The sequence below is a fragment of the Corynebacterium sp. HFH0082 genome (genome assembly GCF_000411235.1).
Classification (GTDB): Bacteria; Actinomycetota; Actinomycetes; order Mycobacteriales; family Mycobacteriaceae; genus Corynebacterium; species Corynebacterium jeikeium_D.
This window is the reverse complement of the sequence record NZ_KE150404.1, coordinates 334,500-392,170: the sequence shown is the minus strand read 5'-3', so window position 1 is coordinate 392,170 and position 57,671 is coordinate 334,500. Positions and strand designations below refer to the sequence as shown.

The following is a 57,671-nucleotide window of genomic DNA, read 5'->3' as shown; positions in this document are numbered from 1 at the left end:
ACGCCCCGTCCACACGGCGGTAGATGGGGCGACCATAGCGATCTTTGAGCGGTCTGCCGTATCGGTCGCGGGCAATGCGCGAGTCGTCGAAGTTGCCTTCCATACCAATTAAGAATAGGCAACGACAGTGCACTAAGAGAACCGAGACAGCAATACAAGTATTGGTAGCGCTGGCGTTACCCTGCATGCGACGTGCTGAAAGGGTTTGGGACCGAAGAAGAATATGCTGAAAATATGTCCGCAATGAACCAGAACTACGAACGTGCAGTCAACGAGTCGGATGTTTATGTCAAGAGCCGACATGGTGTCCCTCGAGGGTTCTTCGCCTGTGAGGCGGCGGGGCTGGACTGGCTGCGCGAGGGCGAATCTGACGGTGGTGCGCGCGTCGTGGATGTGCTGGGCGTGAGCGGGCATGCGCTGAAATTGCGTCGAATTGAGTCGATGGCGCCGAATCCACAGGCAGCGTACGAGTTTGGAAAATCGTTGGCTATTACCCACAATCTGGGCGCCGCTGGCTGGGGTGCCGGCCCCGATGAGTGGGAGGGGCACGGCTACTTCGGTCCGCTGGATCAGCCACTACAGATGGACCTGACTCCACGGGAGAGCTTCGGTGAATACTGGGCGAAAGGACGTCTTCTGCCTGCGCTGGGAAAGTTGGAAAACTCCTACAATAACCGTCAGCTAGATATCTTTGACCAGCTCATTGATCAGCTCTTGGCTGGAGATTTCGACAACGAGCCAGACGCCGCGCGTGTCCACGGTGACCTGTGGTGGGGAAACCTCATGTGGGATGCAGACGGCGCGATCTTGATTGACCCCGCGGCACACGGCGGAGCCCGCGAGGAAGATCTGGCACTGCTGGCGCTATTCGGGGCAACGCACTTCGATGAGATCTTGCGTGGCTACGAATCTGTACATCCCCTGCCGGATTTCGCCGAGAGCTGCGAACTCCACCAGCTCTACGCGGTGCTCATGCACGCGGTGCTATTTGGTGGCGGATACGCCGGACAGGCAGCGGCAATGGCAGCGAAGTACGTGCGTTAGCTGGCGTTAGCAGCCTCCAGCACGCTAGCGATCTCCAGTAGCTCTGCCTCACCGCAGTGCACCGCACCGATGTTGACGCTGGTGGCGGGGAGCTTCGCATTGGGTGTGCTGCCGCTTGTGCCCGGCACAGCAATTGGCACGGACACGCTTGCCCACCCAGTCAGATTCCACAGCGACAACCACGGTGTCCACCGGGTTTGCTCGTCAAAGTCCTCCCACGGCGCCAACGCAGAGAAATGCCCAATACGTGGCGGATCAAACGCCAGCGTTGGCGTAATCACCGCATCGACTTCCCAACGCGATCGAATCGCGCCGGGCAGAGCCATCCGCTGCTGATGTGTCGCCGCCGCCTCAGTTGCGGAAATCTCCTGGCCACAGGCGCGAATCCACTGCACGATCTCGGAGTAGTCCGCGCGCGGTAATTTCGTGGACATTCGCGTGATGGTCCGTCGAAAGATTTCGAACACGTCCGGACCTGCCGGGTCATAGGGGCTGGGCACTTCCACCACCTCATACCCGGCGTCGGCAAGACGGTCAGCCGCCGCCCACACACCGTTTGCCCAGCGCTTATCGACGTCCACCTCAGCATGAAACGGGCTGACAGTGACACCGATGCGAAGGGGGCGCTGGGACCGTCGGAAAACATGCGAGGTTGCGGAAAAGGGCACCCCGGCCAGTAGCGCTGCGTCATCGACTGTGCGAGTGAGAAAAGCGGGCGTGGAGAGATTTCCACCCGCAATATCGTGTGCCGGTTTCAACCCAACGAGGCCACAGCAGGCGGCAGGCACGCGGATGGAACCGCCACCGTCAGAGCCCAGAGCTGCGGGAACGACACCAGTTGCGACAGCCACCGCGCTGCCGCCCGAGGAACCACCGGGAGTGCGTGGCGCGGTATCCGGCTGATTGGACAGCTGATTGGGCGCGGCGAAATAGGGGTTTTCCGGAGCCGGGTAGCCAATCGGCTCGGTGTAGGCCGTCATCCCAACCTCGGAGGTGTGTGTAGTCGACGTGAGGATGGCGCCGCGAGCCAGAAGTTTCGCCACGGGTTCCGAGGTTTCGGTGGCGGTGAAAGCCAAGTTGGCGGAGCCCATCGTGCATTTGACACCGGCGATGGTGAATAGGTCCTTAATCGCCACTGGCAGTCCCAGGAGGTCACGCGGGAGGCCGTGGCTAGCGCGCCGGGCGGCCTCTGATTGAGCAGTGAGGCTGCGTGCACGGTCGACAGCGTGCTCGGCCAAGGACGTGGCAATACCGAAACGGGCGGGATTGGCTGCGGCGTCGTCGGCAAGCGTGACGAATTCCGAAACGATCTCCGATACCGAGATTGCGCTACTGCGCACGGCTTCAGTGAGGGCGCGGGCGGGCATCTCGGAAGAAAAGGTCATGCAATAAGTGTAGAAGCCCTCTAATCTGAGCTTATGACGACGGTTACTTATTTGGGTCCTGCGGGCACATTCACCGAGCAGGCGCTGTGGGACATGGCGCGTGCTGGCGAGATTGATCCGGCAGGGGAATCCGCGGTCAATGCGGTGCCGGTGGATAGTCCCGCGGCCGCGCTTGGAGCCGTGCGCCGAGGGGAAGCGGACTTTGCCTGCGTGGCTATCGAAAGCAGCGTGGACGGTCCCGTCACACCAACTTTTGATGCCCTCGCTGCTGGGCCGGAGCTGCAGGTTTTCCGTGAAACCGAGGTCGGGGTGGTCTTCTCTATCCTGGTCCGTCCCGGTACGACGGCGGAACAGGTGCGTACTTTTGCGACACATCCTGTGGCGTATCCGCAGGTCAAACAGTGGGTGGATGCCAACCTTCCGGGCGTGGAAGTTCATCAGGCCAGCTCCAATGCGGCGGCGGCTCACCAGGTCGCCGAGGGTACCCATGACGCTTGCGCTGCCCCGGCCCGCGCGGGTGAGCTGCTCGGACTTGAGGCGCTGGCCACTGAGGTCGCCGACGTGCGCGGTGCCCGAACCCGTTTCCTACTGGTGGGGCGCCCTGGTGTGCCGATGCCGCGCACCGGTGCCGACCGGACCTCGGTCTCCTTCACGCTGCCGAACCAGCCCGGCACACTGATGCGCGCCATGAATGAGTTCGCAGTGCGACAGGTCAACCTCACCCGCATCGAGTCGCGGCCGACACGCGAGCTCTTCGGCCTCTACCGCTTCTACATCGACTGCAACGGCCACGTTGATGATGCACAGGTTGCGGCGGCTCTCGCGGCACTGCACGAATACGCCGAAGACCTGCGGTATCTGGGATCTTGGCCGGTCGCTGAGGGCGGTCGCCGCAGCATTATGACCCCGCCGCCGGATATCTCCCAGTCAATTGAATGGGTCGACGCGCTCAAGGAAGGACGAAGGTAAAACATGACACCCGCCGCGCCCGAAAATCCAGTTGGACAGCTGCCTTTCCTCGATGACCGCCCAGACCGCCCTGAATCTGTCATGCCGGTTGATTCCCAACGCATCATTTTCATCCGCCACGGGCAGACCACCGGCAACATCAACCGCCGCCTGGATACCGCATTGCCGGGCGCACCGCTCACCGACCTCGGTGTGAGGCAGGCGCGCAGTCTGGGACGTCTTTTGCTTCCCGACGTCCACAGAATCGGTGACATCGTCACATCCCATGCCCTGCGTGCACGCCAAACTGGTGCAGGCGCGGTCGCGAGTCTGCACCACCTGGGAGAGACTTCCGTTCGCATCCGCCATGAGGGTGGTCTCCACGAGATTCAGGCCGGCGACCTTGAGGGGCGCAATGATCGCGATGCGCACATGGAGTACATGCGCGCCTTCTACCAGTGGCTCAATGGGGAGCTGGAGTACCGTCTTCCCGGCGGTGAATCCGGTGCTGACGTGCTGAATCGCTACCTGCCGACGCTACAGCAGCTGCTGGAGCAGGCAGGAGCGACAGGTGGTGAATCCAAGGAGTCCAGGGAGGGTAGCAGCAAGGATGTCGTCATTGTCAGCCACGGCGCGGCTATTCGTCTGATTGGGCAGTATCTGACCGGGGTGGATCCGGAATACGCACTGCGACACCGCATTGCCAATACCGAGCGAATTGAGCTGGTTCCGAACGCAGCGGCCGTCGGCAAGCGTGCTGGCATTGAACCGGGCGCGTGGGATGTGCGTCGCTGGGGCGACAGCGAGTTGCCCTAGAAGGGAGCGAAACGGCGACCGTTACTGCTGACCGTTACTGCTGGCCCTCCTGAATCTCGCGGCGCTTCTGAGCTGCCAGGCGTAGGCGTTCCGTGCGACGCTTGGATTCCTCTTCGTTGATTTCGTTGAGGAGCTCTTCTTCGTCATCATTGATGTTCAAGGCGGCGCGCCCGATAAGGGCAACGGCCGCAGCGACGATGAAGCCGAGCCACGCGTTATCGATATTGGTGAAAAACATCAGAACGATAGTGACACATACGATAACGCCTGCAGCAGAATCAACAATGTTGAGCTGGCGGCCCTTTTTCATCAGGTTTTGCAGCTCTTGATCGACACTTTGATGCTGCGGATTAGCCGGGGTGCCCTGTGAACTCTTGGGGGAGACCTCAGCGGGCAGGTCCGCGAAGAGTGTTTGTAGTTGGGAGCGGGTTTTAGCGACTGCGGCAGCTTCGGCGCGCTTGGAGAATTCATCGACATCCAAGTAGCCGTCAGCGAAATGATTGCCGAGACGCTCCATGGCAGCGTTGCGCTCCCTATCGCCGACCCTGATTTCTGGCTTCTCGCTCGAGTTGTCGCTCATGATTATTAAGGTTACAAGGAAGAAAGCTGCCGTGAAGAAGCCGAGAGGAACGAGACCTCGCAGGGCGGGACACACTTATCCGTAGCCGAGACGGTCCAGATCTTCCTCCTCGAGGCCGAAATAATGCCCGATTTCATGCAGGAGAGTGACCCGAATCTGCTCCACCAGCTCCTCTTCGGTGTGGCTGATGCGGCAGAGCATGTCGCGATACAAGCTGATTTGGTCAGGCGGACCCCAGTGGTTGTTAGAACGCTCGGTCAGAGGTATCCCCTCGTAGAGTCCCAGCAGTGTGGGCTCGTCGAGGTTATACGGGTGAACCTGGATGATGACCTGATCGAGCTGATCGAGAAACTGCGTGGGAATGCGGTCGATGGCCTCATCGACAAGCGCATCGAACCGCTCAGGGCTAACGTCAACCATTTATGGTGCTGCCTCGCAATGTCCTGTTGTTCTACTGTCCTGCGGGAGCGACTGCGTTATCCACAGCGCCTGCTTCAGCACCAGTACTGTCGGCGCCGACCTCACCGACGTCACCTGTGCCAGCGCCAGCGTCACCCTGCTCCTCCCGCAGCGGATTGCGCGGTGGTGGAGCCACGGGCGGCTGGCCGTCGATAGTGAAGGACTCGTTAGCGTGGCCGTTGAGAGTGGAGAATCCGCCCTGGCCATTGTCCTTAATCAACCAGCAATTCACACTGCGCGAGCCAGCATTGAGCGACTCCTGCGACAGGGACGTCCAAAATGGCAACAGCGTTGAGTTATACAGCGGGTCGTCACCGCCGAGGTAATTCTGCGCGAGAGTCACACACTGTTCCGCGAGCACATCATTCTGCTCCTGGTCAGTGGGGACGTTGTCACCGAAATGGTCGCGGAGATTGACAATTCCCGTCGACTCCATCAGGTGATCTTCCACGCAAGGCACCTGGCGGATGGCGCCGCTTTCGTCCAACGTCACGCAGCGGCCGCCCTCGAACACGCGGGACTGGTCCTGCCCGGCCGCAGGACCGGACATGTGCGCCGTGTTGCCGTCTTCATCGACGACCTGGATACCGCACAGGAAGGTTCGATCACCCTTTTCCCACTGGCTAGGCGAAGGAATGATTGGCGCCGTGATAAATCGACCGTCCGGATCGTACTGGCCGCCCAGGTATTCAGTCACGGTGTTGCGACACACGCCATTTTGCAGAGCCACCAAATTGTCCGCTGTCGGGTAGTTGGCAGTTTTTGCGTATTGCCCCGGATGTTCCTCGTAGTCGGCGAGGTTCAGTTTCTTGGCGACCTCATAAGCGTGTGGCTGCTCACAGGGCACGACGCGGAAGTCAGAAACATTCAAATCTTCTGCCAGATTCCAGTCCAGACAGTTGCCCGCGGTTGCGCTGGTGAACGCCGTCGTCTCCTTGTCAACGATGGTCGTCGTTGTCGACGATGACGCGCTTGCCGACGAGCCCTTGCCCCCAAGTGGCCCACTCGGTGGCTCGATGACTCCCGCTTGCAGCGCGAATGCCATTCCCGCGGCGCCGACCAGCATTGCCGTCGACAAAGCGCGCATTCCCCAGCTTCCACGCGAGTTACGGGAAGCGTTGGCATCGTTGCTGGCTGCGGAGGATGCACCAGCGCTGGCATCTGCGCCAGTACCTGCACCGGAGTCAGTGTCTGTGGCGGCAGCGTGCTCGCGATCCTGGTTCATATTGTCATCAGCCATAGTGACCCCATTGTGCACCGCCAATGAGCCTGTGGACAAGGTAACGCTCTGTCCGAGTTTGCGGTCCGAGTTTGCTCAATAACTTCAGGCACTACAATAGTCCGGTATTTGTTCGCTACCCGAGGACCCGAGTCTTGACCTGGACTGCACTACTCAGCCTGCTGGGCGTCCACATTATTGGTATGGCCTCACCAGGGCCTGACGTCTTCTTAATCCTGCGCCTTGCCACCAAATCCCGAAAGCATGCCATCGCAGCGGTTGCGGGTATCAGTACTGGTGCCACGATCTGGATGACCCTCACAGTGTTTGGGTTCGCAGCTGTCATCACCGCCAATCCTTTGCTGATGGGCGTAATCCAGCTCGTTGGTGGCTGTTATCTCATTTACATGGGTATCAGTATGGCCAAGGCAGGCATCAATACCCTCCGCGAACTGCGCGCCGGTGCCGCACCAGCCTTGGGAAGTGAGGCGCTCCGGTCACCGAAGGCGACGTTCCGCCAGGGTTTTTTCACCAACATGTCGAACCCGAAGATTGTTCTCTTCCTCGCGGCAGTGCTTTCACAGTTCATTCCCGCAGGCGCATCCGTGGGGACGCTTGTGCTTTGTACGTTGGTGCTAATCGTCTCCCAAATCGCTTTCTTCCTATTTATCGCAATCGTGGTGTCGACGGATGCCGTCGTCAAGCGAATGGTGCTGGCAGGGCCGTGGATTGACACTGTCGCCGGCGTGATCTTCCTCGTCCTCGGCGCGCTGCTGGTCGCCTCAGGAGCGGAAGCGGCACTCTAGCAAGCCTTGTGCCTGCTTGCCGACGTAAACCAGGTACTCTAGGGGACGTGATTGATCTCAAATTTCTCCGCGAAAACCCTGAAGTAGCCCGCGAGTCCCAGCGCACCCGTGGTGAGGACCCGGCATTGGTCGATCAGCTGCTGGAAGCTGACGCTAAGCGCCGTGAGGTTATTGCCTCCACCGACGCGCTGCGTTCAGAGCAGAAGGGCTTCGGCAAGAAGATTGGTCAGGCGTCGAAGGAAGAGCGCCCGGCCATGCTGGAGAAGGCCAAGGAGCTTTCCGACGCCGTGAAGGCAGCCGAAGCGGAGCAGAAGGAAGCCGAGGCTGAGGTCGAGCGCCTGCAGTACCTGATTGGCAACATCGTTACGGGTGCGCCCGCCGGCGGCGAAGATGACTTTGTCGTGCTGGAGGAAATCGGTGAGATTCCACAGTTCGACTTTGAGCCCAAAGATCACCTGGACCTCGGTGAGTCGCTGGGTCTTATTGATATGGAGCGTGGCGTCAAGGTCTCCGGTTCCCGCTTCTACTTCCTGACCGGTTACGGTGCCATGCTGCAGTTGGCCATGATGAACCTGGCTGCTCAGAAGGCAACTCAGAATGGCTTCCAGCTGATGGTGCCGCCGGTGCTGGTTCGTCCGGAGACCATGTCGGGTACTGGCTTCCTCGGTGCGCACTCCGATGAGATCTACTACCTGCAGGAAGATGACCTCTACCTGGTCGGTACCTCGGAAGTCGCGCTGGCCGGCTACCACTCCAACGAGATTATTGACCTGTCGGAGGGGCCGCGTCGCTACGCTGGTTGGTCTTCCTGTTTCCGTCGTGAAGCGGGCTCTTACGGCAAGGACACCCGCGGTATCCTGCGCGTACACCAGTTCGACAAGCTGGAGATGTTCTCCTACTGTCCGCCGGAGCAGGCGGAGGCAGAGCACCAGAAGCTGCTGAACATGGAGCGCGAGATGCTGGCCGCGGTCGATGTTCCGTACCGCATCATCGATGTTGCTGGTGGTGACCTGGGTGCATCGGCTGCCCGCAAGTTCGATACCGAGGCATGGGTGCCGACGCAGAACACCTACCGCGAGTTGACCTCGACTTCGAACTGCACGACTTTCCAGGCTCGTCGTTTGAAGACCCGCTACCGCGATGCCGATGGCAAGTCTCAGTACTGCGCCACCCTAAATGGCACGCTGGCCACGACGCGTTGGCTGGTCGCCATTCTGGAAAACCACCAGCAGGCCGATGGTTCTGTGGTGATTCCGGAGGCGCTGCGTCCGTTCATGATGGGCAAGGAAGTTCTCGAGCCGGTTAAGTAGGTTTTCGGGGCCTGGGCTGCGGGTTCCGCGGCTCGGGGCTGGTTGCTCGGTTGTTGGCCGGGGCTGGCATGGGGTCGGCGTGGGGTCGGGCTCGTTCTGCAGAGAAAGTGCCTAAGTTTATGACACTTTTCGGCCAATTTTTGGTTCGAATCTGTCATAAACTTAATCAGTTTCTGGTTGTGGTCGGGTCGGTGAGCTACGAGACGGTCGTTTTGTCCACGTCAAGACCAGTTTTCTATGTGCATGGAGAAAATTCGCGAGAGAGTCTAAGCGGATTTCCTTCAGCTAAAGCCGTTGACTTATAGCTCTTTGTGCTGCAGTACTGCAATTGCAATGCCGAAAAGTACAACGGCGATGGATAATCCAGTGATCACCGGCTGCGGAGCAACACTTTGTCCCGCGAGAACCGCATCGGCTTGTTTCAGGATTCCCGCTGGATTCCATGAATCTGCAGGAGCCCAAGTACTTAAGACTTGTAAGAGCATTCCCGTGCCGACGGCTGCGCCAGCTGCGCCCACCTGAGAAAACGACGCTACACCTACGAGAAATGCGGCAGCCACGACAAGTGCCATTACGACGAACCACGTAAGTAGCGCATAGAAGATTTGCAGAATTTGGACGTCCCCGTAGATTGCGAACGTGATGGCAACGTTGAGTATTGTGGCGATGACGATTGTGGTTGCCGGAATAAGCAGCGCGCAAAGAATTTTGGAGACCATGAATTTCCATCGCGGCACATGACGGGTCAGACTAAATAAGTACGAGCCATCGCTGAGCTCGCTTGCTGCACATGAGCCAGAAACTATAGCTACAACCAGGAGGAACACCTGGTTGAGATCTTTAATCCATTGAGCATGAGCAGTGCTGTACGTCGGTTTAGGTAAGGTGTCAGCGATGGCAGCGAGTTCAGCCCCGCCTAATGTCTGGACAATCTCCTTTAAATAGTGGGCAATGAAAGGCCCCGAAACGGCGAGGAGCAATGCCGCGGTAGCTAGTAATGGGAGTCGCCATGTGCGCAAAATCTCTTCTGCATCTTTGCGTAACAAAGCTGGGAAGACTGCCTCTGTATGAGTCCGCGATGCAGTGGTCCTACACGGTGCGGTGGTAGTTTGAGGTGTCATTATTCTCTTCCGGTAGTCGCAATGAATACTTCTTCGAGGCTGCGGTGCTCTGGCTGAGAGCTTTCGACGACCCAACCGGAATGGTTGATTGCTGACTGCAGCCTTGATGAGGTTGAAGGTTTGTCTTGTGGGCCTGGGGAAACCACTAGATGCAGTCTCTCGCTTGTGGGGGTGAGCAGGTGGTTCAGAGGCCCCTCTGCGACGATTTTTCCGTCGTGCAAAATGCCAACGCGGTCACAAATCTTCTCCGCATCATTAAGTAAATGTGTGGAAAAAAGCACTGTGGCCTGGCCGCGGAGGGCTTTAATCATAGAGAGAACGTCGTATCGCCCAATCGGATCGAGTGCCGATGTTGGTTCATCGAGGATGAGTAGCTCGGGAGCGTCGATAAGCGCTTGTGCAATTCCCAAGCGTTGACGCATTCCTCGAGAAAAATCCATAACTCTTTGGGACTGTCCTGTGAGTTTCGCGAGGCTGAGCAGTAACTCAACTCGGTTATCGAGCACAGCGCCGCGGAGTCCGCAGAGGCGTCCGCAGTACTTAAGGAATTCGTCAGCTCGCATCCACGGATAGTAACTGGGAACGTCAGGGAGGAAACCGACACGCTTGGCGGTAGTTTTTAGTTCGCCAGAGTCGATGCTGGTCAGTCCTAAAATTGCCCTGATTGCGGTAGTTTTTCCAGAGCCATTGCGTCCGAGAAAACCATAGATTTCGCCGGGCTCGAGTGCGAGTGAAACTCCATCGAGCACAGTCTTTGAACCAAAGGATTTATGTAGGTCAGTGACTTCGAGCACGGTCATTATTCCTGCCTTGAGCTGTGCGATGAGTCGTTGGCATAGATTTTGTTAACGATGTCAGTTGCAGATTCCTGTGATTCTTCGTGGTAGTCAACTGTTTCTGTGCGGCTGAACCCAGTGGTCAGAAAAATAATTGGTCCAATGAAGTTCACGACTATGACGATGACCACCCATGCAGTTTTGGGAAAGTAGCGGATACGTTTTGCGGGGGTGCGGGCCAATACAACCAAAGAAAGTGTCAGCAGTACTAGCTGGACAATTGCGGCGATAATGATTACATACGACGGCATGATCTAAGCCACCCCAGCTTTCTTCCACGTAGCCTTCAGCCCGGCGAAGAGAGGTAGGGCAAGGCATGCGGCCGAAGCCGCGACCGATGCCACGGCAACACCAGCTTGGACTAATGCCGGATTGGTCTTGGAGTTTTCTTCCGAGAGGACGCCGATCAGCTGAGATGGCGCAATTGTGCTTGCGAGCGCGCCTAGAGACGCAACGCGCAGAGTATCTTCGCGGTCATCTGTCTTGAGCAGCGAAACAGCTGAAAGTCCAGCCCCGGCCGTAGAAACCACGAAGGGAAGAAGCAGAGTTTCCTTCGGTGCTGTCTTCTGAACTGCCTCGCCGTTTAGCTTCCATTTTGTGTGGACTTCTGCAGGCAACTGCTTCCAGGACATAGCCAGTGCGACTCCGTGCGCAACCGTCACGGCTGCGGGGAGGAAAGCGGTCGCCTGCATTGCGCGATCTGGAATTTCAGAGATAACCTCACCGTCAATATCGTCCGGTCGGACAATCCCCAGCTTGGTCGCTACTGCAGCCCAATTGATAGACCAGCCAAAACCCAACAGGTGAGGCTGGAGGATCCGCGGGTCGTCCATGTTCCACAGGGAAGCGCGACCGCTTTTGGTAAATACCCGAAGCGGTTTGGAGAGGTACCTGCGCAAGGTGCTTGGTTCACCAACCTGTTCGGCTACGCAATTTGCGTAGTCGGTCGCCGTTCCCAGCTCTTCGGTCAGGTCCGCGTGGACGTCGTTAAGCTCTTGCAGAAGACTCTCCTGCTCGGCGATGATCGCCTTGCGTTGTGCGTGCGATATGCCGATTTCGCGCAGTTTGTGGTCAATGGCGGTGAGGTAGGTGTTCATTGGGGCTCCTCGGAAAATAGTGCGGTCATGTCGGCGGATAGGTTGATGAAGTCCTGATGTAGCTGCGTGAGTGTTTGCTTTCCTTTATCAGTCAGTGAGTAGTACTTGCGCGGCGGCCCCTTGGGGGATTCCTCCCAGCGATTGCTGATCAAGCCGTTGGTGGTCAGCCTCGAGAGCAGGGGGTAGACGGTTCCCGCAGGCGCGCTGAGGTGGGGGTAGACGTTGAGCTTTGCGACGAGTGCCGCGCCATAGAGCTCTTCGCGAGAAATCAGCTTGAGAATGGCGAGCTCAAGTACCCCTTTCTTCAGTTGTGTCTGTGGACGTTTGGGCATAGCGTTGTGCTTTCTTTCCGGCGGTATGGAGGAATCTGCCCGGGCAGAATGCTCTTCATACCTAGTACCTTGTAATACCAACTATACGCACAGTAGTTTGTATTGCCAAGTACTGGATGCTTTATACGGCGCGGAGAGGGCAGGGCAAAGAAAATGAGGGGCAATTGCCAGAAGGCAATCGCCCCTCATTCCACCGGGTTAGCTCTATGAAGAGCTCGTAACTGCTAGGGAGTGGCTCGGTTCTTTTTTAGCGTTCAATTAGATACGTGCATCAAGCCAGGCAATAGCCGTCGCAATGGCCTCGTGCTGTGCCGGCTCGTTGAAGGTCTCGTGGAACTGGCCTTCAAACTCGATCAGCTGCTTGTCGGTGGACGAGATGCCGTTGTACCAGTCGCGCGAGAAGAACGGCGGCACAATCTCATCCTGGCCACCCATCATGACCAGGGTCGGCTCAACAAAGTCGACGGAGTTGGTGCCGTTGTAGGTGGCGGCAAAAGCCATCTGCTGAGCCATGCCGAGCGAGAGCTTGGAGTTGTTGTACGGATCAGTTTCGTACTCATCACGCACTGCCTGCGAAGAAGAGGTCTTCGAACCCAGCGGGTTGCCAAGCTGAATCAAGTCGCTGCCGGGTAGTGATGGCACGCGCATCTCGGTGCGGTGCGGCACTTCCTTGAGCATGCGAGTGTTGAATGTGGTCATGTCCTGGAATGGCAGGCGCTGGTAAATCGTCGGCTGCGCCTCGCGCTGGACATCGGTCATGGCCTCTGGGGTGATGGTTTCGCCCTCGTCCGTGCCACCGTAGGGGTTGAAAAGAGCGCCACCACCGTTGGCGACAATGCCATCGACACTGCCCGGGTACTTGATGCCGTGGAAGTCCACGGCAAGGCCGCCCATGGAGTGGCCGAGCAGGAAGGTCTTCGTGCTCGGGTGATCCGCCTTGGCCTTTTCGACGAGCATGTGCAGGTCATCGACAAGCGAGTGGAAATCATCAATATGACCACGGGCAACTGGGGTTCCTTCGACCTGGCCCGAGTGGCCGTGCCCACGGTGGTCAATGCGGTAAACGTTGTAGCCGGCGTTCAGCAGCTTGCCGGTTACCCACTCGTAGCGACCCAGGTGTTCTGCAGCGCCATGCACGACGACGACAGTGGCTTTGGCATTCGGGATGGTGTTGGACTTCCAGTAAATCTGGGTGCCCTTGCCATCCTGTGAGGTCATGTAGCCGTCGGTGACCGTAACGTGGCGTCCGTCAACCGTAGTGGTTGGTGCCGGGGTGGTGGGCAGCTCGACCATTGCAGTGGACTGCGGGTCGGGAGTTGGTTCCAGCGGGTTCTTGATGAAGTCCGTTGGGGCTGCTGATGCTGCCGGGGTGGCCAGGGCCAAAGTCAGGGCGGTGGTCACACTCGCAGTGAAAATTGATGCGCGACGCATGATTGCTCTTTTCTGTTTTCAATCGAGGAGTGGATGATAGTTATAATAATTTTATTATAACAAACAAGCCCTGAATTTATAATAAAAATAGCCCGGAAAACCGAATAGGTTTTCCGGGCTATTTTTCGGCTCTTACGAGGACTTATTCAGGCTTCGGTGCCTCCTCAGCATCCGTATCCTCGATCCAACCGTAGGTGCGTTCAACGGCACGGTTCCACTGGTGGAACAGGCGATCGCGCTCTTCGGCCTCCATCTTCGGATGCCACTTCTTGTCAATCGTGATGTGAGCCTTGACCTCATCCAGGTTCGACCAGAAGCCAATGCCAAGGCCCGCAGCGTATGCCGCACCAAGAGCCGTGGTTTCAATGTTGTTCGGGCGTGTGACAGCGACATTCAGGATGTCGGACTGGAACTGCATGAGGAACTCGTTCATGGTCATGCCACCATCAACGCTCAGCGTTGTGATGTCCGTGTCGGATTCTGCGACCATGGCGTCGAGGACCTCGCGGGTCTGGTACGCAGCAGCCTCCAGCACAGCACGGGCAATGTGGTGTCGGTTGACGAAACGGGTCAAACCGACGATGACGCCACGAGCGTCCGGCTGCCAACGAGGTGCAAAAAGACCGGAGAAGGCCGGCACGATGTACACGCCGCCGTTATCCTTGACGCTCTTTGCCTTGTTCTCAATGGATGCCGCATTCGGAATCATCTGCAGCTCGTCACGCAGCCACTGAACAAGTGCACCGCCCATGGAGACGGAGCCCTCGAGAGCGTAGACCGGCTTCTCTCCCTCGACCTGGTAGCAGACGGTGGAGATGAGTCCGTGGTCAGACCACTTCGGCTTCTCGCCAGTATTCATTAGCATGAACAGCCCAGTGCCGTAGGTGTTCTTGGTGTCGCCCTCGCCGAAGCAGCCCTGGCCGAACATGGCGGCCTGCTGGTCGCCGAGGATGCCAGTAACCGGTCGCCCTGCAAGAGAGCCACGGGCACGGATATGGCCGAAGTCGCCTACCGACGGTCGGATGTCAGGCAGCATCGACATCGGAATGCCAATTTCACGGCAAATGTCCTCATCCCACTCGAGGGTCTTGAGGTCCATCAGGAGAGTACGGGAGGCGTTGGTGACGTCGGTTGCGTGAACTGCATCTTCGCCGTTGTCGCCCTCTGCGCCACCGGTGAGATTCCACAGCAGCCAAGTATCGATGGTGCCGAAGAGCAGGTCGCCAGCCTCAGCCTTTTCGCGAGCTCCCTCGACGTTGTCGAGAATCCAGCGCACCTTCGGGCCGGCTGGGTAGGAGTTGATACGTAGGCCCGTGGTCTCACGCCAGCGGTCAGCGCCTTCATCCCCCATGAGTTCCTTGCAGATCTCATTCGTGCGGGTGTCCTGCCAGACGATGGCGTTGTAAACCGGTTCACCAGTGTTCTTGTCCCAGACGACAGTGGTTTCACGCTGGTTGGTGATGCCAATTGCTTCAACATCCTCAGAAGGCAGGTCGACATCGGCGAGAGCTTCGCTGACTACTCGACGGGTGTTGGCCCAAATCTCCTGGGCGTCGTGCTCGACCCAGCCCTCTTCCGGGAAAATCTGCTTGTGTTCCATCTGCGCAACAGTGACGATCTCTGCGTCATGGTTGAAGATGATGCAGCGGGTGGAAGTAGTTCCCTGGTCAATAGCGAGGACGTATTTGCTGTGCATCATGGGGATACTCCTAGAGAAATTGTGTGTGAATGTGAGTGTTCAGGCTTGCGATATTTTATTGTGCGATAACTCTCATATTCCCGTTATCCGATGGCAAAGGCAAGAGCGCCTGCAGCCACGGCTGCCAGCATCGGTGCGACAATCGGAACCCATGCGTATGCCCAGTTCGCATCGCCCTTGCCCTTAATCGGGAGCACGAAAGCGTAGGCCAAACGGGGGCCGAGGTCACGGACAGGGTTGATGGCGTATCCGGTCGGGGAACCAAGGGAAAGTCCAATCGACACAATGATGAACGAGACACCGAAGTAGGTCAGCGGACCAAGCTCGCCGCCGGCTGGGCCGAACAGGATGAATGCGAGCAGAACGAACGTCGCGATGAACTCGGTGACGGCATTCCAAAAGTTATTTGGGTGAACCGGCGCGGTGAAGAAGTTGCCGCCAGTTTCGGCATTCGCATTGGTTGGGTTGCCGTTTTCGTCGACACCATTGGCGTCGAACAGCTGCTTCAAAGCGGCCCAAGCCAGGATTGCACCTACGAATGCGCCCAACAGCTGACCTGCAACATAGTACGGAACCAGGTCCCATCCCAGGCTGCCCTTGATGGCCAGGGCAACGGTTACCGCAGGGTTCAAGTGCCCACCGGATACGTCGGCAATAGATGCACCAGCGAAAACAGCCATACCCCAGCCGAAGGCAATGCCCAACCAGCCTGCATTTGCAGCGCGGGTTGTCCGGAGGTTGATAGAAGCACAGACTCCGTTACCGAGGAGGATTAGAATGGCGGTTCCGAAAAACTCCCAGAGGAATGCCTGGGATCCTGTGATTGTCTCCATGAGATGTAGAAACTCTCTGTGAGTCGTGACCGGGCGAGGTCACGATGAATCTTGCAACGTAAATTCTTTGGGTATAAGAAATGCCGGCGAGAACGGATTTTTCGCCGGCACTTTTATTTCGACCCCATCAGTCCCTTGAAGTGCGAAGCCGTTTTCCCAAGAGGGAAACCTATTTCGTTGTGGCTACAGCGTTGGTGGCCATTTGAGCACTAACTCGTACGGCCACCGGCGGAGGGGAGGGGCGAACTAGCGGTCGAGGCTGACGTCGACATCCGCGCGAGTTTCCACTGCATGAGCAGCAATCTCGTTAGCGGCCTTGTCAGTCAGCTCACGTTCAGCTGCCAGGGTTGCTTCGACACGCTCGATGAAGACCTTAATCTCCTTCTCCATCGTGTCCTTGTCCCAACCCAGAGCTGGGGCAACCAGTTCAGCGGTGGCCCGGGCGCTGTCGACACCGCGGTGTGCGTACTCCATGGAGACACGCAGGCGGCGCTCCAGGATGTCGTCGAGGTGCATTGCGCCTTCGTGAGTCACTGCGTAGAGAACCTCAGCGCGCATGTACTGCTCAGCAGCCTCCAGTGGCTCGAGAAGGGACTTGTCCTCGGCTGTCGGAGCCAGAACCTCGTAGATGAGGGAGCCGTAACGGTTGAGCAGGTGCTCGACCTGCTTCTCGGTGATACCGAACTGCTTGGCCAGTGCTGGCTTCTGGTTGTTCAGTGCGTGGTATCCGTCAGCGCCGAGCAGCGGGACATCTGCAGTGACGGACTCCGGTACCTTGCGTGGGACGTCCTGGACTGCAGCGTCGATGGTGTCAGCACCGATGACGCGGTAGGTGGTGTACTTACCGCCTGCGACGGAAACCATGCCCGGGGCAACGTGGGCAACAGCGTGGTTGCGGGAGAGGTTGGTGGTGGAGTCGGAGTCGCCTTCCACCAGTGGACGCAGACCCGAGTAGACACCGACGATGTCGTCGTAAGTAATTGGACGGCGAACCTTGGCGTTGACGTGATCGAGGATGTAGTCGATGTCAGCGCGGGTAGCTGCCGGGTTGGCCAGGTTCATGGTCCAGTCGGTGTCGGTGGTACCGATAATCCAGTACTCACCCCACGGAATCACGAACAGGACGGACTTCTCGGTCACGAAGGTCATTGCCACCGAGCCCTCAAGAGCGGACTTCGGAATAACAATGTGGACACCCTTGGAGGTGTGGACGCGGAACTTGCCCGTGACGCCAGCCAGCTTCTCAATCTCATCGGACCAAATACCGGTGGCATTGACGAAAACGCTGCCGCGGATGGTGGTGGTGGCGCCGGTGTCGGTGTCAAGGAGCTTCGCGCCGACGATGCGCTCGCCTTCCTTCACGAAGTCGACAACCTGAGTGGAGGTGCGGACGTCAGCGCCGAAGTGAGCAGCGGTGCGCAGGACAGTCATGGTGTGACGGGCATCGTCAACCAGAGTGTCGTAGTAGCGAACGCCGCCGACCACGGCATCTTCCTTCAGTCCCGGAGCCTGCTTCAGGGTCCCCTTGCGGGAGTAGTGCTTCTGCATCGGAACCTGCTTGGCGCCACCCATGACGTCGTAAAGGAAGAAGCCCGATGCCATGAACGGGCGCTCCCACACGCGGTGGGTCAGCGGGAAGACGAAGCGCAGTGGCTTAACCAGGTGCGGTGCCAGGTGCGACATGGACAGTTCGCGCTCGCGCAGGGATTCAGCTACCAGGCGGAAGTCCAACATCTGCAGGTAGCGCAGACCGCCGTGGAACATCTTGGAGGAGCGGCTGGAGGTACCGCCTGCGAAGTCACGAGTTTCAATGACCGCAGTCTTCAAACCACGGGTTGCGGCATCGAGCGCAGCGCCAGCGCCTACAGAACCGCCGCCGATAATGACGACGTCGTATTGCTCGGTACCGAATTTCTCCCAGGTCTTTTCATGCTGTTCCTTATTTAGAACTGCAGATGGGGCGAGAGATGAAGAGGACGACATTTTCCAATCCTTCCCGGTGGGGGCGTTGATTTTTCGTCGAAGAGAATTTCTCGGCTCACGGCTCAGGTTACCAAAACTCGGCTTACTTGTAAGCGGTAACTTACGGTTACGTAGATATAAACAATGGGTCAAAAAGCCAAGAAAACCCGCCCCAAAATGTTGTCTGGTTTTCCGCAGGTAGATAGGTATGTTAATAGAGGTTTACTGCTTTTAGAATGAATGCCCGCCAGCGGAGCCCACCCCATAACGGGGGTGGTAAAAGCGACTATGGGGTGTACCGGGACTGTATGACAGGTGCGCAGTACGCGCAAGGGGGATGTACCTGGTTTTTACACATAGATCTGGGCCTGTAACGACATTTATTCATGGGTCTCAGATACCAGCACATATTGCCCCGCTAAGGGGTGCGAAAGATTGTAGAGTAAAGGCCATGTTCAAGGATCCTGTGTACTTAACGATTATCGGATTGGCGCGCACCGTTTTCTTTGCCCAAGGTTTGAAGTTCACCGTTAAGGGCTGGGAAAACGTGCCGAAAGACTCTGGCGCCGTTCTCGTTACTAACCACACCGGATACATGGACTTCACCTATGTCGGTCTTCCATTCCGCAAGCACCGCCGTTTTGTCCGTTTTATGGCGAAGAAGGAAGTCTTCGACCATTCGATCGCAGGACCAATCATGCGTGCTTGTAAACACATTCCGGTCGACCGCACCGACGGCTCCAAGTCTTTCGAAGAGGCCTGCGCAAAGCTGGAAAACGACGAGTTGGTAGGCATCTTCCCGGAGTCGACTATCTCTCGCAGCTTTGAAGTCAAGAATCTGAAGTCCGGTGCGGTGCGTATGGCGCAGCGCACCGGCAAGCCCATCATCCCAGTGCTGATTGTGGGATCCCAGCGCGTGTGGACGAAGGGGCACCCCAAGCATCTCGGCCGCAGCAATACTCCGATTCATATTACGGTTTTGCCGCCGTGGACCCCGGAGGGCGATCCGGCAGAAGCCACCGAAAAGCTACACGAAATCATGGATCAGGGTGTCCGTCAGCTCTGGGACGAGTACGCAGCTGAAGAAGGTCCCCTGCCGAAGGGCGCCTACTGGGTACCGGCTCGCCTTGGCGGCGGCGCACCGACTTTCGAAGAGGCCCAGGCAGAGGACCTGAAAGTCGAAGAAGAGCGTCAGCGTATCCGTCATTTGCGTGGTGATCTGGCCGCATTCAAGGAAAAGCTAGCCGAGTCGGCACGTGAATTCGGCGATAGTGCGCGTGAGTTCGGCGATCAGACCAGGCAGCAGTTCCTCGATGCCTCGCAAACTATGAGCGCGGAGTCTGCTCGCCGAAGGGAACAGACGACCGCCTTGTTGGCGCAGTTCCGTCAGTCTGTGGAACAGATGGCTGATGATGTCGTCGCCGGTGCTAAGGAGAGCAAGGAGTCCGTGCGTACGGCCACGGATTCGATGCGCGTGACGTTCCGCGAAGCGTACGTGCAGCTAGAGAAAGCCTCCGCCTCCGGTGTCGAGCAGACGCAGCAGACCGTTTACCGTCTTATCGGCCAGTCGATGATGATTCGCGACAAGCTTCCACAGCGCTTGAACAGGCTCATCACCGCTCAGCCGGAGACGTTCATCTTCGATTACCCCGCATCGCTTGCCGACGACGCGGGCAATATCAGCGAAGAAACCATGAAGGCCTTGCAGCAGCTCGGCGATGCCGGAGCCACAATCGTTGTTCTGCACGAACCGGGAGATAAGCCGAATCTATCGGCTTTGGAGTCGGTTGACCTGCAGGTCGTGGAACTCCCGGAGGGCGCCAGCAAGCTGGACGTCACAAATGCGGTGGTTAGCACGCTGCGCAAGCAGGCTCGCAAGGAAGAAACCGCGATTCTTTTTGCCGGTCGCTCGAACTTTGAGGAAGCCACACAGCGTGTCGGCATGCCGGTAGTTACGGCCGATGCGGACTGGTCCCTGCTGAAGAACGCGGATTGGGTAATCGACACGGTCGAGCATGGGGGAGTAGCCGCAACGCTGCAGTTGTTGCACGACCGGTTCTGCGATGACGGTGAAGATGACAACAGTGAGGACGGCAAGTAGTTCGAAGTGACCGAGAGACTACATCCACTACTCGTAGCTTCGGATATTGACGGGACGTTCATCGACTCGCGGGAGCGGGTAACTCCCCGCCTGCGACAGGCCGTCACGCGAATGCTACGCCGCGGAACCCCGTTGGTGCTGGCCACGGGAAGGCCGGCTCGGTGGTTGCAACCAGTGCTCGAGCAGCTGCCGGTTCAGCCGTTGTGCGTGTGTGCCAATGGCGCCGTGATTTACGACTCCGGCCGTGATGAAGTGGTTGCCGCCAACACACTGAAGCCGGAGACGCTGCGATACGTCGTCAAGCATGCGCGCGAAGCGGCGCGATCCATCGGTGGAATCGGCATTGCGGCAGAGCGCGCTGGGACGTCGGCGAATGATGCCATCGATGAGCTTTTTGTGGTGGCGCCGTCCTATGACCATGCGTGGGAATCGGATGAGCACGGTGAGCTTGCTGAAGAGGCCGTGTTGTCAGAACCCGCGACGAAACTCTTGCTGCGAAACTCAGATGTGAACAGTGCCCAGCTATATGAGCTGGTCACTCCCGCAATTGACGCGAGCTTGGCGCACGTGACCTACTCCATGCCGGACGGGCTGTTGGAGGTGTCCGCGCCGGGCGTGACTAAGCGCGCCGGGCTGGAATACGTGTCTGAACTGGTCGGAGCGACCGCGAAAGATGTGGTCTGCTTCGGTGACATGCCGAACGATATCGAGATGCTGTCGTGGGCGGGCACGGGTGTGGCCATGGGCAATGCGGCTGACAACGTCAAGGAGATTGCAGACGAAATCACCGCCACCAATGATGATGACGGTGTTGCTCGTGTGCTGGAGCGCTGGTTCTAGCTAGCCTCGAGGGTTTCCTCGCGCCAGCTAGCTCACCCAGCGCTCGACAGCGTTTACTTCAGCTCGGTCTTGACTTCGCCGGTGGTGCGGTCGAAGGTGATTGAACCGTTCTGGAACTCAGCGCGCTCGATGTTTCCATCGACCACCTGGGTCTTCGTCGGAGCGCCCAGCTTGCCGACCTCGAAGCCCTGGCGGGCCCACTCATCAGCAATCTTGCCCCAGATAGCGTGAGCGCCGGTGGTGTCGGAGTCGGTGATTACGCCGTTGGAGAACTTCACGTAGCGCAGGGCATCGGCCTGGCCAGCATTGTTCGCCACGGTAGAACCGCTCTGGATACCGGACATTGCGTAACCGAGAACGGAGCCCATTTCCTCGGAAACTTGGCGCCATTCGGCAGCCAGGTCGTTCTGCTCATTGATAGTGATGATCTGGTCAATCAGGACCGGCAGGTCAGCGATCGACGGGCCGTTTTCAATCGAGCGTCCAACGGCACCCAGAATCGCATCGGCGGTCTGTCCGAGCCCCGGTGCGCCGAGCATGCCCAGCGCCGAGGCCAGCATCGAACGTGCACCCGAGACTGTCTCCAGAGCTTGTGCCTTCTGCTGCTCGTCGGATGCGCTCGGCGAGGAGGAGTTGCTCTGCTCGCTTGCCGACGGTGCGGAGGAGTCAGCCGTAGCAGTGTCACTGGTGTTCGTGGCGTCGGTTGGCTCCGAGGTATCCGAAGTGCCCGAGGTGGTCGAGTCGGAGCTCGACGTTGTCGACGAAGTGGTGCTCGATGCGCTCGATGCGCTCGAGGACTTCTCGGAGGACGAGGTCGTGGACGTACCCGTCGATGCCGAGGTGGTCGAAGTGGTCGAGGTAGTAGAGGTCGACGTGCTCGACTCGGTCGATTCGCTCGACTGCGAGTCTGTGTTCTCGGTGGTCTTATCGTCCTTTTCATCCTGCGGAACGAGGAGATCAATCAAGCCGTCAGGGCCCTCATTATCAATCTTTCCGCTGGTGAGAGAGTTGTACTTCTTCTCGGCAATCGAGCGGATCTTGCTCATCTGGGCGTAGCCAGCATCACCTGGGCAGGTGGTGTTACCAACGTCGCGGTGCGCGAAGATTGTCGGCAGAGTGACCTGCTGGCCGTATCCATACTTGGCGTAGCTGGTGCCACCCGAAGTCATCTGAATCTGGCCGGTCGGCTTAATGCCGGCGACCTTCAGGCGCCAACCAATCATATTGCCCACCGAGTTCAGTGCGGCCTCGCTGGGAGCAACCGAAGAGTAGTTACCCATCATGGAGATGCCGAAAGTACCGGTGTTGAAGCCACCTGCGTGTGCGCCCTGGACATTCTTATCCAGCCCACCGTAGCGGCCCTCGTAGATGTTGCCGTACTTGTCGACAAGAGCGTTGTATCCGATGTCGCACCAGCCCAGAGTCTGTGCGTGGTACTGGTAGATGCCGCGGACGATACCAGCGGACTGGCTCTCGGTGTAGTTGTTTGAACCAGCGGTGTGGTGCACGGTGGCACCGACAAGCTTGCTGTCGTAGTCCGCGCCCTTACAGCGGTTGTTTTCGTTGGCGCCCCAGCCGGCACGGGTAATGACCTTCGGCATGCCCGTGACATTCTTGGCATCCACAATTGGGTCGATGCCGGATGCAGCAGCCTGGCCGTCGATTAGCACTGCGTCGACCTGGTCGATTGGCAGTTCATCGGCGACCGGTTCGATGTCCGTCCACTTCACTGGGAGATTCGGCGAGTCCAGATTTGCAGCGTCGTTAGCGCTCGGAGCAGTCGGGTCATCGAGTGCGTCCCCAGGAGCTGCATCCGGAGTCAGCTGGTAGTCGGAAGCGGCCTCGGCGACATCCTTGGCAGCATCCGTAGCGGAATCCTTTGCATCCTCTACGGCCTTCTTCGCGCCCTCAGCATTAATTTCGTCGAGGTTGAGCTTGGATAGATCCAGCTTCTCAGCGCCCTTGATGTCCTTCAGATCCACGCCGGAACCCGGACCGAAGATGTTAAGTCCGTGGGTGGAAACCTGAACGCGCTTGGTTGGCTCGATGTAGATGAGCTCCGTTCCGTTCAGGCCGTTGCCATTGCCTTCAGCGGGGTAGTCCGGGTCAACGCTGAACCAGTCGGACCAGGAGCCGTCTGCTCGCTCGGCGCGGACGAAGCTGGCGATATCAGGGTCACCGGCCCACGTCAGCGCAAACTGGGAAAACTCAGTATCGGAGGTAATTTCCTTGACGACACCGCGGTTGGGATGAGCTTCGTCGGCAAGCGACTGCGTTGCGATTGCTGCATCTTCGACGAGAACGGAGACGCTGTCTGCAAGCGACTTGCTCTGGACAACCGGGTCGATGGGGCCGGCGCCGTTTTCCTCAATGAGGTCATAAGCGGCACCTGCGCCGACAACGGCAACGGGTGTCAGGGCAAGGGTCGCCACGGCAGCGAGTACCAAGGATTGCTTGGCACCTGCGCGGCGATTGATGCGGCGGCGACTAAACACGGTAATAACTCCTGGGTGATTACGAAAATCTGGTGTTACACCACAAATGTGATGTGGTTATGCCTGGATTAGATAAGCGGGGGCTTAGTTCTGAGGTGCGAACCAGGCCTGCGTAGCTTCGGCAGGGTTGGTTGGCAGGGATTCAGTTAGAAACTCACCAACAACCTCGCCTGGCGTGGGCGTTTCCACGTTTCCGAGGGAACCGCCGTTGTCGCCCGACTCGCCGGTGCCCGGAATCGGCGGAATGCTGGCGGCCTCTCCGTCCTGGTTGTTCGGATCCGTCGAGCGGCCGGCGATATCCGCTCCACCGGCACCATCAAACTTGGCTTTGGCTGCAGCGCGGATGGCATCCATCTGCTGGTAGCCGAAGGTGCCCGGGCAGGAGGTGTAGCCGGTGTCGCGGTGACCGAAGATGGCCGGGAGGTTCACGGTCTGGCCGGAGCTGTAGCGTGCCTTCGAGTAGCCGGCGCTGGTCAGCGCGGCGGTGGACATCGGATCGACGCCACCGACCTTCATGCGCCAGCCGACCATCTCGCCGAGTGCGGTGACGGCCGCATCCGGAATCTCCAGCTGGTCGTGATTGCCCATCACCGAGATACCGAAGGTGCCGTTGTTGAAGCCACCTGCGTGTGCGCCCTCGATGTTCTTGTCCAGGCCACCGTAGCGGCCCTCGTAGATGTTGCCGTACTTATCGACCAGCGCGTTGTAGCCAATATCGCCCCAGCCCAGCGTATTTGCGTGGTAGGCATAAATGCCACGGACAATGGCTGGTCCCTGGGACTCTGAGTAGTTATTGGAACCCGCGGTGTGGTGGATGCACGCGCCCTTGAAAGTGCTGTAGGAGCTCGAACCGCTGCGGATGGACTCATCTGCGCCCCACGCTGCACGGCTGATTACATTTGGCGCGCCGGCAATCGACGACTCGTACGCAACTGGCTGAATAACCTCGCCGACCTGCTCTACGCCGTCGATGAAAACTGCCTGGACAGCGTTGAGGGACAATGCGGCCGTAGCGCTGACGAGGTCCTGCAGGGAACCGCCGATAGTGGCGGGGTCAAGGTTGTCGATACCAATGATGTTGCGGGGATCCAGGCCTTCGAGGAGGTTCAGGCCGACAGTCGACACCTGCACGCGACGGGTGGGCTCAACGAACAGCAGCTCGGTGCCGGACTGCCCGGAGTTATTCATCGGACCGTGTGAATCAGCGTGGAACCACGGGCCAAAGCTGCCGTCTTCGCGCTCGGCGCGAACGTAGAGCTGCAGATTGTCATCGCCCGGCCAGGTGAGTGCGAACTGGGAGAACGGTTCGTCGCGGGTGATGTCCTTCACGAATCCGCGAAGCGGGTGCAGGGCATCGGTAATGGCATGGGTGCCGACGGCTGCGTCGTCAATCATCATCGTGACAGCGTCAACCAGCGGCGATGTTGAGATCTTGGCCGCGATGGGGCCTACGCCTGGGCTTTCAACCAGAGTAGGGGCCTGGCGAATACCCCATGTTGCTAGCGGAGCTGCGGCAGTAGTAGCTGCCAGTCCATAGAGGAAGGTGCGACGGCCCATCGACGGGGCATTGATGCGACGGCGAGTTGGCACGGTAAAAGCTCCAAAAAAATGGGGTACAGGGTTATCGACCCGAGGTCTACCCGGGGTCGAAAGGAAGGAAAGTTGCAAAGCAACAGAAAATTCTGAGGAGGATGTTACCAGTGTGACTAAAAAAATCTAGTGAGACATCTGTGTTTCTTCGTTAATTTTGGGAAAATTATCAAATAATGTGACCAAACGAACGTTGGGCTGGGCTCACGTGGACGTCGTAAAGCCCGCGTGTACACCCGCAAACCGGATGGAAATGCAATAGGTTTTAAGGCGTGAGTAGCGAAAAGAACACCACTGCCAATGAATTTGCTCCGAAGTCCCTACAGGACATCAAGGACAACACCTACGACCTCATCGTGGTCGGTTCGGGTTTCTTCGGTTTGACCGTTGCTGAGCGGACCGCCACTGAGCTGGGTAAGCGCGTGCTCGTTGTCGAACGCCGCAACCACATCGGCGGCAACGCCTACTCGGAGGCAGAGCCGGAGACTGGCATCGAGGTGCACAAGTACGGTGCGCACCTGTTCCATACCTCTAATAAGAGGGTGTGGGACTACGTCAACCAGTTCACGGACTTCACCGACTACCAGCACCGCGTGTTCGCTATGTACAAGGGCACCGCGTACCAGTTCCCGATGGGGCTGGGGCTGATCAACCAGTTCTTCGGCAAGTACTACAGCCCGGACGAGGCGCGCCAGCTGATTAAGGACCAGACTGACGGTCTGGATCCGCGGGACGCGAAGAACCTCGAGGAAAAGGCCATCTCCCTGATTGGCCGCCCGCTCTACGAGGCCTTTGTCAAGCACTACACCGCCAAGCAGTGGCAGACCGACCCGAAGAACCTGCCGGCCGGAAACATCACCCGTCTGCCCGTTCGCTACACCTTCAATAACCGCTACTTCAACGACACCTACGAAGGTCTGCCTGTCGACGGCTACACCGCCTGGCTGGAAAACATGGTGACCTCCGACAAGATTGACGTCGTTGTCGATGCCGACTGGTTCGAGGTGCGTGACGAGCTGCGCGCTGTCTCCCCGGATGCTCCGGTCGTCTACACCGGCCCGCTGGACCGCTACTTCGATTACGCAGAGGGCAAGCTCGGATGGCGCACGCTGGACTTCGAGATGGAGGTTGTCAACACCGGCGATTTCCAGGGCACCCCAGTGATGAACTACAACGACGCAGATGTGCCGTACACCCGTATCCACGAGTTCCGCCACTTCCACCCGGAGCGCGATTACGTCAAGGACAAGACGGTAATTGTTAAGGAATACTCCCGCTTCGCCGATGATGGCGACGAGGTCTACTACCCGATCAACACCCCGGAAGATCGCGAGATGCTGGAGGCTTACCGCAAGCTCGCCGCAGCAGAAGCGCAGGAGAACAAGGTCCTCTTCGGTGGTCGCCTGGGTACCTACCAGTACCTGGACATGCACATGGCAATCGGTTCCGCACTGTCGATGTTCGACAACAAGATTGCGCCGTTCTTCAACGACGGCGAAGCAATCGAGCAGGAGCGCGGGCACTAGTTTGCCGCTTGCGGCTCCCGCACTAGTATTGCGCGAGTGTCGCGCGAAGAAAACCAAACCGAAGTTCCCCAGCAGGGGCCATTGCTACAGCGTGTGAACAAGTTTCTCACCCTGCCAGTGGCTCCCGTAATTCTGGTTCTCATCGGTTCTCTCGGCACCCAGGCCGCGGCCGTGCTGGTCACTGGCATGCTTTCCACGGTCGGCGCGCCGGGCATATCGGGCTTGCGCATGACTGCCGCCGCCATCATCATGGTGGTCCTGTTCCGGCCAAAGCTGTCCGGGATGACCCGCGCTCGCGCCATCAACATCGTGGTCTACGGCATCGCTATGGGCATGATGAGCATGATGATTTACGCCGCTATCGCCCGCCTCCCGCAGGGCGTTGCCGTCACCATCGACTTCCTCGGCCCCTGCGTCGTGTCCTTCCTGGGACTGAAAATGTGGCGATCCCGCCTGTGGGCCATCGTCGCTTTCATCGGCGTTGCCCTAATCGCCCAGCCCTCCAATGACCTGGACCTTATCGGCATTGGTTACGCCGCGATCGGCGCGATTTTCTTCGGCGCCTACACACTCTTCTCCGCCCGAATGGGCAGTTCCGAGGGCGGCGGCATGCCGGATCTGGCGCTGTCAGTGGTCGTCGCAGCAATCGTGCTCGCGCCGTTTTCCGTTTCCGCCGCACCGCTTGTCGACGGTTCGATGTGGGCCACCATCGTTATTTCTGGGTTCATTGGTGCTGTTATTCCCTACGTGATGGACACCATCGCTGCGGGAATTGTCTCAGCGGCGGTCGTCGGCACGCTCTTTGCACTAGATCCGGTTATCGGTGCAATCCTGGGCTGGGCGTTTTCCGGTGACCGAGTGACTTGGTCCATGGCGCTGGGCATTGTGCTGATCGCGGTAGCCGGCGCGATTATTACCTGGCGTGGGGCGCGGGAGTCGCGCGAGCTTGCGCAGTAGAAACGCGAATACCGGAACCCGCCGAAAGGTGGGGTTTCGACGTGTTCTGCTGGAAAACAACAGTGAATGCGGGTAAGTTTGTCGAAGATTTATTGTTTCTTAAGGTAATTCCCTGAAGCGGAAACACGCCTGATAGCTCCCACCGGTCGTGGGGAGTCGCACATTGTGAGGAGAATGCACACGTGAAAATCACCTCTACTTTCCGTGGTTGGCGCCGAAAGGTTGCAGCCGTTGCGTCCGCAGCAGCTGTGGCTGCGTCTGCATTGACCATGGCGCCGGCCGCGAGCGCGGCGGGCGACCGAGGTTCGCTGCGCCCGGGTTGTGAATGGGATTCGTACCAGTACTTCACCCAGAAGTGCCAGGTTTATTCGCCGGCCATGGATCGTGATATTCCGGTCCAGATTGTGGCCTCTGCCAATGGTGGTAACAAGGCTCTCTACCTGCTAGATGGCCTGCGTAGCCCGGCTGATGCCTCTGACTGGGTGGAGCACGGTAACGCCCCACGTACTTTTGAGGGATCCAACGTCAACCTGGTTATTCCAGGTGGTGGCGGCGGTAGCTTCTACACCGACTGGAAGCGTCCGTCGGTTAGTGTGCACGGTCCGTTTGTAAACATGTGGGAGACTTTCCTGACTCAGGAACTGCCGGTTTACCTTGAGCGTGAGTTCGGCATTTCTCGCACTGGTAACTCCATTGCAGGTCTGTCCATGGGTGCATCTGCCGCACTGTCGCTGGCATACAACCACCGAGACCAGTTCGGTCAGGCTCTTGCCTTCTCCGGTTACCTGCACACCACTGCGCCGGGTATGACCACTGCAATTGAGGCCGCTCAGCTGTCGGCTGGCTACAGCTCCTTCGACATGTGGGGTGCGCCTATGTCAGCGGAGCGTGTCCGCAATGATCCGTACCTGAACGTCGAGAAGATGAAGGGGCTGGATCTGGTTATTACCTCGGCAAATGGTGTTCCTGATGAGGTTCGTGACCCGAAGAACCTCTACCGGGTCGTCCCGAAGGCCGGTGGCGTTGCGCTGGAGTCGCTGTCCCGCTTGTCCACCCGCGAGTTTGAGTTGCGTGCTCGTACCTCCGGTCTGGATGCGACGTTTGAATACGAGCAGACCGGTATCCACGATTGGCCGACCTGGGATCGCAACCTCCAGAACTCCAAGGCCCGCATCGAAGGTTTCCTCGGAGCTTAAAACTAGAACCTGAACGAAAAAGCCCCTATGCGCAGCAGATAGTCCGCAGCGCGTAGGGGCTTTCACATTCTGGGCTGTCGCTAGCGTGGCAACAAGAGGCAATCCGCCACGGGCACTAGGATGCTATGAGATAGAAACGTCGGTAACTTATCGGCGGCAACACCCCCGGTAGACCTTTCGGAAAGTGGTTGATACGTCTCATGGCATCACAGCCTGAACAAAAGCGGACACATACCCCGACAACGTCGTCAAGCCTTGCCGTTGAACGCCTGCAGCGGATTTTGCTGCCAAAGTTGGGTGAGCCCCGTGATGTCCGCTCGCTCTACTTGGTTGAGCCGGAGACTAATGCCGGTCGTGTGCAAGCGCATTCGCGCACGTCAGCCACCATTCCGGCGGGTGATGAAGTTAGTTTTGAAACCTACTTCAATGCTTTTCCGGCCAGCTACTGGCGCCGGTGGACGAATCTGGACAATGTTGTCCTGCGCCTGGAACTGTCCGGTACTGCGCGCGTGGACATTTATCGTTCGAAGATTGACGGTGCGCGCATCGCCGTGACCGGCGAAGTTGTCGGTGATCTGGGTGCGGCGGCTGAAGGCGCGGAAGCCAAGGTGGACGGCAAGGATGTCCACGTCTGCGAAATCCCAGTACCGCTGACGCAATTTGAAGACGGCGGCTGGATTTGGTTCGACCTCACCTGTGAGACGGACGTGGTAATCCACTCCGCAGGTTGGTACTCCGATATCGAGGCGCCGAGCCAGACGTACCCGGACGGCACGGAGCACCCGGCGCCGGAGGGGCGCGTCACTATCGGCATCCCGACGTTCAATCGCCCGACCGATGCAGTTGCTGCTCTTGAGGCGCTGTCCTCGGATCCTGAAGTCGATGCCATCATCGATGCTGTTTTGATGCCTGACCAGGGCACCAAGCACCCGGCAGACGAGCCGGGCTTCGATGCTGTCGCCGAGCACTTTGGTGACCGCCTGCGTATCTTCCCACAGGGAAATCTCGGTGGTTCCGGCGGGTACTCCCGCATTATGTATGAGGCCCTGGGAGGTCCGGATTCGGATTCGAAGCGTGCGACCGATAGCCCGTTCATTCTCTACATGGATGACGACATCGCCATCGAACCGGATTCCATTCTGCGTGCGGTCGCTGTCGGCCGGTTCGCGAAGTCCCCGATGCTGGTCGGCGGTCAGATGCTGAACCTGCAGGAGCGCAGCCACTTGCACTCGATGGGTGAAGTCATCGGCCGCCATGACTTCATGTGGACTTCCGCTCCGCACGTCCACTATGACCACGACTTTTATGCGCACCCGCTGCGCGATCGCGGGGAGCATGGCACCAACGCAACCGGTGAGGTTGTTGATTCGAAGGACCTTCACCGTCGCATCGATGTTGAGTTCAACGGCTGGTGGATGTGCTTGATTCCGCGCGTCGCTGCTGAGACGATCGGTCAGCCGCTGCCACTGTTTATTAAGTGGGACGATGCCGAATACGGTTTGCGCGCAGGCAGGGCAGGCTTTCCGACGGCCACGTGGCCGGGCGTAGCAATTTGGCATATGGCCTGGTCGGACAAGGACGACGCCATTGACTGGCAGGCGTACTTCCATCTGCGCAACCGCTTGATTGTCGCGGCTCTTCAGCACGAGGGCGATGCTGCCGGTATCGTGCGTTCCATGCGCAAGGCCACTTTCAAGCACCTTCTGTGCCTGGAGTACTCCACTGTTGCCATCCAGAACGAAGCCATGAAGGACTTCCTGGCAGGTCCGGAGCACCTGTTCGATATTCTCGAGTCCTCGCTGCCGCGTATCAATGCCCTGCGTAAGAGCTTCCCCGACGCGGTTGTGCTGCCGAGCGCAGGCGATCTGCCAAAGCCCTCCGGTATTCCGGGGATTCCGACAAAGGATGTCGGTGGTCGTCTGGGCAAGCTGAAGAAGGTCGGTTGGCTGGCCAAGGGGCTGCTTCACAGCGTGCGCCCGGAAAACTCCGAGCACCATGCGGTGCCGCAGGCAAACCTGGCGCCGCTGGAGGCTCGTTGGTTCTCCCTGTCGCGTCTGGATGGCGCAACGGTCACCACCGCTGACGGCCGTGGCGTGGTGTATCGCCAACGTGACCGCGACAAGGCCAAGGCTCTGCTGGAAGAATCCTGGGAGCTGCAAAAGCAGGTTGAGGAGCGGTTCGAGCAAATGCAGGCACGCTACCGCGCAGCCTATGACGATCTGACCAGTAGGAAGGCCTGGGCGAATGTCTTCGAAAATTAAAGGCGATCCGTTCGGCGAGTCCGACGTTCTCGTTACTATTCAGCACACGCTTAACGACGTTCCGGGTGTGCTGCCCACCGCGCGTGCCATGAGCTATTTCGGTGAGCACGCCCTTGGGTGGATGGGGCTCGCTGCCCTCGGGGCGGCGGTGGATAAGGAGCGACGCATTGGCTGGGCAAAGGTCGGTGTATCCGCCTTTACCTCGCATGCGGCATCGGTGGTGCTTAAGCGCATTGTCCGTCGCCCGCGTCCCCATGACCGTCGTATAGCAATCGGCGTTGGTACGCCGAGCAAGCTGAGTTTCCCGTCCTCGCACGCGACGTCGACGACGGCGGCGCTGGTGGGGATTGCAAAGTTGGGTTACCCGGCAGCCCCGGCTGTGGGTGTGCCGGCAATCATGCTCTCCCGCCTGGTGCTGGGAGTGCATTACCCAACCGATGTCGCTCTCGGAGCAGCGCTGGGTACAGCCACTGCTCTTGCGGTGGACAAGATAGGTGATAAGGTCATCGAGCCGAAAAAGGCGCAGCATAACCAGGGTGGACAGCCCTCCATTGCGGAAAGGAATGCACAGTGACACAGGCGGAGAACGACAACTTGGCCAATGTGTCGGCCAACCAGAGGCGAGCTTCTCAATCAAGGATTGGGTCCGAGCCGCACACTTCCGGTATCGATGAGCCTGCGCACCCGCAGGGGCATCCGCCGAAGAATCTGCTGGACGGCATGATCAAGGCGCTTCGCCCGAAGCAGTGGGTGAAGAATGTCCTGGTCATTGCGGCTCCACTGGCGGCCGGCAACGAGATCATGGACTCGGGACGTTCGATCGGCACGCTGACCGTCGACATCCTGGTGGCGTTTGTGGCCTTCTGTTTGGCCGCATCGTCGATTTACTTGATTAATGATGCCCGCGATGTCGAAGCTGACCGCGCGCACCCAACCAAGCGCTTCCGCCCAATTGCCGCTGGCGTACTGCCGGTGAGCATGGCGTACATTATGGCGGTCGCACTGATTATTGGTTCGATTGCGGTGTCCTGGTTCGCCTCTGAGGGGCCAGGGCTAGCAATTGTTGTGGCTGTATACATTGCGCTGCAGCTCGGTTACTGCTTTGGCCTGAAGCATCAGCCGGTGATTGATATTGCGCTGGTGTCCTCGGGTTTCATGCTGCGTGCAATGGCCGGCGGTGTTGCTGCCAACATCAACCTGTCCCAGTGGTTCTTGCTGGTTGCGGCCTTTGGTTCGCTGTTCATGGCAGCCGGTAAGCGTTACGCTGAGCTGCTGTTGGCGGAGCGCACAGGTAAGAAGATTCGTAAGTCGTTGCAGGGTTACACCGCGACTTACCTGCGCTTTGTGTGGACCCTCGCTGCGACCGCCGTGGTGCTGAGCTACGCGCTGTGGGGCTTTGAGATGGGCCGCGCGCCGGGCACTTCGTCGACTTCGGCTATTTGGTACGAGATCTCGATGGTTCCATTCACTGTGGCCATCCTGCGCTTCGCAGCCGACGTTGACCGTGGTGATGCGGGAAGCCCGGATGAGATTGCGCTCAAGGACCGTCCGCTGCAGGCACTGGCCGTACTGTGGCTGCTGTCCATTGCTATCGCTGTCTACGCTGTCCCGACTCTGGGGTAGTTCCCAGTTCTTTTCCCTTTAAGCGAACTGCGATTTCCGTCGGTTTTCTCGTCGGGTTCTAGTCGGGTTCGGTTGGTAGCTGAAGGCCCATGCATCGAGGGGTGCATGGGCTTTTTTCTGTATCTCGTTAGTACTTAGGTTGTGTTTGGGGTTCTTGTAGGCGTGTTTTAGATGTCTCAGTCAGTCCTACGGATTAGTCGGGGGCGGAATTACAATTTTGTAATTCCTCGCTGGTAAACAGCGTTTCTCCTTGTGGTGAATAGTTTTGAGGGGAAATGTGAGAAATATTACGGAATGGTTACGATTTTAACTTGGTTGTAGGGAAACGATTGAGTATCGTTACATACTCGAGATTCTTTTGTGGAGTCTCCAGTTGTCGCGTCACAACTGGAAGCAGAAAAGCGAAAGCTCGCGCAAGCGACTGCCTCCGAGAAGTCTGGCGCGGAGGTAAGTCCGAAAGTAAAGAGGAGAACGATGAGCTTTACTGCAGTGAGTCGTAACTTCACGGTGAAGGTCGTAGCTGCCCTCGTAGCGGTTGCGATGGTCTTTGGCGGCATCATGCTCGCATCCGCGAAGGACGCGAGTGCTGATCCAAACCGTGATCGACTGCGCCCAGGCTGTGAGTGGGATCCATACAACTGGTGGGTTCAGTACTGCCAGGTTTTCTCGCCAGCTATGAACCGCAATATTCCGGTTCAGATCAAGGCGGCTACTGGTGGCGGCGATGCCTCCCTGTACATGCTCGACGGTCTGTGGGGCTTTAATAAGGGTGCGTCCGGTTGGATTTGGTCGGGCCATATTGCTCAGACTTTTGCCAATGACAACATCACTCTGGTTGCGCCGGCTGCTGGCGACGGCTCCTTCTATGCCGACTGGAACGCTCCGGCAGTGACCGCTGAAGGGGTCAAGACCCAGAAGTGGGAAACCTTCCTGACCCAGGAGCTCCCGGTCTATTTGCAGCGTGAGTTTGGTGTTAATCCAAACCGCAACGCGATTGCTGGTTTGTCCATGGGCGCAGCCGCGGCAGTGGCACTGGCGGCCCGTCACCGTGATCAGTTCAAGCAGGTCACTTCGCTGTCCGGTTACTACCAGATGTCCAACCCGGTAGTTGCTACGGGTACCACTGCAATGGTGGCCGGCACTGGTGTTGTGAATCCGACTGGCATGTGGGGTCTTCCGGTTCCGGCGGCGGCGGAACGCCAGGCTCATGACCCTTCGATGCTGCTCGATCAGCTCCAGGGGCTGCCGATGTATGTTTCCTCCGCCCAGGGTGTTCAGAGCCTGTGGAGTGACCCGGAGGTTTTGAACCGTCCGGTGCCGCAGCTCCCTGACACTGTCTGGCGTGCCGTAATGGAGTCCGTCTCCCGCGCTTCGACGCAGCGCTTTGAGCAGGACGCTCGCGCTGCCGGCCTCAATGCGCAGTTTGTCTACAGCCCGAACGGTATCCACTCGTGGGAGCTGTGGGGCCGTGATGCCGCGCTTGCTCGCCCGTACATTCTTGGGGCGCTGGGGCTTTAAGTCGGTATTTGTTTCAGAGCGCTCTGGTGCCCTCGTGTGCTGACCTAGCTCTGGTGCTGGATAACTGCGTAAAGGGGCTAGCTTCTTAAGAAGTCTCAATTTTGAAAAAAGACCAATCCTTTTGTTGGGATTGGTCTTTTTTCTGTGTCGAGTCCGGGTTTGGATGCTGAGCGGAAGGTGTGGGTAACGGCTTAGAGGGGCGCAAAGAGTTGCGCTGTCAAAGCTTGAATTCAGTTCCTTTTGCGTGTGTCTCCACGGTTTTTACCCGTAAGAGGGTAAACATGAGAGTCGAACCTTAAAGTAAAGGGTGAAGCTATTCAGGTAGCTATACCGTTTGTTTCGCAGAACGTGTGTGAGATTCTTCGTGCAGCGGCACGCCGGAGGAGGGGAACCTTCGGATACGTTGCTGGTCACCACGTAATTTTGAGAAGCGGAACGGTAAACGCATAGCTCTAGCGCCGCGTGATGCTATCTGCAGGTGCCTAATCGGCGCCGGTGCAACACTCAATGTCTCAAATAATTTCAACCAGCGACTTTGTAAAGGGAAGCCCTCTTATGCGCGTAACCGCTAGATTCCTCCGTGGTGGCCTCGGCAACAGCCGGAAGTCATCGCGGGCGTTGACCGCACTTTTGGCACTACCGTTGACTCTCGCTCTCGGTGCCCCTGCTGCAGTGGCGGCTCCCGAGCCAGCTCAGCCAGGTCTGCCCAGCTACGAGGAACTTCAGGCCGTTCAGGGGCAGTTAGCTCAATCTGGAGACCTGGGAGACCTTGCTAAGGCCGCTGAAGCAGCGCAAGCTGCTGGTGCGCAGCTACCTGGCCTGGGCATGCCGAAGCCGATGCCAGGGCCGGAGCGTACGCCATTTAAAGTCGATACTCCCGCAGTGGCGAACCTGCCCAGCGGAGTCAGCGTAGACAAAGTCGAGTGGTACACAGATCACCACGTCATTGCGCACATTCGCTCGGCTGCCATGCCGGAGAAGCCAATTCAGGTTGAGATTTTGCTGCCGCGCGATTGGTACCGCGACAAGGAGCGCACATTCCCGAGCGTCTACCACCTTGACGGTATGGCATCGTTTGATGACTACTCCGGTTGGATTCGCGCTACCAATATCGAACGCTTCTACGAGGACAAGAATGTCCTGGTGGTTATGCCCGCCGGCGGTACATCGTCCTTCTACTCTGACTGGGATCAGCCGGATAACGGTCAGAACTACAAGTGGGAGAGCTTCATTACCAAGGAGCTCGTGCCGGTTATCACCAACGGCTTCCGCGGCAACGATGAACGCGGCATCATCGGTATCTCCATGGGCGCTACCGGTGCTTACAACGTCGCAGCACACTCGCCGGAGCTGTGGAAGTTTGCCGGTAGCCTCTCAGGTTACCTAGACATGACTTCGCCCGGCATGCCGCAGGCAATCGCTCTGGCGATGAAGAACACCGGTGGCTATGACGCGACGAAGATGTGGGGCCCGCTCGGTTCGCAGCGTTGGAAGGACAATGATCCGAAGCTGAACATCGACAAGCTCAAGGGCATGTCGCTGTACATCTCGGCGGGTAACGGCAACACCGGTGAGTGGGACGTGCCGTCGCAGATCAATCCGACGAAGCCGGACAATCCGACCGGTTACGCATTGGAAGTGCTTTCCCGCATGACCAGTGAGACCTTCATCCGGAATGCTCGTGAAAAGGGCGTCGAGCCGGTTGTGAACTTCCGGAGCTCGGGTACTCACACCTGGCCGTACTGGCAATTCGAGGTCAGTCAGGCCTGGCCAACGCTGGCCGATGCACTCCAGTTGCCGGAGTCCGATCGTGGCGCGGTCTGCCGTGTAGGCGGCGAGATTGAAAAGGCCGTCGCATCGCTGCCGGGAATCGGCACCTGCCTGTCGGATGAGTATGGTGTCGCCAAGAATGGCGTGGCTCAGGACTTCACCGGCGGTACCGCCTACTGGCACCCGGATTCCGGGGCACATGTGGTCTGGGGGCGCATCGGTTCGCGTTACAACGAGCTCGGCGGTCCGTCCTCGCCGCTCGGCTACCCAGTGACCAACGAATTGGCTACGCCGGATGGCTCGGGACGATTCGTCCACTTTGAAAAGGGCTCGATTTACTGGACTCCGGAAGGCGGAGCCCACGAAGTCACCGGCGACATTATGAACGTCTGGGGCAAGGCCGGCTTCGAGACCGGTCCGCTGGGCTACCCAGTCGCCAACCACCGCGATATTCCGGGCGGTGTCGCCCAGGACTTCCAGGGTGGCACCATCGTCAAGATCGGCGGCGAAGAACCTCGCATCGTGCGTGGTGAAATCGGCCGTGTCTACAAGGAGCTCGGTGGCGCTGAGTCCGATCTGGGTCTGCCTGTCGACGGCGACGAGGTCAAGCTCGCCCGCGGCGCTTTCCAGCGCTTCGAACACGGTGCCATTTACTGGACTCCGGAAACTGGTGCACAGCCGGTGCGCTCCAACGACATCACTGACCACTGGGGCAGCACTGGCTACGAAAATGGCCCGTTCGGCTACCCGGTCGGCCCACTGCAGCCAGTCAAGGCCGGCGGTCTTGAGCAGCAGTTCGAGGGTGGCTGGATTCGTCAGCTCAACGGCAAGATTGTCGAAGAGCGCAATAAGCCAGAAGCGCCGGCCCCAGCCGCCGACAACGGTGATGACAAGTAAGCCAACCAAAGCAGGGCACTGAATAAGGGATAGACAAATGTCCATGAACAAGTCCTTCCGGACACTGGCTACAACCACAGCTGTTGCGCTGCTGACCTTCGGAGTGGCCGCCTGTGGCAGTTCCACAGTGGAATCTTCGGAGGTCACCTCGTCGACGACTACGAAGACCTCCACGACGTCGTCAAGCACGAAGACTTCTGCGCCGAAGTCGAGCGAAAAGTCTGCGCCGGAGATCACAGATCCCCAAGCTAAGCGCGTGGACGAAGCGCCCGATGGGCAGATGAAGCTCAGCGAGGCGGACGATTCATACCTCGGAGCGCTGGAAAAAGCGGGAATCGATGTTGATGGGGTGGAGGATCAGCTCATCGGCACTGGCCGCGCGGCATGCGCGGACGCACCGGAGGAGGAGCGTGAAGTCATCGCGCTGGCGATTGCCGGGCAGCTGGTCGCCCAGGGGCGCTCACAGGAAAGCGCTGAGGAAGTGGCGAAGACTATTGCAAGCTCCGCTAAAAAGGCGTATTGCTAGCACTCATGCGTAAAGTGCTGACAATTCTGGCGGTCATTGTGCTGGTGGCCGCTATTGGCTTCGGCGTAGTGCAATGGCTTAACGACGACCAAGGCGGTCAAACCCCACCGACCCCCGGTGACGATGGCGGGGTTCTGGCCGAACAACCCGAGTGGTGCCCGGCGGTAGAAGTTATCGCTGTGCCCGGAACTGCAGAATCGCGTGCTGACGATGATCCGATGGCCCCGACCGCGAACCCGCATTCGCTGCTGCTTGGCCTGACGAACTCGATCTCAGGGGCCTACTCGGAGGGCGATGTCAAGGTCTGGACTACGCCGTACCCGGCACAGATTAAGACGCATCAGCTGCCCGACCAACTCACTTACGATGATTCGCAGGCAGTCGGGCGCGATGTCACCGCTAAGGAAATGGCTGACTTGCACGGGCAGTGTCCGCTGACGGACTTCGTCCTGATGGGCTTCTCCCAGGGTGCCGCTATTGCAGGTGATTTGGCCTCTGACATCGGCAATGGCCGCGGTGTTGTTCCGGCCGAGCGCATTGCGGGCGTGGCTCTGTTGGGTGACCCGCGGCGTGACCCCAATCAGGGCGTGAACCAGGGCGTTCCGCTGGCTGGTGTGGGCGTCGAGCTGTCATTGCAGCCGCTCGGCGGTATTGTGCAGGCTGTGGTTCCGGGCGCAACGATGCGCGGTCCACGAGACGGCTTTGGGCCTCTTAATGACAAGGTCCAGAATGTCTGCGTGCCATCGGACTCCTTCTGTGATGTGCCTCCGGGAGTGGCCGATGCGATTGCACGAGCGCAGGAGATGATTACCGGCGCGGGTGCGCACGCGACCTACGCCACGAATGATGCGGCAATTCCGGGGACGACTCCGCTGGCCTGGACTGAGGGTTGGGCTCGCGAACTGATTGAGCAATCGCTGGCGCGGTAGTAGAGGCAGCTCGAAATGTGCGAGACGCCCCCGACGGGGACTTGCTGTTAGAATCTTGCTCAAGAACTGGTGTTTAATGTTCCAAAACAACAGTTTCGCTAAAATTTCGAAAGAAATTGACAAAAATTGCAGGAAGCAGTCTGACGGAACCGGTTATTATCGCCCAAGGAACTGCTGTTCATGACCGGGGAAATCTAGGCGAAAAGGTAGGGTGCAATGACGAATCCGACAAACCCATATGGAGATTTCGACGAAGACGGTATGCCGAGGTCCAAGGGGAAGTTCGCTAACAGCTCAGGTGCTTACAGCTCCGGTATGCCGTACTCGGATCCATACCCACCGCAGCAGCCGAACGTGGGGCAGGGCTATCAGGACCCGAGCCAGCACAATTTCCACAACGGGTACTCGAATCCGTATCAGAGTGGTTACCCAAACCAGCAGGCGCCGGCGTATTCCGCTGGCTTCGGCGGCCCGAACCCGCACCAGGGCTACGGGGTCGCAGGTTCCCCTGTCTCGGATAAGTCCAAGATTGCAGCGGCTCTGCTTGCCTTCTTCCTGGGCACCCTCGGTGTTCACAATTTCTACCTGGGGCACAACTCGCGTGGTGCTATTCAGCTAGCACTGACGGTATTCGGCTGGATTACCGCCATTTTCCTGGTTGGCTTCTTCCTCATTATCGGCGTCAGCATTTGGGCATTTATCGAGTTCATTTTGATTCTCGTCGGTAGCGGCTCCTACGCCTATGACGCAAATGGGCGCCGCCTGCAATCGTAGGAGCCTCGTCCGAAGCCACTAGTTCCTGAACCCGTGCACAGGTGCGGGGATGTAGCCGCCGCGGGCAATGAACTCGGCATTGCCCTTGGCATTGACATCAATGACCGGCGCGTAGCCGAGCAGGCCACCGAAGTTCACCTCATCGCCCGGCTTGGTACCCGGCACCGGAATGAGGCGGGCTGCGGTGGTCTTGTGGTTCATCACACCGATGGCGGCCTCGTCGGCAATCATGCCGGAAATCGTGGTCGCAGGCGTGTCGCCGGGAATCGCGATCATGTCGAAGCCCACCGAGCAAATAGAGGTCATCGCCTCCAGCTTGTCCATGCTGATCGACCCCGCGCGCACAGCATCAATCATGCCCTTGTCCTCAGAGACCGGAATGAACGACCCGGACAGTCCACCGACGCGTGAACACGCCATCAGGCCGCCTTTCTTGACGGCGTCGTTAAGCAGTGCCAGCGCGGCAGTGGTGCCGTGCGTGCCGACCTGCTCCAACCCCATGTGCTCGAGAATATGAGCGACGGAGTCGCCCATCTCTGCAGTCGGCGCGAGCGAGAGGTCCACGATGCCAAAACGCACGCCCAGGCGCTCCGACGCCATCGTGCCGACCAGCTGACCCGTGCGCGTGATCTTGAACGCCGCCTTCTTAATCTCCTCGGCGACTTCGTTAAAGCTGGCGCCCTGCAGATCGCCGAGCGCGCGATCGACCACGCCCGGACCCGAAACGCCGACGGACACGACACAATCTGGCTCCCCAACGCCGTGGAACGCGCCGGCCATGAAAGGATTGTCGCCCACCGCATTGGCGAAAACCACCAGCTTGGCACAGGCAATCGAGCTGCGGTCAGCGGTTTGCGCCGCAGCTTCCTTCACTACCTCGCCCATGCGGCGCACCGCATCCATGTTGATGCCCGCGCGTGACGACGCAACGTTGACCGAACTGCACACCAATTCGGTCTCGCTAAGAGCGTGGGGAATGGAGTCGATGAGCCACTTCTCGCTGGTGGTCGCGCCCTTTTCGACGAGCGCCGAGTAGCCGCCGAGGAAGTTCACCCCAGAATCGCGGGCGGCGCGGTCGAGCGCCTTGGCAACCACTGTGGGATCGCCTTCGCAACCGGCCGTGATGAGGGAAACTGGTGTGACGGAGATGCGCTTATTGACGATCGGAATGCCCAGCTCCGCCTCGATACCCTCGCAGACCTCCACGAGGCGAGCGGCCTGCCTGGTTACGCGGTCATACACCGCCTGTGCGGTGGCTTCCATTTCAGAGCGAGAGCACTCGAGCAGGGAAATGCCCATGGTGACCGTCCGGATATCCAGACGGTACTTCTCGATCATGTCAATGGTGTCGAGGAACTTAGATTGCGCGAAGTTGAAATCCATCCTGGTCGCGCCCTTTAAATCTCGTTGACGGCGTTGAACAGCGCCTCAGACTGGATTCGAATGACAAGCCCCTCCCGCTTGCCGACGGAATCCATGTAACCCTGCAGCGTGCTGATAGGGGTGGCCTTCTCGTTGAACTCCACCCGCAGGATCATGGTGAACCATTTATCCATGAGGGTCTGGGAAACATCGACGATGTTGACGTCCTGCTCCGCCAGAGCAGTGGTGACGGCGGCGATGATGCCGGTGTGATCCTCGCCGGTGACGGTAATGATGGCAAACATGGCCTCAATTTTAGCCGGTGGGGAGGTGGGAAAAATCTGTGGATGGCGGTTGTGCTGGTGGCAAGTTTGTGGCGAAGCATGTTCAGGGCCACCCAAAACACTTCACGACACCTATGTCACCTCGTGCCATCTGTGGAGGCGGCATGAGGTGACATAGGTGTCGTGAAGTGGGGAGGAGGGGGAGGGGCGTGGGCGTGGGCTGTGCCAGAGCGGGGGCCAGCCTTACGGAGCCAGCCCTACCGGACGTCGACGAACTCCTTGACAATCCACTTGCGCAGTGCGAGCAGAATCAAGCCCAGGACAACCGAGGCGATACCCAGGGTGATGAAGAAGGTGTTCTCAGCAGCGGCATCCTCATAGTTGTAGAAGCCGGCCAGGGTGCCTGCCAGTGAAGTACCCATAGCGACTGCCATCAGCCAGACGGCCATCATGCGCGACGGGAATGCTGCCGGAGCGACCTTGGTAGCAAGGGCGTTGCCGACCGGGCTCAGCATGAGCTCACCCATGGTGAACAGGAAGAGAATCCAGATAATCGCATACAGCGGAGTGGAGTTCTCACCGCCACCGGAGAATGGGATGAAGAAGAACAGCGAGATACCGATGATGATGTTGGCGACACCGAACTTCACTGGGGTGGACCACTGGCGGTCACCAAGCTTGGACCAGGCGGCTGCAAAGACCATCGAGAAGGCGATGATGAAGATCGGGTTGATCGAGTTAATCCAGGCCGGGGACATTTCCCAACCGAAGATCTCGCGGTCGAGGCGGATGTCCGAGTAGATGGCCAGCACCGTGAACTGCTGCTGGAAGATACCGAAGAACAGCACGCCTGAGACGAACATCGGGATGAAGCCGACCAGGCGAGTCTTCTCCGATTTCGTCGTAAGTGGCGAGGAGTACATCTGCCACCACAGCACCACAGCGGCGATCAGTGCAATCACTGTGACCACAGTGGAAAGAGTCGTGACCGGAACAATTCCGGTGGAAACCAGCGTAACCGAGACAACAGTGATGACCACTGCGATGCCAATCCATACCGGGTACTGCTTCTTCGGCAGCGGGTTCGGAATCTCATGGCCAGCCTCGGCGATGGTGGACTTGCGCATCAGGATGTACTGAATCAGACCGGCAGCCATACCGATAGCGGCCAGGCCGAAGCCCCAGTGGAAGCCCTTCATTCCCCAGATCCAGCCGGTGAGCAGTGGGCCGAACAGGGCACCGATATTGACGCCCATGTAGAAGATGGAGAAGCCGGCGTCACGACGCGGGTCGTCCTTTGCGTAGAGCTGACCCAGCACGACCTGTGCGTTGGTCTTCACGCCGCCGGAGCCGATTGCGATGGAGACAAGGCCAATAGCCAGGCCAATCACGCCGGGGATGAATGCCAAGGAGATGTGGCCAAACATGACCAGGATGGCGGAGTAGAACAGTGTCCGCTCCGAGCCAAGGATACGGTCAGCAACCAGAGAGGCAACGAGTGCGGCCATGTAGACAAGACCGCCGTAAGCACCGACGATAGAGGTAGCAGCACCCTTGTCCAGGCCGAGACCGCCCTGAGTGGTCTCGTAGTACATGTAGAAAGCCAGGATGGCCTGCATGCCGTAGAAGCTGAAGCGCTCCCACATTTCGATGCCGAAGAGATTGGCGAGACCCCACGGTTGGCCCATGAAGGTGCGGTCTTCGCTGGACCCTGCGGGGTTATGAGTTCGTTGGGTCTCAGCAGTTGGTTGATTGCCGAGAGCCTCGTCTGAAGATTTGTCCATTCTTCAATTATCGAGGCGGAGTGCAAAAATTAAAAACCAGATTTAGTCAGTGAACTAAATCGAAGGGTTAGGAACGGGGCCAAAGGCTTAGTCCAGAGACTTACGAGCAACCGCATTCGACGCTGCTCGCCAACCCAGCAGCAGCAAGGCGCTCATGACTGAGGCAACCAGAATGAAGGACCAGTGCGGGACTGCCGAATTGCGGGTGGCCCACACAGCTAGGCCGACGACGACAGTGCCGAGCCACACAATTGCGCCTGAACTCACTGCACGCGGGTTCGGCTCGTTCTTAATCAGCGCGGTGCCCAGGAGGACACCGAATGCGAACGGCCACCAGGTATCGAGGATATTGATGAAGGTAAAAGGATCCTCGGGAGTGTTGTGAGCCAGACGTGCCAACACGGCGAAAATAAAGATGGCGAGGATGTCAATCAAGAACGTCGATACGCGTGTGTTCATGCTTCTTAGTCTAGCGACCCCTCAGATTGGTGGGTGACCAGCGACCAGCGGCGAGGAAGCCATTAGCGGTCAGCGACTGGCTGATGCTCGGGCTGATCCTTGTGGTCGAAGCCGAGGGCGTAGATAATCCAGCCCACAATTGCCACCAGGACGAAGGAAACGATGCGGTAGACCAGCACCGCTGCAAAGGCCTCGGCGCCGGTGGTGCCGCCTGCGATGAGAGCCGCGGTCAAAGCGGCCTCGACAGTGCCGATGCCGCCCGGTGTGGCCTGGATGAAACCTGCGAGCTTGCCGGTTACGAAAGCCAGCAGCACCTTCGTAGCGGAGATGTCATCGACACCAACGGCACGGATGGCGGCGTAGAGACAGACAATTTCCGCGACCCAGTTGATAAAGGACCAGGTGAAGGAAAGAGCCAAAGTTTGCACGGGCAACTTCACGCTGGTCAGCTGTTTGACGGACTCTTCAAGTCGGTCGACATCGGTGTCCGCGGGCTTCTTTCGAATCTTGTTAAAGACACGCAGACACCACGCGCCTGTCTTGTTGAGAAAAGCCGGGTTCTGCGAAATCCGCCACAGCAAAATGGTGGCTAGTAAAACCGCAATTGCCATAGCGATGAGCACTGCGGTCGTGCCACCCTGTCCGACGAAGAAGAGGCTGCCAAGCCCCAGAAATGCCAGACCTAAAAACGACAACGCGCCCGAAAAAAGCACGAACCAGCTGACAAGGACCGCGGATGCGCCCCACTGCATCATGCGCTTAATCTGCAGCGCCGTGGAGAATGCGGCACCACCGGGAACGGTGACCGCCCACGCGTTGGATGCGAGGGTTAGCGCATTGGTGCTACGGCGAGTGGCTGCTTTTACGCCTCCAGCTCGCAACAGCAGACGCATCACTTCCGCCATCGCGTAGAGCGAAAAAGCCACGGAAAAAATGGCGATGAACAGCCACTTAGCATCGACATCCGCAAGGATTTGGAGCCCCTGGACGACGCTGTCCCAGTTTCTTACCGTCAGGACGATACCGGCAATCACGAGGGCCACGAGGATTATCGATCGTAGCCAGCTCGAATTGCCGGTTTTGAGGACTTTTTTAAGTCGTGACATAAATAAGAAGCCTGTTCGTCTTCCTGTTCGTCTCCCTAGACGTCGCCGCGGTGGTCTCCCTAGTCGTCGTTCTTACCGTCGCGCTCCTTGAGCAACGACGTGAGCGGACGGAACGGCTGCAGCCACGCACCGCCATCTGGCAGGCGGTCGAGGTCGATACGCGGTAGCGGCTCGCGGAAGACGCCCTTGATTTCCTCCAGGTCAACGAAGCGAATCGCATCGGAGGCCAGCGCCCAGGATGCGTGCTCGTGAAAACCGATGACGGTTACCGGAATCCCCTCGGATGCGAGCTTTTCCAGCAGTTCCTGGAAATTCTGGCCATCGGCGGACGCAACGACGACACTGCGCAACACGCCCTCGTCGTAACGCCGTTGGATGTGCGCAATCATGTCCGGGTCAACGTCGGTGTCCTCTTCGATCTTCGGCTTTGCGAAGACCGCGAAACCGACATTGCGCAGAGCCTCGACCCAGGGGCGGACAATCTCCGCTGAGCCCGGGTTGACGTTGGTGAACACCGTGGCCTCGGGGAGGACATCGGAGCCAATCTTGTGGGATACGCGCTCGGCTTCGTCGATAAGCCATTTGCCCACGGCGTCGAAGCGCGGGCGGTGCGCGGCGGTCGGGCGGGAGCCCAAAATGGCGCCGAGACCCATGTCCAAGTTCGGGGCATCCCACACGAGCAGTGCGGTGGGGTGCGTCTCGGTGGTGTTGTAGCTGGCAGAGGTGTTTTGGGTAGTGCTCATGTTCCTATGCCTCTTTCTTGCGCCAGATGAACTCGTGGATGTCGTGGTCGAGGTTCAGGCCGCGGGCTTCGAACTTGGTCGTCGGTCGGTCGAGAAGCATGGGGGATTCCGGCCACGGCCAGGCGATGGGCTCGAGCGTCGGCTCGACCTCGCGGAGTTCCTCAATCCATTCCGCGTAGTCCGCGTGGTCGGTGGCAGCGTGGAAAATGCCGCCGGGCTTCAGACGCGAAGAAATCAGGCGCAACGTGCCGGACTGCACAATGCGGCGCTTGTGATGGCGTGCCTTCGGCCACGGGTCCGGGAAGAACAGGCGCACGCCGGCCAGCGACTCCGGCTCGATCATGCGCTGCAAAACCTCGACGCCGTCGCCGCGGACCATGCGGATGTTCGACACCTCATTGCGCACGGTGGCAGAGAGCAGTTTCGCCAGGCCAGGGCGGTAAAGTTCAACTGCGATGATGTTGTGGTCCGGTTCTTGCGGAGCCATAGCCACGGTGGATGTGCCGGTGCCGCAGCCAATCTCGACGATGGTCGGGCCCTTGCGGCCGAACCATTCCTCCACGTCAATGACTTCGTCGGAGAGGACCTTGCCGTAAGTGTCCCAGTTGTCTTCCCAGATTTTTTCCTGGTTGGGGGTCAAAGTGCCGCGGCGGAAGGACAGATTGCCGATGCGCGGGTAGTCAAGACCGTCGTCGAATTGGGTCTTTTCCGGACGACCTGCAGGCAATTCGCCCTTCTTCGGCTGGCGCTCATGCGGCTGTACTGTCTGCTCGTCTCCGCGAGTTGGCAATGGTTCAGATTCCTGCGAAACCGCAGGCTGTTCGATATTTTCAGAAAAATCAGAAGTAGTCACGTTCCCTATTGTCCACGACATTGGCCAACTATCCAATCATTGCCCCTAGGATTTTTGTTGTTGTCCTGGCGGTTTCACTTCGGTTGACGATGCCGCGTCGTCCCGAACTGGCGGCACGACGGGCAAGTTGTTTTGTCGACTTGCCGAATCCGCGGTCCGCTGTAGGCTGAACGCGAAGCCGCGCTTATTCGTTGGTTGAAGCCGTGCTTGGGGTCTGCCTAGCGCAGTGTTTCAGGGCGCGGATTCTGGCCTACGGGCCGTATGGGGGTTACGCAGGTTTTTAACTAAACCACGCAGGGGATTTATGGGAGGGGACTAGGCCGAATGGACCTTATTTCCGCAACTGACGTCACGGAAACAACACAGCCGTCAACAGGATCTACATCGTCGTCGTTGCGCGCCGCTGTGGTGGACTGGCTGTCAGAACGGCAGGTCACGCTCTCGGACACCACACACACGAGCGGTGCGGAGGTGTGCGTCGCCAAGGCGCTTGAGCGTGAGAAACGGCCATCGATAATCTGCGCGCGATTGCGCAGGGGCGTGCGCGAAACCGCTGTGCGCGAGGCGTTTTCGCAATGTCACGCGGAGCTGACCGACAAGCTGTCCGTCTCTGTCTCGCTGGTCATCGAGCAACAACCGATTCGCCATTCGCTTGCCGACGAGTATTGCGACATCGCCACAAACGAGACAGCTGAACACGCCTTTTTGTTCAGCTCCGCGTTGCGGAAGATTGCTGAACGCCGCGGTGTCGAAGGTGAATCACGCGATGATGACAGGCTACTCGCGGTGCAGTTGACTGAGATCGCGGCGGCCTTTCCCGCGGCTAGAGACAGCCTGGAGGAGCTGTTATGGCAGCACCGGACGTAGTTGAGCCACTCCCGGTCTCGGCCGAGGGGCCGGAGCAGCCACCGCTTCTTGTCACCAAAGCTGGGGCCGCAGCGGACCGCGCGGAATTCTCGCAGATTGTTGATACTGCGACTCCGCCACGTCGCCTGGAGTTCGTGGATAAACGCAGCGCCGTCGTGCTCTATGTTGCAGACAGCGAGGTGCAGCCCACGCGGGAGTGCGTCAGCACGGTTGCAGCCATTAGCCAAGCCACCGGCCGTGTTGCAGTTGGCCTGATTGGCAATGGTGAGTATGCCGAGGCCTGGCGTCAGGAAATCGACAGCACAATCCCGATGGGAGCGCTGGACGAGAGGATGGCCAGAACCCTGGTTCTGCTGGCAGAAGGTCCGCCCAGAAACCCGGGGGAAACACTGAGTGCGCGCCGGGCTCGAAATGTGCGAGCTCAGCTGACACAGGAGCGATCGCGCGGAGCCGGGGCGGCGGCGCGATTGCAGCGGAAGATGCAGTTGGCAGCTGAGAGCGCGGTGCGGGATGCACTCCAGGAAGTGGCTGACGGCCCCGCAGGTGATCAGGCGGATCTTCAGGGGCGTGCCGAGGTCGCAGCGACGCGGCTGCAACAGCGGTGTGGCGACGAATTGGGTCTTCGTGTGGAAGTCTCAGTGCCCGCTCCAGCAAGCCCAGCTCGCCCCAGTTATGCCATGGACGCTCTGGTGGCGGTGGCATCGCTTGGCGTGGCGGTCGGCGCAGTGCGGATCGTCCACGGATTGCTGATGTGGATTGGGGTGCCGACGCTTGCGGCGCAGCTGGTCGCACTCGCAATAGGCCTCGGTGTTGCGGTGGTGGCGGTGAGCGCAACGATTCGTCGTAACGCACGCCAACGCACCTCGCAGTGGCGGGCAAATTACCTTGCCCATCTGCGGCGAAAATGGACACAGTCCGTGGAGATGACGGTGCGCGAAGCCATTGGTGCGCGGGGTCCGGGATGGCGAATAGAGCAGCTGGCGGAGTACACCGGAACGCCTGCACGATAGCTGTGACAGCGAAGAGAAATAGGGGGATATCACGATGGATGAGTTTTCTTTACTGCAGTACTTTTCCGATCAACCCGCGTCCGATGGCGGGGTGGAGGCGCGTTCGCCCGCTACGCCGTGTGGTTTGGAGGCAGCGACACCGATTGATGGGCAGTCGGTGGACGTTGGTGGCGCCGGGCTGGTTGTGGAGGTCGATGGGCAGCTCTACGACCTCGGCGACGACGAGGGGTCAATTACGCTTGCCGACGATTCCGGGTTGTCAATCTATTCAGATCTGGACGGTGACGGCACGGTGGATCACGTTACGACGGTCCGTTTTGACGGCACTTGGGAGTCTTGGAGCAGTGATGATGTGAGGGCTGCTGACGCGATGGGCGAAGCAGCAGTGAAACCGGCATCAGCCGCGGGGAAGTGGGATGCGTACTCATGGGAGCAATCCGCTCGGGGCAGCTGGGACTAACGACTTTGGAACCACGGTGCGCGGGGGTACCCGTGTCTCGGTTGCTTACAAATGGGGGTAACTGCACCCGAAGGGTTAATGGTTGTAAATTTATGTGGTGAGGCTGGCCTTATTCACTGGTTATGGCCGTAAATGAACAGGTCGCAAGAATGGGGCGGGGAAAATTATTTGTTGTAAAGCTGTGATGTAACGGCTTGCAAATGCGGGAACAAGCCGATTGTCGATGTGGGGCCCGGCAACTTTCGGTATCCCCCGGTAGCCTTAAATTAAGACGCGAATCAATGAGTCAGGAGAACTGATGTCCGCACCTTCTATTCCTGGTCTCGAGGGCCAGGCCCCGACCGAGAACGCCGAACTGCTGCGCTGGATTGCTGAGGTCGTAGAACTGACCCAGCCAGACAAGGTTGTCTTTGCTGATGGCTCGGAAGAAGAGTGGAACCGCCTTACCCAGGACCTGGTTGATAAGGGAACTCTTATCAAGCTGAATGAGGAAAAGCGCCCGAACTCTTTCCTTGCCCGCTCTAACCCGAAGGACGTTGCTCGTGTGGAGTCCCGCACGTTCATCGCTTCTGAAAAGGAAGAGGACGCTGGCCCGACCAACAACTGGGAGGATCCGGTCGAGCTGAAGAAGGAAATGACCGAGCACTACCGCGGTTCCATGAAGGGCCGCACCATGTTCGTCGTTCCGTTCTGCATGGGTCCGATCACCGACCCGGAGCCGAAGCTGGGTGTTCAGCTGACCGACTCGGAGTACGTGGTTCTCTCCATGCGAATCATGACCCGCATGGGTCAGGATGCCCTGGACAAGATTGGTCCGGACGGAGACTTCGTCCACGCTCTGCACTCCGTTGGCGCTCCGCTGGAGGAGGGCCAGGAGGACGTTGCATGGCCGTGCAACGATGAGAAGTACATCACCCAGTTCCCGGAGACCAAGGAGATTTGGTCCTACGGTTCCGGCTACGGCGGAAACGCCATCCTGGCCAAGAAGTGCTACGCACTGCGTATCGCTTCGGTCATGGCTAAGGAAGAGGGCTGGATGGCCGAGCACATGCTCATCCTGAAGCTCACCAACCCAGAGGGCAAGGCCTACCACATCGCCGCTGCATTCCCGTCTGCATGTGGTAAGACCAACCTGGCTATGCTGACTCCGACCATCGAGGGCTGGAAGGCCGAGGTCGTCGGTGACGACATCGCATGGCTGAAGTTCGGTGAGGACGGCCGCCTGTACGCTGTCAACCCGGAGAACGGCTTCTTCGGTGTTGCACCGGGTACCAACTACTCCTCCAACCCGAACGCCATGAAGACCATGGAGGCCGGTAACACCCTGTTCACCAACGTCGCACTGACCGACGATGGTGACGTCTGGTGGGAAGGCATGGAAGGCAAGCCGGAGCACCTCATTGACTGGAAGGGCAATGACTGGACTCCGGATTCCGACGAGCTGTCCTCGCACCCGAACTCCCGTTACTGCACCCCGATTTCGCAGTGCCCGGTCGCCGCACCGGAGTACGACGACCCGCAGGGTGTCCCGATCGACGCCATCCTGTTCGGTGGCCGCCGCCCGGACACTGTGCCGCTGGTAACCCAGGCACTGTCCTGGAACCACGCAACCTTCATCGGTGCAACCCTGGCTTCCGGCCAGACCGCTGCTTCCGCTGAGGCCAAGGTCGGCTCCCTGCGTCACGACCCGATGGCAATGCTGCCGTTCATTGGCTACAACGTCGGTGACTACCTGCAGCACTGGATCGACATGGGCGCCAAGGGCGGCGACAAGATGCCAGAGGTCTTCCTGGTCAACTGGTTCCGCCGTGGCGAAGACGGCCGCTTCCTGTGGCCGGGCTTCGGTGACAACTCTCGCGTTCTCAAGTGGATCATCGACCGCATTGAGGGCCGTGTTGGCGCCAAGGAGACCGTTGTTGGTCACACCGCTAAGGCAGAGGACCTGGACCTGACTGGCCTGGACATCGACTTTGAAGATGTCAAGGAAGCCCTGAAGGCACCGGCTGCTAAGTGGCAGGGTGACCTGCCGGACAACGAGGAGTGGCTGAAGTTCCTCGGCGACCGCGTTCCGCAGGAAGTCTGGGACGAGTTCGAGGCTCTGAAGGCTCGTATCGAGAAGAGCCTGCAGGACTAAGATCTTGCTAGCTAGCCTTGCTAAAAGCTAGAACATAGAACCACCCCCTTGTTGCCCGAAGTGGCTGGCAAGGGGGTGGTTTGTGCAGTACAACGATGAAGGGTGACACGCAATGCAATTAACGCTTTTCTCTGATTTGAGCCTGCGTGTCATCACTTTGATGGCGATGGGGGAGCCGGGGCGCAAGTACACCGCTGCCGAGGTGGCGGAGTCTCTCAATGCGTCTCGCGCGCATGTTTCCAAGGTTGTCTCACGACTTGTGGAGCTCGGCTTCTTGGAGGCGGTCAAGGGGCGCAATGGTGGCATCTATCTGCGAGATTCGGCTACGGAAAAATCCGTCGGCAAGCTGCTGCGCACTCTGGAAAACAACGAGGTCGTCGATTGTGTCGGCACTGACTGTCCATTGCTGCCGACGTGCCTGTTGCGTGGCAAGTTAGCGGCTGCACAGGAGGCGTTCTTCGCGGCACTCGATCCGGTGTTGATTGCTGATCTCATTCCCGCCAAGTCGGTTGATGGTGCGGATGGTGATACTTCCGAGGGAGGTAGCTTGTCTGAGGGGTCGAGGCTCAATATTCGTCCGGTTTAGGTGGTTTAGGCGTAGAACTGAAGGCCTAATCTCGATTTGAAAAGAGCTGAGAGTGGTGCTGTCGAAGCTTGTCTGTCAAGACTTTTGGCGGCGCCGTTTCTGCAGCTAAAAGCGGTTGATTCGCAACTGCAAAGACTAGTTTTGGCGCCAACAAACAATATTGCGCAAACAAAATGCGCAATATGGTGATAGTGTGAAGTCATGCCAAACCTGAATGTCAACAAGAACGGCCTGACTCCAGAGCAGGCCGAAGTCGTCACCCAAACCCTGCCCGTCGTCGGTGCCAACATCGAGAAAATCACGCCGAACTTCTACAACCGGATGTTCGCTGCTCACCCCGAACTCATTGCCGATACCTTCAACCGCGGCAACCAGAAGCAGGGGGCTCAGCAGAAGGCGCTGGCGGCATCCGTCGCTACCTTCGCAGCTACGCTGGTCGACCCAGACGCTCCTGCCCCGGAAGAACTGCTTTCCCGCATCGGCCACAAGCACATTTCCGTTGGCATCAAGCCGGAGCAGTACCCAATCGTGCACAAGCACCTCTTCGATGCCATCGAGGAAATCCTCACCCCAGAGGTCTTTCAGGGGGCTGTCCGCGACGCATGGGATGCCGTCTACCTGGAGATGCAGCGTGTTCTCATCGACTTCGAGAAGGGGCTCTATGACGACCTCGGCGTCGAAGCAGGTGATGTTTTCCGCGCCGCTCACGTCGTCTCTCGTGAAGAGCGCGGTGATGATGTCGCAGTATTCTCCGTCAAGCTTGACGACGAAACCCCCGTTTCCTACCTCCCGGGACAGTACATTTCCGTGCGTCAGACCATGCCGGACGGCGCCGGCCAGCTACGTCAATACTCTCTGGTCGGCGGCAAGGAAGGTGTTCTGACCTTCGCGGTTCGTCGTGTCGATGCCTCCGAGGACCTGCCGGCTGGCGAGGTTTCCACACAGCTGTGGGAAAAGGTGCAGCCGAGCGATGCCATCGAGATCTCTCTGCCGGCAGGTGACCTGGTGTTGGACACCAAATCAAACGACCCGGTGGTGCTTATTTCCGCAGGTATTGGTGCCACTCCCATGATCGGCATGTTGGATGCCCTGGTGGCTGGCGACTCTAAGCGAGATGTTGTCGTCCTCCACGCGGACCGTGCAGAAACCGCAGATGCCCTGCGCGCAGAGCGCAACAATGCTGTCGCCGCATTGGCCAATGCTCGCCAGCAGGTGTGGTACGAGCCGGATTTGATGAATCTGGCGGATGCGGAGCTGCCGGAGGGCGCTCAGTTCTACCTCTGTGGTGGCAACGGCTTCCTGCAGGCCATTCGCCAGCAGCTCGCCGATCGCGGTGTTGCTCGCGATAACGTTCACTTCGAGCTGTTCAGCCCGAACGATTGGCTGCTAGACGCTTAACACCACAACCGCGCCGTCGCCATGAAAGTCGTCGTCACAAATAAAGCCAAATGACCAGCCGCGATATATGTCCGGGGCTGGTCATTTTGCAGTTTGTAGCATCGGCGGCTTCGTATTACTCGGCCAAGCCGGAAAGCTCCGCAACAACCTCGCCCGCATATTGAACCTCGCACTGCGCAAACCCAATACCTGCCCATAAGTTGAGATATTCAGAATCGCCGGCCTTATTCGCCGCGCCTCGAATCGGCGTGGTCAAGTAGTGCAGTTGTGGGTAAAGTTCCGGCGCGATCCTAGAAAACTCCCGGGTAAACGTGTTCTCGATGGCACGCGCTGGCTTGCCGGAAAAAGCATGAGTCAAAACGGTGTCACGCCCCACCAAATCACGCAGTGCCCGTCGGTGCGTCTCCTTCGTACCCGCCTCCGCGGTGGTGAGGAACCGTGTGCCAGCTTGCACAGCCACCGCGCCGGCTTCCACAAGCTTGACGACGTCCTCTCGGTTACCCACCCCACCAGCGGCGATGATAGGTACATCGGTTACCGCACATGCTTCGGTGACTGCTTGGGCGAGCTCTTCTACAGAGGCCCCAATGCTGTCGGACGAATCCTTCCCCTTCACAAATGCGCGGTGCCCACCCGCAGCTAGTCCCTGCAGGACAATGCGATCAGCGCCAGCCTTCGCCGCCGCCTGTATACCCTCAATTGAGGTCGCATTCAAAATCACTTTGCGGCCTGATTCCTTTACCCGAGCAATGACCTCGTTATCTGGGTAGCCAAAGGTAAAGGAGACGAACTTCAGGGCATCGGGATTGGGCAGAAAGTCATCAGCGAGAATTGCCTCGACTTTCGCCGAGAAGTAGTCATCTGACCAGGTCGGAGTGTCAGGCAAGTCGATGTCGAAGTGGGCAGCGGCCGGCGCCAGACGATTACGAAAAGCGGTCCACTGAGCAAGTTCCTCCTCTGAGGTTCCGATACCGGCGTCAGCAGTGTTGGGGCAGAAGAGGTTGATGCCGAAACCTTTGCCGTCGTCAAGCAGTGCGCACGTCTTCCGTGCTTGTTCAGTGAGCTTTTCGACAGTGAGATATCCGGCGGCAAGGGTGCCAACCCCGCCAGCATTGGAAACGGCAGCGACGAGTTCGGGCGTGGATGGGCCACCGGCCATCGGCGCCAAAATGATTGATGAGCGTCGGAGGTTTTCGAGTGTCTGCGAGGTTGTACTGCTCATAGGGGCGAGAGTAACACTAAGGCCGGATTCCCCCGCGTGGGAGAACCCGGCCAATGCCGACGAACGACGTTGCGCAATAGACGCCGCGCTACCGCCTCAAGAACTCAAGAACTACTTGGTGCTCTCCGGCGGATCCAGCGGCATACCCTGGCCAGCGCGGTAGAACGGAATGTCCTGCGGTGCCAGCGGGGTCTTGCCGGCGATGAGGTCAGCGGCCTTTTCGGCAATCATCATAGTCGGTGCGTAGATATTGCCGTTGGTGATGCCCGGCATGACCGAAGCGTCAACCACGTAGAGGCCCTCGGTGCCGTGGACCTGCATGGTCTCCGGATCGACCACGGCCATCTCGTCGGAGGCCGGGCCCATCTTGCAGGTGCAGGATGGGTGCAGTGCGGTCTCGGCATCCTTGCGGACCCACTCGAGGATTTCCTCGTCGGTCTGCACATCTGCACCCGGGGAAATCTCGCCGTCGGTGTACTCCTTCATTGCCGGAGTGTCCAGCAGCTTACGGGAGACCTTCACAGCCTCGACCCATTCACGGCGGTCCTGATCAGTGGACAGGTAGTTGAACAGGATCGACGGCTTGACCTTGATGTCCGAGGAGGTGATGTGGACATGGCCACGGGCATCCGAGTACATCGGACCAACGTGGAACTGGAAACCGTGCGGGCTATCGATCTTCGTGCCGTCGTAACGCATGGCCAGCGGCAGGAAGTGGAACATCAGGTTCGGGTAGGGCTCGTTGTCGTTGGAGCGCGCGAAACCGCCACCCTCGAAGTGCGACGTTGCCACCGGGCCCTTGTGGGTGAGCAGCCACCACAGGCCAATGAACGGCCAACGCCACTTCTCCAGGTACGGCTGTGAAGACACCGGCTGGGTGGCGTTGTACTGAATGTAGACCTCCAGGTGGTCCTGCAGGTTTTCGCCGACACCAGGCAGGTGCTTGACGACGTTCACTCCGGCGGCATTCAGAATCTTCTCATCGCCAACGCCGGAGACCTCGAGCAGCTGCGGAGAGTTGAAAGCGCCACCGCAGAGGATGACCTTGTCTGCTCGCACCTGGTGTGTACGACCCTTCCAGGTGTACTCCACGCCGACGGCCTTGGTTCCCTCGAAGAGGATGCGGGTGGCTTCTGCGCGGGTGCGAAGCTCCAGGTTTGGACGCTGCAGGGCTGGGTGCAGGTATGCGCGGGCAGCGGAGAGGCGACGGCCCTTGTCGATGTTCGCGTCGAAGGGACCGAAGCCCTCCTGGCGGTAGCCGTTGACGTCCGGCGTGTAGTTGTAGCCGGCCTGCTGAACAGACCTGAAGAAGGCCTTGAACAGCGGAGAATCGGCCGGACCGCGCTTCATGCGCAGCGGCCCGTCGTGGCCACGGCGCGGGTCGTCCTTGTCGGAGCCGAGCGCATTTTCCATGCGCTTGAAGTACGGCAGAACGTGGTTCCAGCCCCAGTTCTCCAGCCCCTTGGTGTCGCCCCACTTGTCGTAGTCCATGGGGTTACCGCGCTGGTAAATTTGGCCGTTGATGGAGGAGGAGCCGCCGACGACCTTGCCGCGGGCGTGGTAGATGCGGCGACCGTTCATCTCCGGTTCCGGCTCGGATTCGTACTTCCAGTCGTAGTACTTGTTACCGATTGGGAAGGAGAACGCCGAAGGCATGTGAATGTAGAGATCCCAGAGGGAGTCCATGCGGCCGGCCTCGAGTACGAGCACCTGCTGAGTGTGGTCTGCGGACAGCCGGTTAGCCAGCACAGAGCCGGCAGAGCCCGCGCCAACGATGACGACGTCGCGGTGTTCGACTGTGGTGTTGCCATTCTTTTTACCGAAGTTGAAGACAGCCGGGAAAGCTCCCATGTTCTGGTGTACCTCCGTAGGTTGTTTGCCGATGTATATCGGAATGGTTTTCAAGGACTGTGATAAGCCTCAAGCGATATTTAAAGGCGGGGCCTATATATTGATAGTAGAATAAGTGGCCGGGGGCGTATCTCAAATCCTCTTCACGTATATAGAATGGCATACAATTGGCATTCAATTCCAGTTGAAATGATTTTAAACGCCGTGAAAACTAGATAAAGATGCAGGTAGTGGTGTTGATATTGGGGTTAAGGAATTCTTCTGAATCGATTCTAAGACTTGAGGGATTATTCAAACTAGGTATGCTGGATTAGTTCCCGAATCTGAAGGATTTTCCTATGTCTGATACTCCGCCAACTGAGAAGGTAACGGAGGAAAAATCTGGGTCGTCGCAAGAAATGCAGCGATCGCAGTCGGTCCCTCCGCAACAAGCGCAAGCGAGTGCGACCTCTGAGCCTGAGGTCAACTGGCCTGTATTTATTATTTCAGGCGTTGGTATTCTCGCCATTGCCCTGTGGGCTATTTTTGCCCGGGACAATGCAGCGGACACCCTAGCTGGCATTGTCGCCTGGGTGTCGAAGAACTTCGGCTGGTTCTATATTGTGACCGCGACGGTGGCAGTGCTCTTCATGCTCTACATCGCCATCTCGCGAACGGGGCAGATTAAGCTCGGCCCCGATCACGCCAAACCTCAGTTCGGCCTGTTTTCTTGGGCCTCTATGCTCTTTGCCGCAGGTATCGGCATTGACCTGCTCTTCTTCTCGGTAGCAGAGCCGGTGGCACAGTACTATGGCCCGCCGACCGGAGATGCGGAGACCATCGAAGCTGCACGTCAGGCAGTGGTGTTCACGCTCTTCCACTATGGTGTGACCGGTTGGGCGCTCTATGCCCTGATGGGTATGGCATTCGGCTACTTCGCCTATCGCCTGAACATGCCACTGACCATTCGCTCGGCGCTCTACCCAATCATTGGCAAGCGCATCCACGGCCCCGCTGGTGAAGCGGTCGAAATCGCAGCGATGCTCGGTACCGTTTTCGGTGTCGCAACTTCGCTGGGTATCGGCGTCGTCCAGCTGAATTACGGCCTGCGCGTGCTGTTCGGGGTGGATGAGAGTACGTCCTGGCAGATCGCTCTAATCGTCGTGGCTGTATCGGTGGCTATCGCCTCCGCGGTTTCCGGTGTTGACAAGGGGATTCGCCGTCTCTCGGAGCTCAACGTTGGCCTGGCCATCTGCTTGATGCTCTACATCCTGGTCACTGGTCGCACGGCGTTCCTGTTTGACGCCCTGGTGATGAACGTCGGCGAGTACGTCTCCAAGTTCCCATCCATGACTATGGATACCTACGCGTTCTCCGGAGCGCAGGAATGGTTGAATTCCTGGACCCTGTTCTTCTGGGCTTGGTGGGTGGCCTGGGCACCGTTCGTCGGTTTGTTCCTGGCCCGTATTTCCCGTGGCCGTAGCCTGCGCCAGTTTGTCGTCGGCACGCTGACCATTCCATTCCTCTTCGTCCTGATGTGGGTGTCGGTATTCGGTAACTCGGCGCTGGACCTGGTCATCAATGGCGATTCGGAGTTTGGCCAGACTGCACTGGATTACCCGGAGCGTGCCTTCTACCTGCTGCTGGAGCAGTACCCGGCGCCGATGATGGTGGCTGCAGTCGCATCTCTGATTGGCCTGTTGCTCTACATCACCTCGGCGGACTCGGCGGCACTGGTGATGAGTAACTTCACTTCGAAGATCACCGACACACAGCAGGACGGTAAGAAGTGGACCCGCATTTTCTGGGCTGTCGTGGTCGGTGTGCTGACCATCTCCATGCTCTATGTCGGTGGTATTCCGACGCTGCAGTCGGCAACGATTGTGATGGGTCTGCCGTTTGCCTTTGTCATCTATCTGGTGATGTATGGCCTGTTTAAGTCGCTGCGACTGGAGCTGTTGCAACAAGATTCGACACGTCGAGCCCTCCACGGGGCGATGTCGGGCCGCGCCGTGGATGGCCAACAGGGTGACTGGCGCAATCGACTTGCCCGCTCCATGTCCTTCCCGGGCAAGAAGCCAGTCATGCGCTACCTCGACCGAGTGGTGCAGCCCGCACTTGAACAGGTGGCAGATGCTATCAGGGAACGTGGCGGTGAAGTGACGCTGCACCGTGAACCAGCAGAAGAAGTCGGTATTGACCAGATTGACCTGCAGGTCGGATTCGGCGAGGAGATGAGCTTCCGCTACCAGGTCTATCCGGTTGAACACTTGACGCCGTCTTTTGCTGGCCTGGTACACCTGGACAGTGATGCTGATATTTACTACTACCGCCTCGAGGTCTTCACGCTTACCGGTTCGCTCGGCTACGACGTCTATGGCTACACCCAAGAGCAGCTGATTTCCGACGTCCTCGACCTCTACGAACGGCACTTGGAGTTTTTGCACATGCAGTCTGATCTCCCGGGCACCTCAGATTTGTCCGATAATGCCGAACCTGTCCGCGAATGGTCTGATGACTACGCCAAGGAGGATTCCTAAATGACCTTTAAGCCTTCAACTACTGATAAGGCCCTCGCACCCGAGACCGCCAAATCCCACGAAGGCGCGGCCACGCTGTTTATCGACGGCACCTGGTCCGCTGCAGCCGCTGGCAACACTCGCACTATCGAGTGCCCGGCCGATGGCTCTTT

The 57,671-nt window shown here is 58.7% G+C and carries 51 protein-coding genes (2 of these 51 cut by a window edge); 26 read left to right on the top strand and 25 right to left on the bottom strand.

Going from position 1 to position 57,671, the window contains the following annotated elements:
* Positions 1-103 carry the 5' end (the start) of an LCP family protein gene (locus HMPREF1206_RS10870; protein WP_231367160.1) on the bottom strand. 1,301 nt of this gene lie to the left of the window's left edge, so 103 of the gene's 1,404 nt are visible here — the first part of the coding sequence; the start codon lies at positions 101-103; the stop codon falls past the left edge of the window.
* Positions 104-234: 131 nt separating this feature from the next.
* On the opposite strand from HMPREF1206_RS10870, the gene HMPREF1206_RS01655 reads away from it, so the two are divergent.
* The gene (locus HMPREF1206_RS01655; RefSeq protein WP_016421672.1) at positions 235-1,044 is read left to right on the top strand and encodes a fructosamine kinase family protein; all 810 of its coding nucleotides are present in this window, start codon (positions 235-237) and stop codon (positions 1,042-1,044) included.
* Here the strand turns inward: HMPREF1206_RS01655 and HMPREF1206_RS01650 are convergent.
* On the bottom strand, positions 1,041-2,429 hold the full coding sequence (locus tag HMPREF1206_RS01650; RefSeq protein WP_016421671.1) for an amidase: 1,389 nt from the start codon (positions 2,427-2,429) through the stop codon (positions 1,041-1,043). The genes HMPREF1206_RS01655 and HMPREF1206_RS01650 overlap by 4 nt on opposite strands.
* A 33-nt stretch (positions 2,430-2,462) precedes the next feature.
* Here HMPREF1206_RS01650 and pheA point away from each other — a divergent pair, with 33 nt between their 5' ends.
* A complete protein-coding gene (gene pheA, locus HMPREF1206_RS01645) occupies positions 2,463-3,398 on the top strand; it encodes a prephenate dehydratase (protein ID WP_016421670.1) in 936 nt (311 codons plus the stop codon).
* A 3-nt stretch (positions 3,399-3,401) separates the two neighbouring features.
* Positions 3,402-4,193, top strand: a complete 792-nt coding sequence (locus HMPREF1206_RS01640) for a histidine phosphatase family protein (RefSeq protein WP_016421669.1) — start codon at positions 3,402-3,404, stop codon at positions 4,191-4,193.
* Between the two features lie 34 nt (positions 4,194-4,227).
* On the opposite strand, the gene HMPREF1206_RS01635 is transcribed toward HMPREF1206_RS01640, so the two are convergent.
* The 3 genes from HMPREF1206_RS01635 to HMPREF1206_RS01625 form a co-directional block, all read right to left on the bottom strand.
* Positions 4,228-4,773, bottom strand: coding sequence for a DUF1707 domain-containing protein (locus tag HMPREF1206_RS01635; RefSeq protein WP_016421668.1), 546 nt, complete (start codon positions 4,771-4,773; stop codon positions 4,228-4,230).
* A gap of 75 nt (positions 4,774-4,848) precedes the next feature.
* Positions 4,849-5,193, bottom strand: coding sequence for a metallopeptidase family protein (locus tag HMPREF1206_RS01630; protein ID WP_016421667.1), 345 nt, complete (start codon positions 5,191-5,193; stop codon positions 4,849-4,851).
* Between the two features lie 31 nt (positions 5,194-5,224).
* Positions 5,225-6,472: a septum formation family protein gene (locus HMPREF1206_RS01625; RefSeq protein ID WP_231367159.1), complete on the bottom strand. Its 1,248-nt coding sequence runs from the start codon at positions 6,470-6,472 to the stop codon at positions 5,225-5,227.
* A gap of 134 nt (positions 6,473-6,606) precedes the next feature.
* Between HMPREF1206_RS01625 and HMPREF1206_RS01620 the strand changes: the two genes are divergently transcribed.
* Together HMPREF1206_RS01620 and serS are read left to right on the top strand one after the other, a co-directional pair.
* A complete protein-coding gene (locus HMPREF1206_RS01620; protein WP_016421665.1) occupies positions 6,607-7,257 on the top strand; it encodes a LysE family translocator in 651 nt (216 codons plus the stop codon).
* A gap of 47 nt (positions 7,258-7,304) precedes the next feature.
* Positions 7,305-8,567, top strand: a complete 1,263-nt coding sequence (serS, locus tag HMPREF1206_RS01615) for a serine--tRNA ligase (protein WP_016421664.1) — start codon at positions 7,305-7,307, stop codon at positions 8,565-8,567.
* Between the two features lie 299 nt (positions 8,568-8,866).
* On the opposite strand, the gene HMPREF1206_RS01610 is transcribed toward serS, so the two are convergent.
* The 9 genes from HMPREF1206_RS01610 to HMPREF1206_RS01570 all read right to left on the bottom strand — a co-directional run bounded on the left by HMPREF1206_RS01610 (position 8,867) and on the right by HMPREF1206_RS01570 (position 17,899).
* Entirely contained in the window at positions 8,867-9,613 is a 747-nt protein-coding gene (locus HMPREF1206_RS01610; RefSeq protein ID WP_049193142.1) for an ABC transporter permease subunit, read from the bottom strand.
* Positions 9,614-9,687: 74 nt separating this feature from the next.
* A complete protein-coding gene (locus tag HMPREF1206_RS01605; protein ID WP_052317790.1) occupies positions 9,688-10,488 on the bottom strand; it encodes an ABC transporter ATP-binding protein in 801 nt (266 codons plus the stop codon).
* Positions 10,488-10,775, bottom strand: a complete 288-nt coding sequence (locus HMPREF1206_RS01600; RefSeq protein ID WP_016421661.1) for a PLDc N-terminal domain-containing protein — start codon at positions 10,773-10,775, stop codon at positions 10,488-10,490. The genes HMPREF1206_RS01605 and HMPREF1206_RS01600 overlap by 1 nt, the downstream gene beginning before the upstream one ends.
* Before the next feature lie 3 nt (positions 10,776-10,778).
* Positions 10,779-11,621: a hypothetical protein gene (locus HMPREF1206_RS01595; RefSeq protein ID WP_016421660.1), complete on the bottom strand. Its 843-nt coding sequence runs from the start codon at positions 11,619-11,621 to the stop codon at positions 10,779-10,781.
* Entirely contained in the window at positions 11,618-11,953 is a 336-nt protein-coding gene (locus HMPREF1206_RS01590; protein ID WP_016421659.1) for a PadR family transcriptional regulator, read from the bottom strand. Before HMPREF1206_RS01590 ends, HMPREF1206_RS01595 begins: the two co-directional genes overlap by 4 nt.
* A gap of 258 nt (positions 11,954-12,211) precedes the next feature.
* Complete coding sequence (locus HMPREF1206_RS01585; protein WP_016421658.1) at positions 12,212-13,384, bottom strand: alpha/beta hydrolase; 1,173 nt, start codon at positions 13,382-13,384, stop codon at positions 12,212-12,214.
* A 142-nt stretch (positions 13,385-13,526) separates the two neighbouring features.
* The gene (gene glpK, locus HMPREF1206_RS01580) at positions 13,527-15,083 is read right to left on the bottom strand and encodes a glycerol kinase GlpK (RefSeq protein ID WP_016421657.1); all 1,557 of its coding nucleotides are present in this window, start codon (positions 15,081-15,083) and stop codon (positions 13,527-13,529) included.
* Positions 15,084-15,166: 83 nt separating this feature from the next.
* Positions 15,167-15,916, bottom strand: coding sequence for an MIP/aquaporin family protein (locus HMPREF1206_RS01575; RefSeq protein WP_016421656.1), 750 nt, complete (start codon positions 15,914-15,916; stop codon positions 15,167-15,169).
* 246 nt (positions 15,917-16,162) lie between these two features.
* Complete coding sequence (locus HMPREF1206_RS01570) at positions 16,163-17,899, bottom strand: glycerol-3-phosphate dehydrogenase/oxidase (RefSeq protein WP_016421655.1); 1,737 nt, start codon at positions 17,897-17,899, stop codon at positions 16,163-16,165.
* 430 nt (positions 17,900-18,329) lie between these two features.
* Here HMPREF1206_RS01570 and HMPREF1206_RS01565 point away from each other — a divergent pair, with 430 nt between their 5' ends.
* Together HMPREF1206_RS01565 and HMPREF1206_RS01560 are read left to right on the top strand one after the other, a co-directional pair.
* Positions 18,330-19,979, top strand: coding sequence for a 1-acyl-sn-glycerol-3-phosphate acyltransferase (locus tag HMPREF1206_RS01565; protein WP_016421654.1), 1,650 nt, complete (start codon positions 18,330-18,332; stop codon positions 19,977-19,979).
* 6 nt (positions 19,980-19,985) lie between these two features.
* On the top strand, positions 19,986-20,819 hold the full coding sequence (locus HMPREF1206_RS01560) for a Cof-type HAD-IIB family hydrolase (protein ID WP_016421653.1): 834 nt from the start codon (positions 19,986-19,988) through the stop codon (positions 20,817-20,819).
* A gap of 53 nt (positions 20,820-20,872) precedes the next feature.
* Here HMPREF1206_RS01560 and HMPREF1206_RS01555 read toward each other — a convergent pair whose 3' ends face one another.
* A complete protein-coding gene (locus HMPREF1206_RS01555) occupies positions 20,873-23,314 on the bottom strand; it encodes an N-acetylmuramoyl-L-alanine amidase (protein WP_016421652.1) in 2,442 nt (813 codons plus the stop codon).
* An 84-nt stretch (positions 23,315-23,398) separates the two neighbouring features.
* Positions 23,399-24,904, bottom strand: a complete 1,506-nt coding sequence (locus HMPREF1206_RS01550) for an N-acetylmuramoyl-L-alanine amidase (protein ID WP_016421651.1) — start codon at positions 24,902-24,904, stop codon at positions 23,399-23,401.
* A gap of 329 nt (positions 24,905-25,233) precedes the next feature.
* Here HMPREF1206_RS01550 and glf point away from each other — a divergent pair, with 329 nt between their 5' ends.
* The 11 genes from glf (at position 25,234) to HMPREF1206_RS01495 (ending at position 38,881) form a co-directional block, all read left to right on the top strand.
* A complete protein-coding gene (glf, locus tag HMPREF1206_RS01545; protein ID WP_042388989.1) occupies positions 25,234-26,430 on the top strand; it encodes a UDP-galactopyranose mutase in 1,197 nt (398 codons plus the stop codon).
* Positions 26,431-26,466: 36 nt separating this feature from the next.
* Positions 26,467-27,387: a DMT family transporter gene (locus HMPREF1206_RS01540; RefSeq protein WP_231367158.1), complete on the top strand. Its 921-nt coding sequence runs from the start codon at positions 26,467-26,469 to the stop codon at positions 27,385-27,387.
* A gap of 182 nt (positions 27,388-27,569) precedes the next feature.
* Positions 27,570-28,583 (top strand): alpha/beta hydrolase family protein, encoded by a 1,014-nt coding sequence (locus HMPREF1206_RS01535; protein ID WP_016421648.1) that lies wholly within the window; start codon positions 27,570-27,572, stop codon positions 28,581-28,583.
* A 200-nt stretch (positions 28,584-28,783) separates the two neighbouring features.
* Positions 28,784-30,844, top strand: coding sequence for a glycosyltransferase (locus tag HMPREF1206_RS01530; protein ID WP_016421647.1), 2,061 nt, complete (start codon positions 28,784-28,786; stop codon positions 30,842-30,844).
* Positions 30,828-31,418, top strand: coding sequence for a phosphatase PAP2 family protein (locus tag HMPREF1206_RS01525; protein ID WP_016421646.1), 591 nt, complete (start codon positions 30,828-30,830; stop codon positions 31,416-31,418). Before HMPREF1206_RS01530 ends, HMPREF1206_RS01525 begins: the two co-directional genes overlap by 17 nt.
* A 29-nt stretch (positions 31,419-31,447) precedes the next feature.
* Positions 31,448-32,467 (top strand): decaprenyl-phosphate phosphoribosyltransferase, encoded by a 1,020-nt coding sequence (locus HMPREF1206_RS01520; RefSeq protein WP_042388985.1) that lies wholly within the window; start codon positions 31,448-31,450, stop codon positions 32,465-32,467.
* Between the two features lie 474 nt (positions 32,468-32,941).
* Positions 32,942-33,985, top strand: a complete 1,044-nt coding sequence (locus tag HMPREF1206_RS01515; RefSeq protein WP_016421644.1) for an alpha/beta hydrolase family protein — start codon at positions 32,942-32,944, stop codon at positions 33,983-33,985.
* Positions 33,986-34,540: 555 nt separating this feature from the next.
* Positions 34,541-36,652, top strand: coding sequence for an alpha/beta hydrolase-fold protein (locus HMPREF1206_RS01510; RefSeq protein WP_016421643.1), 2,112 nt, complete (start codon positions 34,541-34,543; stop codon positions 36,650-36,652).
* A 37-nt stretch (positions 36,653-36,689) separates the two neighbouring features.
* A complete protein-coding gene (locus tag HMPREF1206_RS01505) occupies positions 36,690-37,178 on the top strand; it encodes a DUF732 domain-containing protein (RefSeq protein WP_016421642.1) in 489 nt (162 codons plus the stop codon).
* A 5-nt stretch (positions 37,179-37,183) separates the two neighbouring features.
* Positions 37,184-38,107 (top strand): cutinase family protein, encoded by a 924-nt coding sequence (locus tag HMPREF1206_RS01500; RefSeq protein WP_016421641.1) that lies wholly within the window; start codon positions 37,184-37,186, stop codon positions 38,105-38,107.
* A gap of 216 nt (positions 38,108-38,323) precedes the next feature.
* Positions 38,324-38,881: a TM2 domain-containing protein gene (locus tag HMPREF1206_RS01495; RefSeq protein ID WP_016421640.1), complete on the top strand. Its 558-nt coding sequence runs from the start codon at positions 38,324-38,326 to the stop codon at positions 38,879-38,881.
* 18 nt (positions 38,882-38,899) lie between these two features.
* Here HMPREF1206_RS01495 and HMPREF1206_RS01490 read toward each other — a convergent pair whose 3' ends face one another.
* From HMPREF1206_RS01490 to trmB, 7 genes are all read right to left on the bottom strand, one after another.
* Complete coding sequence (locus HMPREF1206_RS01490; RefSeq protein WP_016421639.1) at positions 38,900-40,264, bottom strand: PFL family protein; 1,365 nt, start codon at positions 40,262-40,264, stop codon at positions 38,900-38,902.
* Positions 40,265-40,278: 14 nt separating this feature from the next.
* Complete coding sequence (locus HMPREF1206_RS01485; protein WP_016421638.1) at positions 40,279-40,548, bottom strand: ACT domain-containing protein; 270 nt, start codon at positions 40,546-40,548, stop codon at positions 40,279-40,281.
* A gap of 236 nt (positions 40,549-40,784) precedes the next feature.
* Positions 40,785-42,311 (bottom strand): peptide MFS transporter, encoded by a 1,527-nt coding sequence (locus HMPREF1206_RS01480; RefSeq protein WP_016421637.1) that lies wholly within the window; start codon positions 42,309-42,311, stop codon positions 40,785-40,787.
* A gap of 87 nt (positions 42,312-42,398) precedes the next feature.
* Positions 42,399-42,770: a DUF3054 domain-containing protein gene (locus tag HMPREF1206_RS01475; protein WP_016421636.1), complete on the bottom strand. Its 372-nt coding sequence runs from the start codon at positions 42,768-42,770 to the stop codon at positions 42,399-42,401.
* 62 nt (positions 42,771-42,832) lie between these two features.
* Positions 42,833-43,876 carry a YbhN family protein gene (locus HMPREF1206_RS01470; RefSeq protein WP_016421635.1) on the bottom strand — a complete coding sequence of 348 codons (1,044 nt, stop codon included), beginning with the start codon at positions 43,874-43,876 and terminating at the stop codon, positions 42,833-42,835.
* Between the two features lie 59 nt (positions 43,877-43,935).
* On the bottom strand, positions 43,936-44,619 hold the full coding sequence (locus HMPREF1206_RS01465; RefSeq protein ID WP_016421634.1) for an NYN domain-containing protein: 684 nt from the start codon (positions 44,617-44,619) through the stop codon (positions 43,936-43,938).
* Positions 44,620-44,623: 4 nt separating this feature from the next.
* The gene (gene trmB, locus HMPREF1206_RS01460; protein ID WP_231367157.1) at positions 44,624-45,472 is read right to left on the bottom strand and encodes a tRNA (guanosine(46)-N7)-methyltransferase TrmB; all 849 of its coding nucleotides are present in this window, start codon (positions 45,470-45,472) and stop codon (positions 44,624-44,626) included.
* A gap of 324 nt (positions 45,473-45,796) precedes the next feature.
* Here trmB and HMPREF1206_RS01455 point away from each other — a divergent pair, with 324 nt between their 5' ends.
* The 6 genes from HMPREF1206_RS01455 (at position 45,797) to HMPREF1206_RS01430 (ending at position 51,927) form a co-directional block, all read left to right on the top strand.
* On the top strand, positions 45,797-46,339 hold the full coding sequence (locus HMPREF1206_RS01455; protein WP_016421632.1) for a hypothetical protein: 543 nt from the start codon (positions 45,797-45,799) through the stop codon (positions 46,337-46,339).
* Positions 46,321-47,349 (top strand): hypothetical protein, encoded by a 1,029-nt coding sequence (locus HMPREF1206_RS01450; RefSeq protein WP_016421631.1) that lies wholly within the window; start codon positions 46,321-46,323, stop codon positions 47,347-47,349. Before HMPREF1206_RS01455 ends, HMPREF1206_RS01450 begins: the two co-directional genes overlap by 19 nt.
* Before the next feature lie 34 nt (positions 47,350-47,383).
* Positions 47,384-47,809 (top strand): DUF6802 family protein, encoded by a 426-nt coding sequence (locus HMPREF1206_RS01445; protein ID WP_016421630.1) that lies wholly within the window; start codon positions 47,384-47,386, stop codon positions 47,807-47,809.
* A gap of 298 nt (positions 47,810-48,107) precedes the next feature.
* Positions 48,108-49,943, top strand: coding sequence for a phosphoenolpyruvate carboxykinase (GTP) (locus HMPREF1206_RS01440; RefSeq protein WP_016421629.1), 1,836 nt, complete (start codon positions 48,108-48,110; stop codon positions 49,941-49,943).
* Positions 49,944-50,055: 112 nt separating this feature from the next.
* Positions 50,056-50,529 carry an Rrf2 family transcriptional regulator gene (locus HMPREF1206_RS01435; RefSeq protein WP_016421628.1) on the top strand — a complete coding sequence of 158 codons (474 nt, stop codon included), beginning with the start codon at positions 50,056-50,058 and terminating at the stop codon, positions 50,527-50,529.
* A 201-nt stretch (positions 50,530-50,730) separates the two neighbouring features.
* On the top strand, positions 50,731-51,927 hold the full coding sequence (locus HMPREF1206_RS01430; protein ID WP_016421627.1) for a globin domain-containing protein: 1,197 nt from the start codon (positions 50,731-50,733) through the stop codon (positions 51,925-51,927).
* Between the two features lie 115 nt (positions 51,928-52,042).
* Here the strand turns inward: HMPREF1206_RS01430 and HMPREF1206_RS01425 are convergent, their stop codons facing one another.
* Positions 52,043-53,149 carry a nitronate monooxygenase family protein gene (locus HMPREF1206_RS01425; RefSeq protein WP_042388272.1) on the bottom strand — a complete coding sequence of 369 codons (1,107 nt, stop codon included), beginning with the start codon at positions 53,147-53,149 and terminating at the stop codon, positions 52,043-52,045.
* Between the two features lie 111 nt (positions 53,150-53,260).
* Complete coding sequence (gene betA / locus HMPREF1206_RS01420) at positions 53,261-55,000, bottom strand: choline dehydrogenase (protein ID WP_016421625.1); 1,740 nt, start codon at positions 54,998-55,000, stop codon at positions 53,261-53,263.
* Between the two features lie 338 nt (positions 55,001-55,338).
* On the opposite strand from betA, the gene betT reads away from it, so the two are divergent.
* Both betT and HMPREF1206_RS01410 read left to right on the top strand, forming a co-directional pair.
* Entirely contained in the window at positions 55,339-57,519 is a 2,181-nt protein-coding gene (gene betT, locus HMPREF1206_RS01415; protein ID WP_016421624.1) for a choline BCCT transporter BetT, read from the top strand.
* Positions 57,520-57,671, top strand: partial view of an aldehyde dehydrogenase family protein gene (locus HMPREF1206_RS01410; RefSeq protein WP_016421623.1) — the start only. It continues 1,417 nt past the right edge of the window; only the first 152 of its 1,569 coding nucleotides appear in the window; the start codon lies at positions 57,520-57,522; the stop codon falls past the right edge of the window.

Bases quoted from the DNA above. Each gene is read 5' to 3' on its own strand.
- HMPREF1206_RS01655 (WP_016421672.1), top strand. From the start codon at position 235: ATGTCCGCAATGAACCAGAACTACGAACGTGCAGTCAACGAGTCGGAT.
- HMPREF1206_RS01650 (WP_016421671.1), bottom strand. From the start codon at position 2,429: ATGACCTTTTCTTCCGAGATGCCCGCCCGCGCCCTCACTGAAGCCGTG.
- pheA (WP_016421670.1), top strand. From the start codon at position 2,463: ATGACGACGGTTACTTATTTGGGTCCTGCGGGCACATTCACCGAGCAG.
- HMPREF1206_RS01640 (WP_016421669.1), top strand. From the start codon at position 3,402: ATGACACCCGCCGCGCCCGAAAATCCAGTTGGACAGCTGCCTTTCCTC.
- HMPREF1206_RS01635 (WP_016421668.1), bottom strand. From the start codon at position 4,773: ATGAGCGACAACTCGAGCGAGAAGCCAGAAATCAGGGTCGGCGATAGG.
- HMPREF1206_RS01630 (WP_016421667.1), bottom strand. From the start codon at position 5,193: ATGGTTGACGTTAGCCCTGAGCGGTTCGATGCGCTTGTCGATGAGGCC.
- HMPREF1206_RS01625 (WP_231367159.1), bottom strand. From the start codon at position 6,472: ATGGCTGATGACAATATGAACCAGGATCGCGAGCACGCTGCCGCCACA.
- HMPREF1206_RS01605 (WP_052317790.1), bottom strand. From the start codon at position 10,488: ATGACCGTGCTCGAAGTCACTGACCTACATAAATCCTTTGGTTCAAAG.
- HMPREF1206_RS01600 (WP_016421661.1), bottom strand. From the start codon at position 10,775: ATGCCGTCGTATGTAATCATTATCGCCGCAATTGTCCAGCTAGTACTG.
- HMPREF1206_RS01595 (WP_016421660.1), bottom strand. From the start codon at position 11,621: ATGAACACCTACCTCACCGCCATTGACCACAAACTGCGCGAAATCGGC.
- HMPREF1206_RS01590 (WP_016421659.1), bottom strand. From the start codon at position 11,953: ATGCCCAAACGTCCACAGACACAACTGAAGAAAGGGGTACTTGAGCTC.
- HMPREF1206_RS01585 (WP_016421658.1), bottom strand. From the start codon at position 13,384: ATGCGTCGCGCATCAATTTTCACTGCGAGTGTGACCACCGCCCTGACT.
- glpK (WP_016421657.1), bottom strand. From the start codon at position 15,083: ATGATGCACAGCAAATACGTCCTCGCTATTGACCAGGGAACTACTTCC.
- HMPREF1206_RS01575 (WP_016421656.1), bottom strand. From the start codon at position 15,916: ATGGAGACAATCACAGGATCCCAGGCATTCCTCTGGGAGTTTTTCGGA.
- HMPREF1206_RS01570 (WP_016421655.1), bottom strand. From the start codon at position 17,899: ATGTCGTCCTCTTCATCTCTCGCCCCATCTGCAGTTCTAAATAAGGAA.
- HMPREF1206_RS01565 (WP_016421654.1), top strand. From the start codon at position 18,330: ATGTTCAAGGATCCTGTGTACTTAACGATTATCGGATTGGCGCGCACC.
- HMPREF1206_RS01530 (WP_016421647.1), top strand. From the start codon at position 28,784: ATGGCATCACAGCCTGAACAAAAGCGGACACATACCCCGACAACGTCG.
- HMPREF1206_RS01525 (WP_016421646.1), top strand. From the start codon at position 30,828: ATGTCTTCGAAAATTAAAGGCGATCCGTTCGGCGAGTCCGACGTTCTC.
- HMPREF1206_RS01515 (WP_016421644.1), top strand. From the start codon at position 32,942: ATGAGCTTTACTGCAGTGAGTCGTAACTTCACGGTGAAGGTCGTAGCT.
- HMPREF1206_RS01510 (WP_016421643.1), top strand. From the start codon at position 34,541: ATGCGCGTAACCGCTAGATTCCTCCGTGGTGGCCTCGGCAACAGCCGG.
- HMPREF1206_RS01505 (WP_016421642.1), top strand. From the start codon at position 36,690: ATGTCCATGAACAAGTCCTTCCGGACACTGGCTACAACCACAGCTGTT.
- HMPREF1206_RS01500 (WP_016421641.1), top strand. From the start codon at position 37,184: ATGCGTAAAGTGCTGACAATTCTGGCGGTCATTGTGCTGGTGGCCGCT.
- HMPREF1206_RS01495 (WP_016421640.1), top strand. From the start codon at position 38,324: ATGACGAATCCGACAAACCCATATGGAGATTTCGACGAAGACGGTATG.
- HMPREF1206_RS01490 (WP_016421639.1), bottom strand. From the start codon at position 40,264: ATGGATTTCAACTTCGCGCAATCTAAGTTCCTCGACACCATTGACATG.
- HMPREF1206_RS01485 (WP_016421638.1), bottom strand. From the start codon at position 40,548: ATGTTTGCCATCATTACCGTCACCGGCGAGGATCACACCGGCATCATC.
- HMPREF1206_RS01480 (WP_016421637.1), bottom strand. From the start codon at position 42,311: ATGGACAAATCTTCAGACGAGGCTCTCGGCAATCAACCAACTGCTGAG.
- HMPREF1206_RS01475 (WP_016421636.1), bottom strand. From the start codon at position 42,770: ATGAACACACGCGTATCGACGTTCTTGATTGACATCCTCGCCATCTTT.
- HMPREF1206_RS01470 (WP_016421635.1), bottom strand. From the start codon at position 43,876: ATGTCACGACTTAAAAAAGTCCTCAAAACCGGCAATTCGAGCTGGCTA.
- HMPREF1206_RS01465 (WP_016421634.1), bottom strand. From the start codon at position 44,619: ATGAGCACTACCCAAAACACCTCTGCCAGCTACAACACCACCGAGACG.
- HMPREF1206_RS01455 (WP_016421632.1), top strand. From the start codon at position 45,797: ATGGACCTTATTTCCGCAACTGACGTCACGGAAACAACACAGCCGTCA.
- HMPREF1206_RS01450 (WP_016421631.1), top strand. From the start codon at position 46,321: ATGGCAGCACCGGACGTAGTTGAGCCACTCCCGGTCTCGGCCGAGGGG.
- HMPREF1206_RS01445 (WP_016421630.1), top strand. From the start codon at position 47,384: ATGGATGAGTTTTCTTTACTGCAGTACTTTTCCGATCAACCCGCGTCC.
- HMPREF1206_RS01440 (WP_016421629.1), top strand. From the start codon at position 48,108: ATGTCCGCACCTTCTATTCCTGGTCTCGAGGGCCAGGCCCCGACCGAG.
- HMPREF1206_RS01435 (WP_016421628.1), top strand. From the start codon at position 50,056: ATGCAATTAACGCTTTTCTCTGATTTGAGCCTGCGTGTCATCACTTTG.
- HMPREF1206_RS01430 (WP_016421627.1), top strand. From the start codon at position 50,731: ATGCCAAACCTGAATGTCAACAAGAACGGCCTGACTCCAGAGCAGGCC.
- HMPREF1206_RS01425 (WP_042388272.1), bottom strand. From the start codon at position 53,149: ATGAGCAGTACAACCTCGCAGACACTCGAAAACCTCCGACGCTCATCA.
- betA (WP_016421625.1), bottom strand. From the start codon at position 55,000: ATGGGAGCTTTCCCGGCTGTCTTCAACTTCGGTAAAAAGAATGGCAAC.
- betT (WP_016421624.1), top strand. From the start codon at position 55,339: ATGTCTGATACTCCGCCAACTGAGAAGGTAACGGAGGAAAAATCTGGG.